Source organism: uncultured Stenotrophomonas sp. (genome assembly GCF_963519925.1).
Lineage (GTDB): Bacteria > Pseudomonadota > Gammaproteobacteria > Xanthomonadales > Xanthomonadaceae > Stenotrophomonas > Stenotrophomonas maltophilia_AE.
In genome coordinates, this window is sequence record NZ_CAUQPH010000011.1 from 1 (window position 1) to 55,949 (window position 55,949).

General features: G+C 67.0%; 51 protein-coding genes and 2 tRNA genes (1 of these 53 running past the window's edge). 22 read left to right on the top strand and 31 right to left on the bottom strand.

The window, feature by feature from the left end; genetic code table 11:
- From RWO33_RS03805 to uvrB, 3 genes are all read right to left on the bottom strand, one after another.
- A partial coding sequence (locus tag RWO33_RS03805; protein ID WP_314102303.1) for a ComEC/Rec2 family competence protein occupies window positions 1–569 on the bottom strand: 569 nt, incomplete at its 3' end.
- A gap of 172 nt (window positions 570–741) precedes the next feature.
- Window positions 742–816, bottom strand: a tRNA-Val gene (locus RWO33_RS03810).
- A gap of 107 nt (window positions 817–923) precedes the next feature.
- Window positions 924–2,948, bottom strand: a complete 2,025-nt coding sequence (gene uvrB / locus RWO33_RS03815; protein ID WP_314102305.1) for an excinuclease ABC subunit UvrB — start codon at window positions 2,946–2,948, stop codon at window positions 924–926.
- Window positions 2,949–3,096: 148 nt separating this feature from the next.
- On the opposite strand from uvrB, the gene RWO33_RS03820 reads away from it, so the two are divergent.
- Complete coding sequence (locus RWO33_RS03820) at window positions 3,097–3,636, top strand: GspH/FimT family protein (protein WP_314102307.1); 540 nt, start codon at window positions 3,097–3,099, stop codon at window positions 3,634–3,636.
- Between the two features lie 47 nt (window positions 3,637–3,683).
- On the opposite strand, the gene RWO33_RS03825 is transcribed toward RWO33_RS03820, so the two are convergent.
- The 11 genes from RWO33_RS03825 to grxD all read right to left on the bottom strand — a co-directional run bounded on the left by RWO33_RS03825 (window position 3,684) and on the right by grxD (window position 17,085).
- Window positions 3,684–3,760, bottom strand: a tRNA-Asn gene (locus RWO33_RS03825).
- 60 nt (window positions 3,761–3,820) lie between these two features.
- Window positions 3,821–4,249, bottom strand: a complete 429-nt coding sequence (locus RWO33_RS03830) for a type IV pilin protein (protein ID WP_314102309.1) — start codon at window positions 4,247–4,249, stop codon at window positions 3,821–3,823.
- Entirely contained in the window at window positions 4,249–7,995 is a 3,747-nt protein-coding gene (locus RWO33_RS03835; RefSeq protein ID WP_314102311.1) for a PilC/PilY family type IV pilus protein, read from the bottom strand. Before RWO33_RS03835 ends, RWO33_RS03830 begins: the two co-directional genes overlap by 1 nt.
- An 11-nt stretch (window positions 7,996–8,006) precedes the next feature.
- Window positions 8,007–8,513 (bottom strand): PilX N-terminal domain-containing pilus assembly protein, encoded by a 507-nt coding sequence (locus RWO33_RS03840; RefSeq protein WP_314102313.1) that lies wholly within the window; start codon window positions 8,511–8,513, stop codon window positions 8,007–8,009.
- Between the two features lie 13 nt (window positions 8,514–8,526).
- Window positions 8,527–9,693, bottom strand: coding sequence for a PilW family protein (locus RWO33_RS03845; RefSeq protein ID WP_314102315.1), 1,167 nt, complete (start codon window positions 9,691–9,693; stop codon window positions 8,527–8,529).
- Entirely contained in the window at window positions 9,690–10,166 is a 477-nt protein-coding gene (gene pilV, locus RWO33_RS03850) for a type IV pilus modification protein PilV (protein ID WP_314102381.1), read from the bottom strand. Before pilV ends, RWO33_RS03845 begins: the two co-directional genes overlap by 4 nt.
- Window positions 10,157–10,669, bottom strand: a complete 513-nt coding sequence (locus tag RWO33_RS03855; RefSeq protein ID WP_314102317.1) for a GspH/FimT family pseudopilin — start codon at window positions 10,667–10,669, stop codon at window positions 10,157–10,159. Before RWO33_RS03855 ends, pilV begins: the two co-directional genes overlap by 10 nt.
- Before the next feature lie 160 nt (window positions 10,670–10,829).
- Window positions 10,830–12,218: a nucleotide 5'-monophosphate nucleosidase PpnN gene (gene ppnN, locus RWO33_RS03860; protein ID WP_145478054.1), complete on the bottom strand. Its 1,389-nt coding sequence runs from the start codon at window positions 12,216–12,218 to the stop codon at window positions 10,830–10,832.
- A 268-nt stretch (window positions 12,219–12,486) separates the two neighbouring features.
- On the bottom strand, window positions 12,487–15,678 hold the full coding sequence (locus RWO33_RS03865; RefSeq protein WP_314102319.1) for a carboxypeptidase regulatory-like domain-containing protein: 3,192 nt from the start codon (window positions 15,676–15,678) through the stop codon (window positions 12,487–12,489).
- 346 nt (window positions 15,679–16,024) lie between these two features.
- Window positions 16,025–16,768, bottom strand: a complete 744-nt coding sequence (locus tag RWO33_RS03870; protein ID WP_314102321.1) for an SDR family NAD(P)-dependent oxidoreductase — start codon at window positions 16,766–16,768, stop codon at window positions 16,025–16,027.
- Window positions 16,765–17,085 (bottom strand): Grx4 family monothiol glutaredoxin, encoded by a 321-nt coding sequence (grxD, locus tag RWO33_RS03875; RefSeq protein ID WP_070206960.1) that lies wholly within the window; start codon window positions 17,083–17,085, stop codon window positions 16,765–16,767. Before grxD ends, RWO33_RS03870 begins: the two co-directional genes overlap by 4 nt.
- 92 nt (window positions 17,086–17,177) lie before the next feature.
- On the opposite strand from grxD, the gene RWO33_RS03880 reads away from it, so the two are divergent.
- Complete coding sequence (locus RWO33_RS03880) at window positions 17,178–17,756, top strand: Fe-Mn family superoxide dismutase (RefSeq protein ID WP_314102322.1); 579 nt, start codon at window positions 17,178–17,180, stop codon at window positions 17,754–17,756.
- Window positions 17,757–17,826: 70 nt separating this feature from the next.
- Here the strand turns inward: RWO33_RS03880 and RWO33_RS03885 are convergent, their stop codons facing one another.
- Together RWO33_RS03885 and purE are read right to left on the bottom strand one after the other, a co-directional pair.
- Window positions 17,827–18,978 carry a 5-(carboxyamino)imidazole ribonucleotide synthase gene (locus RWO33_RS03885; protein WP_314102323.1) on the bottom strand — a complete coding sequence of 384 codons (1,152 nt, stop codon included), beginning with the start codon at window positions 18,976–18,978 and terminating at the stop codon, window positions 17,827–17,829.
- Entirely contained in the window at window positions 18,975–19,478 is a 504-nt protein-coding gene (gene purE / locus RWO33_RS03890) for a 5-(carboxyamino)imidazole ribonucleotide mutase (protein ID WP_145478059.1), read from the bottom strand. Before purE ends, RWO33_RS03885 begins: the two co-directional genes overlap by 4 nt.
- A gap of 60 nt (window positions 19,479–19,538) precedes the next feature.
- Between purE and RWO33_RS03895 the strand changes: the two genes are divergently transcribed.
- The 4 genes from RWO33_RS03895 to RWO33_RS03910 all read left to right on the top strand — a co-directional run bounded on the left by RWO33_RS03895 (window position 19,539) and on the right by RWO33_RS03910 (window position 22,392).
- Window positions 19,539–19,808: a Trm112 family protein gene (locus tag RWO33_RS03895; RefSeq protein ID WP_314102326.1), complete on the top strand. Its 270-nt coding sequence runs from the start codon at window positions 19,539–19,541 to the stop codon at window positions 19,806–19,808.
- Entirely contained in the window at window positions 19,805–20,659 is an 855-nt protein-coding gene (nadC, locus tag RWO33_RS03900) for a carboxylating nicotinate-nucleotide diphosphorylase (RefSeq protein WP_145478061.1), read from the top strand. The genes RWO33_RS03895 and nadC overlap by 4 nt, the downstream gene beginning before the upstream one ends.
- Before the next feature lie 223 nt (window positions 20,660–20,882).
- Window positions 20,883–21,974: a DUF2272 domain-containing protein gene (locus RWO33_RS03905; RefSeq protein WP_314102329.1), complete on the top strand. Its 1,092-nt coding sequence runs from the start codon at window positions 20,883–20,885 to the stop codon at window positions 21,972–21,974.
- A 61-nt stretch (window positions 21,975–22,035) separates the two neighbouring features.
- Window positions 22,036–22,392: a DUF3301 domain-containing protein gene (locus RWO33_RS03910; protein ID WP_145478063.1), complete on the top strand. Its 357-nt coding sequence runs from the start codon at window positions 22,036–22,038 to the stop codon at window positions 22,390–22,392.
- 44 nt (window positions 22,393–22,436) lie between these two features.
- On the opposite strand, the gene RWO33_RS03915 is transcribed toward RWO33_RS03910, so the two are convergent.
- The 6 genes from RWO33_RS03915 to RWO33_RS03940 form a co-directional block, all read right to left on the bottom strand.
- Entirely contained in the window at window positions 22,437–22,877 is a 441-nt protein-coding gene (locus RWO33_RS03915) for a ClpXP protease specificity-enhancing factor (protein ID WP_145478064.1), read from the bottom strand.
- 125 nt (window positions 22,878–23,002) lie between these two features.
- Window positions 23,003–23,638 carry a glutathione S-transferase N-terminal domain-containing protein gene (locus tag RWO33_RS03920; protein WP_145478065.1) on the bottom strand — a complete coding sequence of 212 codons (636 nt, stop codon included), beginning with the start codon at window positions 23,636–23,638 and terminating at the stop codon, window positions 23,003–23,005.
- A 156-nt stretch (window positions 23,639–23,794) separates the two neighbouring features.
- Window positions 23,795–24,541 carry a cytochrome c1 gene (locus RWO33_RS03925; RefSeq protein WP_314102332.1) on the bottom strand — a complete coding sequence of 249 codons (747 nt, stop codon included), beginning with the start codon at window positions 24,539–24,541 and terminating at the stop codon, window positions 23,795–23,797.
- Window positions 24,534–25,793, bottom strand: a complete 1,260-nt coding sequence (locus tag RWO33_RS03930) for a cytochrome bc complex cytochrome b subunit (protein WP_314102333.1) — start codon at window positions 25,791–25,793, stop codon at window positions 24,534–24,536. The genes RWO33_RS03925 and RWO33_RS03930 overlap by 8 nt, the downstream gene beginning before the upstream one ends.
- 2 nt (window positions 25,794–25,795) lie before the next feature.
- Window positions 25,796–26,416, bottom strand: coding sequence for a ubiquinol-cytochrome c reductase iron-sulfur subunit (gene petA / locus RWO33_RS03935; RefSeq protein ID WP_145478068.1), 621 nt, complete (start codon window positions 26,414–26,416; stop codon window positions 25,796–25,798).
- Between the two features lie 253 nt (window positions 26,417–26,669).
- Window positions 26,670–27,617 carry a lytic transglycosylase domain-containing protein gene (locus tag RWO33_RS03940; RefSeq protein ID WP_314102337.1) on the bottom strand — a complete coding sequence of 316 codons (948 nt, stop codon included), beginning with the start codon at window positions 27,615–27,617 and terminating at the stop codon, window positions 26,670–26,672.
- A gap of 244 nt (window positions 27,618–27,861) precedes the next feature.
- On the opposite strand from RWO33_RS03940, the gene miaB reads away from it, so the two are divergent.
- From miaB to RWO33_RS03975, 7 genes are all read left to right on the top strand, one after another.
- Window positions 27,862–29,319, top strand: coding sequence for a tRNA (N6-isopentenyl adenosine(37)-C2)-methylthiotransferase MiaB (miaB, locus tag RWO33_RS03945; protein WP_314102339.1), 1,458 nt, complete (start codon window positions 27,862–27,864; stop codon window positions 29,317–29,319).
- A gap of 382 nt (window positions 29,320–29,701) precedes the next feature.
- On the top strand, window positions 29,702–30,682 hold the full coding sequence (locus tag RWO33_RS03950) for a PhoH family protein (protein ID WP_314102341.1): 981 nt from the start codon (window positions 29,702–29,704) through the stop codon (window positions 30,680–30,682).
- Window positions 30,683–30,775: 93 nt separating this feature from the next.
- Window positions 30,776–31,261: an rRNA maturation RNase YbeY gene (ybeY, locus tag RWO33_RS03955; RefSeq protein WP_145478072.1), complete on the top strand. Its 486-nt coding sequence runs from the start codon at window positions 30,776–30,778 to the stop codon at window positions 31,259–31,261.
- A gap of 29 nt (window positions 31,262–31,290) precedes the next feature.
- Window positions 31,291–31,923, top strand: a complete 633-nt coding sequence (locus RWO33_RS03960; protein ID WP_314102344.1) for a hypothetical protein — start codon at window positions 31,291–31,293, stop codon at window positions 31,921–31,923.
- A gap of 64 nt (window positions 31,924–31,987) precedes the next feature.
- On the top strand, window positions 31,988–32,869 hold the full coding sequence (locus tag RWO33_RS03965; protein ID WP_145478073.1) for a transporter associated domain-containing protein: 882 nt from the start codon (window positions 31,988–31,990) through the stop codon (window positions 32,867–32,869).
- Between the two features lie 8 nt (window positions 32,870–32,877).
- Window positions 32,878–34,128 (top strand): DUF4105 domain-containing protein, encoded by a 1,251-nt coding sequence (locus RWO33_RS03970; protein WP_314102346.1) that lies wholly within the window; start codon window positions 32,878–32,880, stop codon window positions 34,126–34,128.
- Between the two features lie 15 nt (window positions 34,129–34,143).
- Window positions 34,144–35,139: a magnesium and cobalt transport protein CorA gene (locus tag RWO33_RS03975; protein ID WP_145478075.1), complete on the top strand. Its 996-nt coding sequence runs from the start codon at window positions 34,144–34,146 to the stop codon at window positions 35,137–35,139.
- Between the two features lie 69 nt (window positions 35,140–35,208).
- Here RWO33_RS03975 and RWO33_RS03980 read toward each other — a convergent pair whose 3' ends face one another.
- The 6 genes from RWO33_RS03980 to RWO33_RS04005 form a co-directional block, all read right to left on the bottom strand.
- Window positions 35,209–36,573 carry an NAD-dependent succinate-semialdehyde dehydrogenase gene (locus RWO33_RS03980; RefSeq protein WP_314102349.1) on the bottom strand — a complete coding sequence of 455 codons (1,365 nt, stop codon included), beginning with the start codon at window positions 36,571–36,573 and terminating at the stop codon, window positions 35,209–35,211.
- A 151-nt stretch (window positions 36,574–36,724) separates the two neighbouring features.
- On the bottom strand, window positions 36,725–37,570 hold the full coding sequence (locus RWO33_RS03985) for an ABC transporter permease subunit (RefSeq protein WP_314102351.1): 846 nt from the start codon (window positions 37,568–37,570) through the stop codon (window positions 36,725–36,727).
- Complete coding sequence (locus RWO33_RS03990; RefSeq protein WP_314102353.1) at window positions 37,567–38,478, bottom strand: ABC transporter permease subunit; 912 nt, start codon at window positions 38,476–38,478, stop codon at window positions 37,567–37,569. The genes RWO33_RS03985 and RWO33_RS03990 overlap by 4 nt, the downstream gene beginning before the upstream one ends.
- The gene (gene potA / locus RWO33_RS03995) at window positions 38,475–39,608 is read right to left on the bottom strand and encodes a polyamine ABC transporter ATP-binding protein (protein WP_314102355.1); all 1,134 of its coding nucleotides are present in this window, start codon (window positions 39,606–39,608) and stop codon (window positions 38,475–38,477) included. Before potA ends, RWO33_RS03990 begins: the two co-directional genes overlap by 4 nt.
- A gap of 22 nt (window positions 39,609–39,630) precedes the next feature.
- Window positions 39,631–40,734 (bottom strand): polyamine ABC transporter substrate-binding protein, encoded by a 1,104-nt coding sequence (locus RWO33_RS04000; RefSeq protein ID WP_314102357.1) that lies wholly within the window; start codon window positions 40,732–40,734, stop codon window positions 39,631–39,633.
- A 134-nt stretch (window positions 40,735–40,868) separates the two neighbouring features.
- A complete protein-coding gene (locus RWO33_RS04005) occupies window positions 40,869–42,317 on the bottom strand; it encodes a glutamine synthetase family protein (RefSeq protein WP_314102359.1) in 1,449 nt (482 codons plus the stop codon).
- Window positions 42,318–42,412: 95 nt separating this feature from the next.
- On the opposite strand from RWO33_RS04005, the gene RWO33_RS04010 reads away from it, so the two are divergent.
- The 3 genes from RWO33_RS04010 (at window position 42,413) to RWO33_RS04020 (ending at window position 45,719) form a co-directional block, all read left to right on the top strand.
- On the top strand, window positions 42,413–43,714 hold the full coding sequence (locus tag RWO33_RS04010; RefSeq protein WP_314102361.1) for an FAD-binding oxidoreductase: 1,302 nt from the start codon (window positions 42,413–42,415) through the stop codon (window positions 43,712–43,714).
- A 133-nt stretch (window positions 43,715–43,847) separates the two neighbouring features.
- Complete coding sequence (locus tag RWO33_RS04015; protein ID WP_314102362.1) at window positions 43,848–45,188, top strand: diguanylate cyclase; 1,341 nt, start codon at window positions 43,848–43,850, stop codon at window positions 45,186–45,188.
- A 69-nt stretch (window positions 45,189–45,257) separates the two neighbouring features.
- On the top strand, window positions 45,258–45,719 hold the full coding sequence (locus tag RWO33_RS04020; RefSeq protein ID WP_145478084.1) for a bacteriohemerythrin: 462 nt from the start codon (window positions 45,258–45,260) through the stop codon (window positions 45,717–45,719).
- Here the strand turns inward: RWO33_RS04020 and RWO33_RS04025 are convergent.
- A complete protein-coding gene (locus RWO33_RS04025; protein ID WP_314102364.1) occupies window positions 45,700–46,995 on the bottom strand; it encodes an MFS transporter in 1,296 nt (431 codons plus the stop codon). The genes RWO33_RS04020 and RWO33_RS04025 overlap by 20 nt on opposite strands.
- 135 nt (window positions 46,996–47,130) lie before the next feature.
- On the opposite strand from RWO33_RS04025, the gene RWO33_RS04030 reads away from it, so the two are divergent.
- The 3 genes from RWO33_RS04030 to RWO33_RS04040 all read left to right on the top strand — a co-directional run bounded on the left by RWO33_RS04030 (window position 47,131) and on the right by RWO33_RS04040 (window position 50,038).
- Entirely contained in the window at window positions 47,131–48,009 is an 879-nt protein-coding gene (locus tag RWO33_RS04030) for a plasmid replication/partition related protein (RefSeq protein ID WP_314102366.1), read from the top strand.
- Window positions 48,010–48,191: 182 nt separating this feature from the next.
- Window positions 48,192–49,484 carry a DUF445 family protein gene (locus tag RWO33_RS04035; protein WP_314102368.1) on the top strand — a complete coding sequence of 431 codons (1,293 nt, stop codon included), beginning with the start codon at window positions 48,192–48,194 and terminating at the stop codon, window positions 49,482–49,484.
- A 155-nt stretch (window positions 49,485–49,639) separates the two neighbouring features.
- Window positions 49,640–50,038: a hypothetical protein gene (locus RWO33_RS04040; RefSeq protein WP_314102370.1), complete on the top strand. Its 399-nt coding sequence runs from the start codon at window positions 49,640–49,642 to the stop codon at window positions 50,036–50,038.
- A 7-nt stretch (window positions 50,039–50,045) separates the two neighbouring features.
- On the opposite strand, the gene RWO33_RS04045 is transcribed toward RWO33_RS04040, so the two are convergent.
- A complete protein-coding gene (locus RWO33_RS04045) occupies window positions 50,046–51,281 on the bottom strand; it encodes an aminotransferase class V-fold PLP-dependent enzyme (RefSeq protein ID WP_314102372.1) in 1,236 nt (411 codons plus the stop codon).
- Window positions 51,282–51,566: 285 nt separating this feature from the next.
- On the opposite strand from RWO33_RS04045, the gene RWO33_RS04050 reads away from it, so the two are divergent.
- The 3 genes from RWO33_RS04050 to RWO33_RS04060 are packed head-to-tail and all read left to right on the top strand — an operon-like array spanning window position 51,567 to window position 53,832.
- Window positions 51,567–51,875, top strand: a complete 309-nt coding sequence (locus RWO33_RS04050) for a DUF3649 domain-containing protein (RefSeq protein ID WP_314102384.1) — start codon at window positions 51,567–51,569, stop codon at window positions 51,873–51,875.
- Window positions 51,872–53,506, top strand: coding sequence for a PepSY-associated TM helix domain-containing protein (locus RWO33_RS04055; protein ID WP_314102374.1), 1,635 nt, complete (start codon window positions 51,872–51,874; stop codon window positions 53,504–53,506). The genes RWO33_RS04050 and RWO33_RS04055 overlap by 4 nt, the downstream gene beginning before the upstream one ends.
- The gene (locus tag RWO33_RS04060) at window positions 53,503–53,832 is read left to right on the top strand and encodes a DUF3325 domain-containing protein (RefSeq protein WP_145478091.1); all 330 of its coding nucleotides are present in this window, start codon (window positions 53,503–53,505) and stop codon (window positions 53,830–53,832) included. The genes RWO33_RS04055 and RWO33_RS04060 overlap by 4 nt, the downstream gene beginning before the upstream one ends.
- 75 nt (window positions 53,833–53,907) lie before the next feature.
- On the opposite strand, the gene rlmKL is transcribed toward RWO33_RS04060, so the two are convergent.
- Window positions 53,908–55,949 carry the 3' portion of a bifunctional 23S rRNA (guanine(2069)-N(7))-methyltransferase RlmK/23S rRNA (guanine(2445)-N(2))-methyltransferase RlmL gene (rlmKL, locus tag RWO33_RS04065; protein WP_145478092.1) on the bottom strand. Its footprint extends 103 nt past the window's final position, so 2,042 of the gene's 2,145 nt are visible here — the last part of the coding sequence; its start codon lies beyond the right edge, outside the window; the stop codon is at window positions 53,908–53,910.

Here is a 55,949-nt window from a genome sequence, read left to right on the forward strand (position 1 = left end):
CCCAGCGCCCTGGCCGGTGCGCGCACCTGCCCGGTACCCGCCAGCCGCTGCCACAGCGCATGCCGCTCCGCGTCGAAGCCGCCCGGGTTGCGCAGGCCACGCGGTGGTCGCAGCCGGGCCTGCAGTTGCCAGCGCGCCCCGGCCTGTACAGCATGCCGGGATGTGGGCGTGCGCACCGCGCTGCCGTCATGCCAGGAAAGCACCAGCTCGCGACCGCGCAGCCTGGCCGGCATGGCCGGGTCATCGTCCACCCGGAAGCGGAACCGGGTACTGCGCGGACCGTGCTGCGGCAGGTCCACCACCCTGCCCCGCAACATGTGCAGCGTCGCCGGCGCACCGGCAGGCAGCTGCACGTCGAGCGCGGCATGCGCCTGCACTGCGGCCCAGCCGAGGCCCACCAGCACCGCGCCACACCAGCGCCCCCGCGCCCAGCCACACCAGAGCGGCACGCCGAGCAGCAGCGCGCACCCGGCCAGCGCGGCTGGAAGCAGCCGCGGCGCGAACACCACCATGCAGATGCCGCCCAACAGCGCTGCCGCCGTGGCCTTGCCGAACAGGGGAAGTGTCATGCGCGCCGCTACGCCGGTAAAACAGCATGCTCGGTGGTGTGCCCCGCCGGGAACATCAGGCACCTGGCGTGCGTGCTGTGGGAATGCGCCGCGAACGCGACCGATGGAAAGCAAAAAAGCCGACCTGATGGCCGGCTTTCCTGTTGTGCCACTGCAGTCGCTGGGACTGGAGTGGTGGGCGGTACAGGGTTCGAACCTGTGACCCCTACCATGTCAAGGTAGTGCTCTACCGCTGAGCTAACCGCCCGTTTTTCACTGCTGCGCCGTTGCGTTTGCGTCGGTGCAGGCCGCGTATATTACGGACGTCCTGCGTGAAGAGCAACACTTTTGTGAAGGTATTTCGCAGCGTGCCGTTCAGCCGAGGCTGAGCTCCTTCAACTGGCGGATCTGGTCGCGCACACGCGCCGCATCCTCGAACGCCAGATCGCGTGCGTGCTGGTACATCTGCTGCTCCAGCGCCTGCAGCCGCTTGGCGATCTGCGCTGGTTCCAGGCTGCGGTAATCCACCGCCTCTTCGGCCACCTTGCCACCCCGGCCCTTGCCCTTGCCGCGTGCTTCCTTTTCCGCCGCTTCCGAACGCGCGCCTTCCAGCACGTCCACGATCGGGCGCAGTACCGACTTGGGCACGATGCCGTGCGTCTCGTTGTATTCCACCTGCTTGGCGCGACGCCGGTCGGTTTCCTCGATGGCCGCCTGCATCGAGCGGGTGATCTTGTCCGCGTACAGGATCGCCTTGCCGCGCAGGTTGCGTGCAGCGCGGCCGATGGTCTGGATCAGCGAGCCGGTGGAACGCAGGAAGCCTTCCTTGTCTGCATCGAGGATGGCCACTAGCGACACTTCCGGCATGTCCAGGCCTTCGCGCAGCAGGTTGATGCCGACCAGCACGTCGAACTTGCCCAGGCGCAGGTCGCGGATGATCTCCACGCGTTCGACGGTATCGATGTCCGAATGCAGGTAGCGCACGCGGATGCCGTGTTCGGTGAGGTATTCGGTGAGGTTCTCGGCCATGCGCTTGGTCAGCGTGGTGACCAGCACGCGGTCGCCCAGCTTGATGCGCTCGTTGACTTCGCTCATCAGGTCGTCGACCTGGGTGCCCACCGGGCGGATCTCCACCACCGGGTCGATCAGGCCGGTCGGGCGCACCACCAGCTCGGTGATCTCGTCGCCGGCCTCGCGCAGTTCATATGGCCCCGGCGTGGCCGAGACATAGATGCTGCGCGGGCAGCGCGCTTCCCACTCTTCGAACCGCAACGGGCGGTTGTCCAGTGCAGACGGCAGGCGGAACCCGAACTCGACCAGGGTTTCCTTGCGCGAGCGGTCGCCCTTGTACATCGCGCCGATCTGCGGAATGGTCACGTGCGACTCGTCGATCACCAGCAGCGCGTCCGGCGGCAGGTAGTCGAACAGGGTCGGCGGCGGCTCGCCGGCGGCCTTGCCGGTGAGATGGCGCGAATAGTTTTCGATGCCGTTGCAGAAGCCGACCTCGGCCATCATCTCCAGGTCGAACTGGGTGCGCTGGGCCAGGCGCTGCGCTTCCACCAGTTTGTTCTGCTCGTACAGCTGCTCCAGCCGCACCTTGAGTTCGGCCTTGATCGTGTCCACCGCCGACAGCACGCGTTCGCGGGTGGTGGCGTAATGGGTCTTGGGGTACACCGTATAGCGCTGCAGCCGGCGCAGGCTTTCGCCGGTGAGCGGGTCGAACATGCTGATCTGTTCCACTTCGCCATCGAACAGCTCGATGCGCACTGCTTCGCTGTCCGACTCGGCCGGGAAGATGTCGATCACCTCGCCGCGCACGCGGAAGGTGCCGCGGTGCAGCTCGTACTCGTTGCGGGTGTACTGCAGCTGGGTGAGGTGGTTGATCAGGTCGCGCTGGTCGATGCGCTCGCCGGTGGACAGGATCAGGCGCAGCGACAGGTAGTCCTCGGGCGCGCCCAGGCCGTAGATCGCCGACACCGTGGCCACCACGATCGCGTCGGGGCGCGACAGCAGGGTCTTGGTCGCCGCCAGCCGCATCTGCTCGATGTGCTCGTTGATCGAACTGTCCTTCTCGATGAAGGTGTCCGACGACGGCACGTAGGCTTCCGGCTGGTAGTAATCGTAGTAACTGACGAAGTACTCCACCGCGTTGTGCGGGAAGAACGCCTTGAATTCACCGTACAGCTGCGCGGCCAGGGTCTTGTTCGGCGCCATCACCAGGGTCGGCTTCTGCACCTGCTGGATTACGTTCGCGATCGTGTAGGTCTTGCCCGAGCCGGTGACGCCGAGCAGCGTCTGCTTGGCGATGCCGGCCTCGAAGTTGGCCGTCAGCTTCTCGATCGCCGCCGGCTGGTCGCCCGCCGGGAAGTACGGAGATACAAGTTCGAAGCGATCGCTCATGGTGCCGCCATAGACCGGGCCTTTCATTATACCGGGGGCTTGGGTGACGGCCGGCTGAGGGGCAGCCCCACACGCCAGGACGGTGATCGCCGATGGGCGTCGGCGGCGGCAGGGAACAGGGTAGACGCTCCCGCAACCGGAGCCCGCCATGCCGCCCCCGCGACGCCACTCACGCCGCCTGCGCGGCATGACCCTGCTGGAGCTGAGCGTGACCCTGGCCATCGCCGCCCTGCTCTGCCTGCTCGCCCTGCCCTCGTTCAGCGACGCGCTGGGCCGGTGGCGCGCCGACATGCTGCGCATGCAGCTGGTGTCGGTGGTGAACAGCGCGCGCAGCACCGCCATTACCCGCCATGCGCCGGTGGCGGTGTGCCCCAGCGACGACGGCACGCGCTGCGGCAGCGACTGGAGCCGCGGCTGGCTGATACTCCTCGACCCGGCCACGGGCGCGGACCTGGCCACGCCGGAACGCGTCCTGCAGTTCCGCGCAGGCTACGACGATCATGGCCTGCGCGCGACCAGCAGCCGGGCACGGCAACGCCTGCGCTTCCAGGGCGACGGGCGCAGCAGCGGCAGCCCGTTGACGGTGGACATCTGCGCGGGTGGACGGCTGCACGGCCAGGTGGTGGTGAACAACGTGGGGCGCACGCGCTCGACGCGGGTGCGCGTGCCCATCGACTGCCCGCGCTGAACCCTAAAACGACAAAAGCCGCGATTGCTCGCGGCTTCTGCTGGAACTGGCGCCCGAAGTTGGACTCGAACCAACGACCCCCTGATTAACAGTCAAGTGCTCTAACCGGCTGAGCTATTCGGGCGGGAGGCGCATTGTAAGGAGCGCACACCTGCCTTGCAAGCCCCGCGCCGGGGCAAACGCATCACCAGCACTCTGACAACGTGGCGCCAGCGGTCTTTACGTTGGCCTGGTTCACCGACAGGTCCTTGCACTTGTCCTGGGACTGCGCAGTACCGGCTGTGGCGGTCAGCGTGAACGTGCGCGCGGTAGTGGCCATGCTGAGGGTGTAGGCCGCCGTCCCCCCTTCGCGCGGCGACTGGATGGTGGTCGCCCCATTCGGGAACCGATATCCCACATAAGTGTTGTTGACCGTATGGAAGCGCTCTGCGGAAGCAGCGTATTCCACAAGGTCCGCCTTCGCCTGCGCACGGCGCGACTTGCGAACATGATCGGCGTAACTGGGGACCGCGATGGCAGCGAGGATGGCGATGACCGCCACCACGATCATCAGTTCGATCAGAGTGAAGCCGCGGGCACGGCTTCGTGAAACATTGGACAGGGCTGCTTTCATCACTTGATCTGCCTCCAGGACTGACGGCCACACGGGTACGGCAGGTACATCGGGGGTGCCCCGGCCACGCTGACCTGCATCATGCAGGCCGTGCCCGGGGGTGTCGGCGGCGGGTTGGTGCCCGACTTTTCCGGAGCCGCCAGGCGCGGCACCACCGCGGTGGTGACGTCGCGGACGGGTGCGTTCCCGCCCGTGCTGAGCGGCAGCGCGGCCGTACCCGCGGCCGGCGACGTGCCATCCGGCGTGCCCACCCGCACCTGCGATAGGCCGGCAGCACCGGTCGCCGCGTTCAGACCGAACAGCCAGTTCGAACCGTCGACGGTACAGCCACCACTCTGGCCGATCTTGGGCACGTAGGTGGGCATGAACACCACGCCCGCGCTCACCGCTGGACTGGCCACGAAACGCTCACCGGCTGGCAGGATCACGGTCCATCCCGCATTGTCGGCCGGTATGGCCCCCATGGTGATGGAGCGCGCGTCTGCGCCACCACTCACGGTGATAGGACGCAGGTTTGCCGAAGTGAGGGTGACCGTCGGCGCCTTGCCACTGGTGTCGTTGACGCCATACAGGCCCTGGATGCTGCGGTCGATGCCGTCCTCGACGTAGGAGAAGCTACCCGTGCCGAAGAACAGCATCACGCCGCCAGCGGCGCCCGACGTCGCGGTGATCCCGCCCATGATCGGCTGGCGATAGGTCAGCTTGTCGGTATCCACGCTGGTGTTGGTGGTGAACACCGGCACCTTGGGCGCGGTGGTGCTGCCCAGATCAAACTTCCAGATCGCCCCCTTCTGGTCCGCTGCGTAGACGGTGTCAGCCAACCCGTCTCGCCCGCTGTCTTTCAGGTCCGTACCCTTCCAGCGGTCGACAACGACGATGTTGGTCAACCCGTTGCGTCCCGCCGGCAGGTTGGTACCCGTCTCTTCCACCACATAGGTGGTGACCTTCGGCTTACGGCCAGCCACCATGTCGACCACGAAAAGTGCCGCCTTGCCGTTCTTGCTTTCCACACCGTTGCCGAAAATGGCCCGGAACCCCGTCCCGCTCGACGTCTTGACCGGCACGATCACCGGCTTGCCGAGAACGTGGCCGATGTTGTTACGGACCACCTCATCGAGCTGACCGTCGAAATCATTGATTTCCCAGAGCAGGCTGGAAGTGCCACCAAATTCCGTGGGATCGGTCACATCAAGCGCGAACACACTGCGGCCGCCAGCCCCGGAGGTGCCGACCAGCGCCGTCTTCCAGCCGGTGCCATCGTGGATGTCGCCCACCACGACGGGACCGTCCACGAAGTAGCGGTGCTGGAACGCTGTATTTTCCTGGGCCGTGGAATCGTAGGGAACCAGCAGGTTGCCCATGTGGCCGAGCGCCGTGGACGGCACATAGCCGAACACTTCCCTGCCACCGCTGGCATCCTGGGTGCCGTCAGCCCGCATGCCGCCATCGAAGGCATGCAGCATGCCGTCATTGGCGCCGGCATACACCATGTAGCGGCGGTCGTTTCGCTTGGCGGTCAGGTAATTGACGTAGGCGGAGCCGATGGTGGGCAGGTTGCGGTAGCCGTAATCGTCCGTGGGCGAACTCAACACCGGCGTGGAGTTGATGATGTCGCCGAGCACGGTCGTGCGGTCGCGCAGCTTGCCACGGTTGCGCACTTCGTTGGTGGTATCGCCAAGGAGATAATCCACCGCGGTCGCGTTGTTGTCCTCGGTCAACGTCTTGATGTTGCTGCATTGCAGCATGCCGGCGTACAGATTGGCCGGCTTGCTGCAGAGGTCGGCCAGGCTGACATTGGTGGAGTTGAACCGCTGCAGTGCACCGTCCCTCCACAACCATACCTTGCGCGCGCCCGATGCCGGCATCCGTTCCGATGCCTCCCAAGCCGCCTCGGACACGATGCCGCGCGTCGTCGGATCCACGCTCAATTTGAAGGCCGTCAGCTTGCTGTACCAGTCCGTACCATTGTTCGTCGCTTCGTAGAACGGCTCTACCGCCAGAGACCCCGTACCAACGCGTGCGCCAGTGAGCGAGCGGGTACCCGACGGCGTTGCGCCCTTGGAAACATTGCTGATGATGCGGCGCATGGCTGCGGTGATGTCCGACGCCCTGGTCGCATTCACCATTTCGCCATGCGTGTAAAGCACCGCCTCCCAGAGCTCATCTACTGCGCCCGGCGCGTTGTCGACCGTGCTGGTACCGAAGCGGGGCGGTGTATCGTAGGGATTGGGCGAAAGGATCCACGGCCTCGTCGCGTCCGGCAGATAGGTAACGCCGAACTGCTCACCCAGCGTACCCAAGGTGACGCCGTAGAAATTCATGTGCAGATTGGTCTTGCAATCGAGCTTGCCGTCCGGACACTCCTTCGGGATCGGAACGGAATTGGACTCCATGCTTGGAACCAGGGAGTTGTCGTAGTACTGGGCGATGCCGTCCTTCATCCGGATGGCGTTGCCGGTTTCATTGATGAAACCGTCGGTGAACAGCATGCCGGCGTTCTTCTGGCAGGACAGCAGCACGGGCGGATTCGGGTCACTCGCGCTCTTGACACGCTTGAACTGGCTGCCCAGGTAAGCCGCCGCCGACCGGTTGGGCGTGCTCGAACCGGCACGCATGTCCCTGGTGATATCGGCAATCAACGCGATCTTCTGCTCGGGAGTGCCGAGGTCGTACATGGTCGCGGTGCGGCGATTGTTGATGCGGAACCAGCCGACACGCAGGTTGGTGGGTTCATGCAGCGCATTGGTGGCCGCACCGATCAATGCCTCGCGGCGGGTACGGTAGAAGCTGAACCAGTTGGCGAAATTCCCCATCGCCAGGTTGTAGTTGGTTACGTCGTTGTTGAAATTCGCGAGCGTGATCTCGTACTTGTACAGCGTGCCAGGCCGGCCGCCGACCGGATTGGTCACTGCCACGGGCGTCGCGGTATAGCCATAACTGGCCGGCATCTGGGTCTCGAGATAGAACGTGGCCGGGTAATAGCCCACGTTGGTATCGCAGTCGGCCGTCACGGTGATCGCACGGGTGACGCGGACGAAATTCGCCGGCGTTGACTTGCCGTCGGCGTAAAGGTCCGATGTGTTGTCGTTGCCGCCCCCACACGTCTTGGGCCGGATCAGCGTATCAACCGGGATCACCATGTTGCGGGTGAACCGGAAACGCATGTTGTCTTCCGTACTCAGGTCCATGACCGTGAGGTTCTTGGTCAGGTTCACCTTGTTGTTGGCGCCGGGTGGACGCGGGTCCACCGGTGCGGCCAACGGATCGATGCTCATGTAACTGGGCTTGGCTTCATCGCCGGTCTTCCAGTCCGGATAGATTTCACGCGGATCGAAATACGCCGGGTTGACGTCCGGCGAGCGGGCGAAGCCGAACGCGTCCAGCGGGGGAATCGCCAGGTTCGAGTCGCCGCGACCATAGTTCGGCGTCACATAGTGGTAGTTCGTACCCGTGCCGTCGCTGTAGCCGTACGGCCTGGATCCATTGAAGAAGCCCACCGCATTGTTCGGCGTACGCACCCAGCGGAAAACACCATCGCGCGTGTTGTTCTGTACTTCCCAGAGCATCGAGCCCGAGTCATCCAGCGCCATCAGGAATGCCGGCGGGGCGGAGGCCTGGATGTTGAGGGGCTGCTGGGACAGGATGCCCTGCCCCTGTCGGGCCAACAGGCTGTACGTCAGCCAGCCGCCAGCGACGACGACGCCGATGGACGCTGCGGTGAACCACTTTTTCTTCTGCGAAGCCATGGCCCGCGCCCTCAAAGTTTGAATACGGTATCGATCACGACGGCCGATGACACGGCCGCGGGATCGTCGGTCGAAAAACCGGTGATCTGGTAGATCGGCGTCGTTTCGTCCAGTGCTTCGCCCATGTCCAACGCGGCCTCGCCGACGATGCACTTGTCGATCTGGCGTACGTTGACCCTGGAGGTCGAGCCGGCCGGCACCTCGCCCGCCCATTTGACAGGGTCGTAGCCGTCGTCGCAGATGCGATTGATGTCGCCTTCCGCAACCAGCGCGCCGTCGGCCGCAGCATTGCGGTTGGCGATGTTCTCCACCGAGCGCTCGGCATTGCGCACCACGCCTTCGCTGTTCTGGAAGGCGCGGTTCGCGGCACGGTAGTTGGACGCCATCTTTTCCTGCATGCCCGCCACCTGCATGCCGGCGATGCCGAGCAGGGCGAGCAGGATCAGCATGATCAGCGCGACATACAGTACTGCGCCACGTTGTCCGTACGGGCCCTTGGGGGTGCGCGGAGGTTTCACGGAGATTGCCATGTCAGTTCCCGAACAGTCTGTTGCGCAGGGCGACGGAGACTTCATAGGCCGAACGGTAACGTCCGTCGTTGTTTGCGGCGGGAGCGAATTCCACGCCCAGCACCGAGGGCCGGTTGACCGCGTCGATCGAGGACGAGCGGTCAGGGCTGACCGCCAGCAGGCCGACCTTGACCTGACCCACGCGCAGCCACTGGCCCGCGCCGGCCGCGTCCGTGGCGGTGGTCACGCCACTGGCCACGGCGGCCTGGGTCACACTGCCCACCGGCGGCGTGGCCAGCCCGATCACTGGCGTGGAGTCCAGACCGAACATCAGTTGCAGGTTTTCAATACCCTCGACCACCTCTTCATTGGTGGAGTACGCGCCGCTGGAATCGGCGCGTGCGCGGCGCAGGCCGTTCACGCCCGTGGTCGCATTGCGGCCGATGTAGTAGACCAGCGATTCCGCGCGATACAGCATGGTCTGCCCGGTCGGCTGGGTGGTGTAACGGGTCAGGTCGACACCAGTCGCCTTCACTTGGTTGCCCGACAGCGCGCCCGCGAATATGTCCGCATGACCGCAGTCGGCGATGCCGAACAGGGTGGGAGTACCCACGCCGTCCTTGGTCATGCGGGTGATGCGGTCGGCGTCGCCGGTGACGGTGGAGGCACCGCCGGCCAGCGAGATCTGGTTGACCGGCACTCCCTCTGCGCCCAGGAATCGCAGCACCAGCACGTCGCTGCCGCCCGCCGGTGCCGGGTTGAGTCCGCTGATGCTGGCCGGCAACCCGGACGGGGCGGTCCAGGCCGCCCCCAGGGTCAACACGCCACCGGGTGCGGTGTTCGGTGCCTCATAGCCCTGGATCGACACACGGAAATCCAGTGGCGATCCGCTGCCCACGCCGGCAACGAGATGATTGACCGGGTCGCCAAGGTTCTTGACCACGTGCGCCTGGTCGTTCACGCAGCCCATGTGCCCGGCCATGCGCAGATCACGCTCCAGGAACTCGGTTGCGAACCGCGCGTTTTCCTGCACGCGCGACGCACCCTCCGAGAGCCGTGAGGCGGTCTGAGAGGCGGCGAAGACCTGGATGACCCCCAGCATGATGATCATGCCGATCACCAGCGCGATCATCATTTCCACCAGCGACACGCCGGCCATCGCCCAAGGGCGGGGTGCGGAGCGGGTCATAGTTCGGTCGCCAGTTCAAAGGTGGTGGCTTGGTCGGGATTCTGCGGATCCCAACGCTGGTCGCCCCAGGTGATGGCGACCCTGGCGACGCCGCCAGCAACGGTCACCTGCGCACCGGCATCACTGCCGAGCGCCCGCACGACCTGGCACTGCCAGAGCGTGACCTTGTCCGGGAGCGCTATCGTACCGGCCCCAGGCGCGCAGACGTTCTGCACCGCCTTGCTACCCGGGGCGAAACTGGCCGTGGAGTACCAACTGGACTGGAAGCGATTGGAGCGCATCTGCTCGATCAGGTCGTAAGCCAGGTTGGTCGCCTGGGTCCGATGGTTGGCGCTCTGCACGAAACGTACGTTCATGGTCTGCATGAGAGCGAACCCCAACAGGCCGAAGCCGAGCACGAGTACGGCGATCAGCACCTCAAGCAGGCTGAAGCCCTGCTGCCGGCCGGGAGATTGGAAGGGTTTCACGAACAGGTCTCCTTGGTGCTGCGCAGCTGGCCGGACGCATTGACGATGAGGGTGCGCTGCTGCTGCGCACCGGCACTGCAGGTAGCCGCGCGGATGCGTAGCTGCTGGTCATCGCTGTGACGCCGACGGCCGCGGGCGTCGAAGGCGATTACGTCGGCGGGTCCGGTCACGGTCAGCGAGGTCTTGAAGTCGTTGAATCGCAGGATGGTGCCGTCGCTCGGCGACCCGTCGCCGTTCGGGTCGCTGAAGGCGGCGATGCCCTGGGCCCAGCTGCCGTCGCACGAGGTGCCCGTGCTGCTGCCACAGACCACGCCCCCCTGGCCACTACGGATGGCCTCGCTGCGGGCCAGGTTGACCATTCCGAGGACCGCGTTGTTCGCCGTGGCGACACGATTGTTGCGCAGCGTGGATTCGAAGCTGGGGAACGCGATCGCAGCCAGGATGGCGACGACAGCGATCGTGACCATCAGCTCGATCAGGGTGAAGCCCTTGGTGAAACGCATGTGCATGGAACGCTCCCCAGCGTGATGACAGGACAATGGACGCCCGGCCGCCTGGCGGCAAGCGACAGCAGGACGAACGGTCGTCCGAAGGCGACGGGCGTCAAACCGTTGACACCCCCGCGGTCAGCGGACCGGGCGGACTCCCCGTCCGCCCGGCCCGTTCAGGTCAGGCCAGCACCCGGTAGCAGGGCTGGTATTCGCCGGAGATCTTCATCCGGCGCTGCTCGACGAAGGCGCGCAGCAGCTCGTCCAGGGCCAGCATCATGTCGGCGTCGCCGTGGATCTCGAACGGACCGAACTGCTCGATGCGGCGCATGCCGTCTTCCTTCACGTTGCCGGCAACGATGCCCGAGAACGCACGGCGCAGGTCGGCGGCGAGCGCATGCGGCGGCCGGCCGTGGTGCAGGTCGAGCGCGGCCATGGCTTCATGGGTCGGCACGAACGGCTGCTGGTACTCCCACGGGATCTCGATCGACCAGTTGAAGAAGAACGAGTCCTTCTGCGCCAGGCGGTGCTCGCGCACGCGCTTGATGCCGGCCGACATCTGCCGGGCCACGGCCACCGGGTCGCCGATGATGATCTGGTAGCGCTCGGCGGCGGCATCGCCCAGGGTCAGGCGGATGAAGCGGTCGATCTGCTCGAAGTACGGCGCGGCCACGGTCGGACCGGTCAGGATCAGCGGGAACGGCAGGTCCTTGTTTTCCTCGCGCAGCAGGATGCCGAGCAGGTACAGGATTTCCTCGGCGGTGCCGACGCCGCCGGCGAACACGATGATGCCGTGGCCGATGCGCACGAACGCTTCGAGGCGCTTCTCGATGTCCGGCATGATCACCAGGTGGTTCACGATCGGGTTCGGCGACTCGGCGGCGATGATGCCCGGCTCGGTCAGGCCGATGTAGCGCGTGGTGTGCTTGCGCTGCTTGGCATGGGCGATGGTGGCGCCCTTCATCGGGCCCTTCATCGCGCCCGGGCCGCAGCCGGTGCAGATGTCCAGCCCGCGCAGGCCCAGCTCGTAGCCGACCTGCTTGGTGTACAGGTACTCATCGCGGCCGATCGAATGGCCGCCCCAGCACACCACCAGGTTCGGGTCGCCCGGGTTGAGGATGCGCGCGTTGCGCAGCAGCCCGAACACCGCGTTGGTAATGCCGTCGGAGGATTCCAGTTCGGCCGCGTAGGCCGGACCCATTTCGATGGCCATGTAGGCCAGGTCGCGGACCACGGCGAACAGCAGCTCGGCCACGCCGCGGATGATCTCGCCATCCACGAACGCCATCGCCGGTGCGTTGACCAGGTCGATGCGCACGCCGCGGTCCTGCTGGGCGACCTGGATGTCGAAATCCGGGTACAGGTCGCGCGCCGCACGCGGATCGTCGGAGGCACTGCCACTGGTCAGCACGGCCAGCGCGCACCGGCGCAGCAGTTCGTGCATGCCGCCGCCGGAGGCGTCGCGCAGGCGCGCCACTTCAGCGCGGGACAGCACATCCAGCCCACCGCGCGGGTAGATCCGCGCGTCCTGCACCGGCAGCGTGCGCGCCGGTTTTTCAGTAATCGTCATTTCCATTCTTTTCGCTTCCTCAAGGTTGCCGACTGTACCGCTGCCCCCTTTAAAAGCAAAACGGCCGGGAAACCCGACCGTTGGATGTAATTCGAGCCCGGCGGCGCCTGGGGGCTGCCGTAAGTGCGCGTTTTTCGCGCAACCGTAAGAGCATACGCTGATCCAATGATGCAGACAAGCGCCCTCGCCTGCCGCCGGCGTGCCGCACACAGCAGAACGGCCGGGTTTCCCCGGCCGTTCCTTGTTACCACTTCACTACGTCAGCTCATCAGAACTGGTAGCGGAAGCCCAGCTGCACCGACCACTGCGACACACCGACGTCGAAGCCGTCTGCGTCGTTGTTGGCCACTACCGGCTCATCCGCGCCGCGGAAGTTGTACACGTACTTGCCGTCCTTGATGCCCTGCAGGGTGGCCACACGCGCATCGGCGAAGAAGCCGTAGTCGTAGATGTTGCCCCAGTCCTTGTTGATCATGTTGCCGACGTTCTGGATATCCAGCCAGATCTCCGACTTGTGACCCTTCATGAAGCCCGGCAGTTCCTGGCTGATGCGCAGGTCGAAGGTGTTGATCCAGCCGGTACGGAACTGGTTGGCCGGGGCGTAGCTGCCCGCGTACTTGGCCAGCTGCGGGTTGTTGGCCAGCCACTCGTTGAACGAGGCTTCCATCGCCGCATCCGGGGTGAAGGTGCTGCCTACCAGGTTGCCGAACAGCACGTCGCCCGGGCCCGCCGGCACGTAGAACAGGTCGTTCGCGATGCGGTTGTCGCCGTTGGCGTCGTTGACGTAGACGTAGCTGTACGGACGGCCGCTGCGGCCTTCGTAGACCAGGCCGACGCGGGTTTCGTAGTCACCGAAGAACTTGTGCTTCCAGTTCAGCGCACCCGACAGGCGGTCGCGGATCTGGTAGCGCGAGGTGTTCTCGATCTCGTCATTGGCGTTGAAGGCGTACTGGTAACCCCAGCCCGAGCTGGCGGTGGAACTGGTCAGCGAGCCGACTTCGGTGGCATCGGTATAGGTGTAGCCGATGTTCCACGACCAGTCACTGGCGGCATCCCACGGCTTGGCCAGAGAGACCGTGAACTGCGAGGTGCGACCCTTGTCGGTGTTCGCGATCTCGTAGACAGAATCGTAGGCGCGGTTGCGACCGGCGCGGTTGTTCCCGGTAGTCCAGGCCGTACCGGTGCTGGCAGTGGAGTAGTACATGTCACGACCGTCCGGACCCTGGTACTGCACCGGACCCAGGTTCAGGTTCTTGTAGTACAGGGCATCCTTGACCTTGGTGACCAGCAGCTCGGCCGAGGCCACGATGCCGTACCACGGGGTCTCGTGATCGAAGGCCAGGTTGGCCTTGTACACCGACGGCATGTTGAAGTCGCTGCCGACGAAGTTGACGTTCTGCAGGTTCGAGCCCGGCGTGGTGGGAACCGGCTGGCCGTCCTTGCTCGGGTTGAACGGCAGCGCCGGGTTGTAGCCGCCGGTGTAGGCGTAGACCGAATTATTGAAGCCGGTCGCCGAGTAGCTGTTGCTCAGCCACACCTGCGGGGCATCACCCTGGAACAGGCCCACGCCGCCGCGCAGCTGGGTCTGGCGATCGGTGTCGAAGGTGTAGTTGAAGCCGACGCGCGGCTGGATCAGGAACGTGTTGCTCAGCACTTCGCTGTTGTCGAGGCCGAAGAACTGCGACGCTGCGGCGTTGTAAGCCGGGGCCGGACTGGTGTCGGCGCGGTCGGCACGCACGCCCATGGTCAGGGTCAGGTTGTTGTTGACGTACCAGGTGTCCTGCACGAACAGGGCCAGGTTGCTGAACTTGTAGTCCGCCGGAATCGAGCCCGGGGTGCGTTCCGGGTTGTAGTTGTAGGTGCTCCAGCGGCCGGCAGCGAAGTTGTCCAGGCCATAGAAGCCGTACGCGCCCCACGAGTTGGCGCCGAAGTAATTGTAGATGTCGTTGGTGTCGTAGGAGGCACCGAACTTGACGTCGTGGTCACCCAGGGTCCAGGTAGCGGCGGCGTAGTAGTTCCACGCCTTGGTCTCCAGGATGTTGTTCTGCGAGTTGACTTCGGTACCCAGGTACAGCGAGTCGCCGCCCGGCGCGGTCGGGGTGCCGCCGAAGTAGATGCGGATGCTCGGCGCGTCGGTCGGCACGTTGCGGATGGCCGAGTACTCGCGGTACGAGGCCTTCAGCTCGGTCGAGAAGTTCGGCGACCAGTCGCTGAACAGCTGGGCGACATAGCTTTCGTTGGTCTTGTCGTGCTGGTACCAGTACGAGCTCAGCGAGGCCGAGCTGGTGGTCATGCCGTTGATGCGCAGCTTGCTCTGGTCGATCTTGCTGTAACGGATGTTGGCACGGTGGTCGTCGCTGATGTTCCAGTCCAGCTTCAGCGCGTACTCTTCCATCTCGGTGTCGCCGTTGCTTTCCAGGCCACCGGCGGCGATGCCGTAGCTCTGCGCGATCTGCTGAGCACGGGTCACGTCGGCCAGGGTGATCTGCGCGTTGGCCTTGCCCAGCGCGGTGCCGCTCAGGTCGGCGCCCGGGGCGGCCTGCTTGAACTTTTCATAGTTGGCGAAGAAGAACAGCTTGTCCTTCAGGATCGGGCCGCCCACGGTCATGCCGTAGGTTTCTTCCTTGGTGAAACCCTTGAACGGCTGGCCTTCCGGGTTGTCGCCGAACCAGTCGCCGTCACGGTAGGTGCCGTAGACCGAGCCATGGAATTCGTTGGTACCGGACTTGGTCACCGCGTTGACGGTGGCACCGGCGGCGGCAGCGATGCTGACGTCGTAGTTGGACAGGTTGATGTCCAGCGCTTCGATGGCTTCCATCGCGACCGGCTGGCGACGGGTCGGCATGTTGTTGCCTTCCAGGCCGAAGGTGTCGCTGGCGGAGACGCCGTCGATGTTGATCGAGTTGAAGCGCGGGTTCTGGCCACCGGCCGAGATCGAGCCCGAGGCGCGGTCGATGAAGGTCACGCGCGGGTCAAGACGCATCAGGTCCTGGATGTTGCCGCCGATCGACGGGGCCGTCTCGATCTGCTGCTGGCTGATGTTGGTGCCCGAGCCCATCTTGGTCGAGCTGAACACTTCCGAGCCACCGGCCACGGCGACGACCTGGACAGCGTCCAGGTTGGTCGCGGCGACGTCGCCGGTCAGGGCGGCGTTGACGGTACCGGTCTGGTTCACGCCCAGGTACACGCCTTCTTCGGTCTTGGTGCCTTCACCGGACTTGGTGATGGTGATCGTGTACGGACCACCCACGCGCAGGCCGCGTGCGTTGTAACGACCCGCAGCATCGGTCATGGCGCGGCTGACGGTGCCCGACTCGGTGTGCGTGATGGTGACTTCGGCGCCAGCAACAGGCTGGCCAGTGGCAGACATGACCTGGCCGCCAACACCGGCAGAGGTGCTCTGGGCGAAGGCGGGGGCGGCAGCAAGTACTGCCATGAGGCCAAGGGTGAGCTTGGACATCCGGAGACAGCGTGGGTCGATCATTGGGAGTAGCCTCGATGCGAGTTGGCGATGGCGGAAAAAAAAACGCGCCCAAGCAGCCGTTCAGCGGCTGTATGGACTTTTATCTGGGTTCCCTTGCCGCAGGCTGGTTTCAGCCGCAACGGTTAACACTAGATTAACACAATAAGCCCGTTATATGACGATTTGGCGACAAAACACACGCCATCACAACGCGTTCGTGACGCCATCTTCACATCTGGCTGAATTGGGCCAACAGGCAGGGGTTTCACCGTTCAGGTGATCAACAAGGTCCATGGCGCCCGGATGGGACCGCAAAGAGTGCAGATCCACTATTGCCGCCGGGTTACGCCAGGTGCTGGACCTGGCCGCGGTGCGCGATCCCGGCCGCCGACAGCAGCTGGACGGCCGCCGCAGCGGCGAGCGTCGGCTCACGGGCACTGCCGTCCTCGTCCAGCGAAAACGCACGCGCCCGCAGCGCAGTGCGCATCGGGCCGGGCTGCAACCCGCTGACCCGCACCGGGCTGCGGGCCAGTTCGTCGTGCAGGGAGGCGATCAGCCCACGCAGGCCATGCTGGGCCGCCCCATAGCCGCCCCAGAAGGCCCGCCCTACCCGCTCGGGATCGTCCACGGTGAACACCAGTGCGGCATCCTCGCGCTGGCGCAGCAGCGGCAGGCAGGCCTGGGCCAGCCAGGCCGGCGCGGTCAGGTTGACATGCACGGCCCGGGCGAACGCGGCCGGGTCGGCATGTTCGAACGGGGTCAGGCCGGCAAAATCGGCCGCGCAGTACAGCACGCCGTCCAGCCGGCCGAGCTCGGACTGCAGCCGCTCGGCCAGGGTGGCGTAATCGTCCGGGGTAGCCCCTTCCAGGTCCAGCGGGTACAGCAGCGGCTCGGGACCTGCGGCCTCGACCGCGGCATACACGCGGTCGAGGCGGCGCGGTTTGCGCCCCAGCAGCACCACGGTGGCCCCTGCCTGGGCGCAGGCCACGGCAGCGGCGCTGCCGAAGCCGCCGCCGGCCCCGGCGATGAGAATGACGCGGTCGGCCAGCGACCCGGTCCCGACCCCGATGGACGGGACCGCGTTCATGGCTGCGAGGCCTCTTCGACGATGCGCTTGAGTTCGCCGGACTCGAACAGCTCCAGCACGATGTCGCAGCCGCCGATCAGCTCGCCGTTGATGAACAGCTGCGGGAAGGTGGGCAGGTTGGAGAAGCGCGGCAGGTTGGCGCGGATCTCCGGCTCTTCGAGCACGTTCACGGTGCGCAGCGCGACCGCGCCAGCGGCCATCAGTGCCTGCACGGCGCGGCTGGAAAAGCCGCACATGGGATACTGCGGGGTGCCCTTCATGAACAACACGAGGGGATAACGCTCCACTTCGGCCTGGATCTGCTGCATCACCGCCACCACACTCTCCCTGCGCAACGGGGCACCCCACCTCGGCGGTCGGATAGACTCCCTGTACGTTCATTGTAATCCTACTGGCCCCGCCGCGACCCATGCCCTTCGAACTGCCCCGCCTGCCCTACGACCGTACCGCCCTGCAGCCGCACCTGTCGGCCACCAGCCTGGACCTGCACCACGGCCACCACCGCGCCTGCATCGATACGGTGAACGCGCGCATCGAGGGCACCGAGCTGGCCGAGCTGGCGCTGGAGGAGGTCGTGCGCCACAGCCAGGGCAGCCTGTTCGACGCCGCCGCCCAGGCCTGGAACCTCGCGTTCTACCGGCAATGCCTGGGCCCGCGCGCGGGCGGCGATCCGCAGGGGCGGCTCGGCGAACGGGTCAGCCGCCATTTCGGCGATGCCAGGCGCCTGCGTGAAGAGTTCGACCGGGCCGCGCTGGGGCTGTTCGGCTCGGGCTGGGTCTGGCTGGTGCAGCACCCGTCCGGGGCGCTGGCGATCCAGGTCACGCGCAACGCCGGCACACCCCTGACCGGCGACAGCACGCCCCTGCTGGCCTGCGATGTGTGGGAGCACGCGTATTACACTGACTACCAGAACGACCGCGGGCGTTACCTCGAGGCGTTCTGGAAGCTGGTCAACTGGGACTTCGTCGCCAGCCAGCTGCGCGATTGAAGCGAGTAACGACCAACGGTCGTTACCTACCGGAATGTCGCAAGGTAGGTCACGACCGTTGGTCGTGACCTCAGGCGTCGCGAAGCGACGCTGCCGCGGGGGCGACCTGCGCAGCGCGATCCAGCTGCGCCCCCACTGCATCGAGCGCAGCGGCCAACGCAGCGGCATCGTCCTCGCGCAGGGTGGCGTGGCCTACCTTGCGACCCTCGCGCGATTCCTTGCCGTAGTCGTGCCAATGGCCGCCGGGCTGCGCCAGCACGGCCTCGGCATCGGGCATCTCGCCGATCCAGTTGAGCATGCAGGCATGCCCGAGCATGCGCGTATCGCCCAGCGGCAGGCCGAGCACCGCACGCAGGTGGTTTTCGAACTGCGAGGTTTCGCTGCCTTCGATGGTCCAATGCCCCGAGTTGTGCACACGCGGCGCCATTTCGTTGGCCAGCAGCTCGTCGCCGCGGCAGAACAGTTCCAGCGCGAACACGCCCACATAGTCCAGCCGCTCGGCCAGGGTCTGCGCGTAGCCGATGGCCGCCTCGTACTGCGCCGGCGCCAACCGGGCCGGCGCGACGCTGGCCGAGAGCACGCCATCGACGTGCCAGTTGCCGGTCACCGGCCAGGCGCGGAACTCACCGTCGATGCCGCGCACCGCGACCACGCTGACTTCGCGCTCGAACGCGACGAAGCCTTCCAGGATCAGGCCGGTGCGCTCGACCTGCGCGCCCAGCGCCGCCCAGGCTGCGTCGATGTCGGCGGCCGTGCGCAGGCGGAACTGGCCCTTGCCGTCGTAGCCGAAACGGCGGGTCTTGAGGATGCACGGCAGGCCGAACGCGTCCACCTGCGCGGCGAGCTCGTCGCGGCTGCGGATATCGGCGAACGGCGGCAGTGGAATGCCCAGCTCGCGGAACAGGGTCTTCTCGCTCAGGCGATCCTGGGCCACCGACAGCGCATCCGGGTTGGGATACACCGGGACCCGTTCGGCCAGGAAACGGGCACTACCCGCGGGCACGTTCTCGAAATCGAAGGTCACCACGTCGACCCGCTCGGCGAACGCAGCCAGCGCGGCCTCGTCCTCGAACGCGGCCACCTGCAGCGGCGCGAGCTGGCCCCCGCAGGCATCGGCGGCGGGGTCGAACACTTCAAAGCGCAGCCCCATCGGGGCGCCGGCCAGGACCATCATGCGGGCGAGCTGGCCACCGCCCAGGATGCCAACGGTCTGCACGGTCATTGGCGCGGATCGTCGTGGGCCATGACGTCTTCGGTCTGGCGGGCGCGGAAGGCGTCCAGCGCCTGGCCGATGACCGCCTGTTCCGGGGCCAGCATGGCGGCGGCGAACAGCGCGGCGTTGGACGCGCCGGCGTTGCCGATGGCGAACGTGGCGACCGGGATGCCGGCCGGCATCTGCACGATCGACAACAGCGAATCCATGCCGTTCAGGGCCTTGGACTGCACCGGAACGCCCAGCACCGGCACCGCGGTCTTGGCCGCGATCATGCCCGGCAGGTGCGCGGCGCCACCGGCGCCGGCGATGATCGCGCGCAGCCCGCGCGGACCGGCCTGCTCGGCGTAGGTAAACAGCACGTCCGGGGTCCGGTGTGCCGATACCACTTTCACTTCGTAGGGAACACCGAGCGCGTCGAGCTTCTGCGCCGCGTGCTGCATGGTTTCCCAGTCGGAGCGGGAACCCATGACGATGCCGACGAGCGGCGCGGATTGGTTGGGGGTCATTGGCCGTCACCTGCCTTAAAGACGTATTCTAGCCGTCTTCCACGCACTACGAAGAGCCCCATGGACCGCAAAGTCATCGACCGGCTGTGCTCGCCGCACACCCGCCAGCCCCTGTCCCTTCTCGACGCCAAGGGCCTGGACGCGCTCAACAAGGCCATCGCCGCCGGCAGCGTGACCAAGGTCGGCGGCAGCCCGCAGTCGCAGCCGCTGCGCGAGGCGCTGCTGACCCGTGACCGCAAGGAGGTGTTCCGCGTGGACGATGGCATTGCGGTGCTGCTGCCGGAAGAAGCCATCGACACCGCCCAGATCGCCGATTTCCCGGAAAAATGAGCCCGGCCCCGCTGACGCCCCCGGCCCCGGACCAGGTCCAGGCCGACGTGGCCCGCGCCCTGGCCGAGGATATCGGCAGCGGCGATGTCACCGCCGCCCTGCTCCCGGACCGTCCGGACCGCGCGTACCTGTTGTGCAAGCAGGATGCGGTGATCGCCGGCCGGCCCTGGTTCGACGCCACCCACCGCGCCTTGGATCCGCAGGTGCGGATCGAATGGCAGGTCGCCGAAGGCGATGCGGTGCGCGCCGGTACCGTGCTGGCCCTGCTGCACGGGCGCAACCGCAGCCTGGTCAGTGCTGAACGCACCTCGCTGAATTTCCTGCAGACACTGTCCGGCACCGCCACCACCACCGCCCGCTACGTGGCCGCCGTGGCGGGCACGGGCACGCGCATCCTGGACACCCGCAAGACCCTGCCCGGGCTGCGCGTGGCGCAGAAATACGCGGTGCGCTGCGGCGGCGGCGACAACCACCGCCTGGGTCTGTTCGATACGGTGATGCTGAAGGAAAACCACATCCGCGCCGCCGGTTCGCTGACCGCTGCGGTCAACGCCGCACGCGCGCAGTGGCCGCGGCTGCCGCTGGTGGTGGAAGTGGAGGACCTGGACCAGCTGCGCGAGGCGCTGGCGGTGGGCTGTGACCGCATCCTGATCGATGATTTCGATGCGGCCACGCGCCGCGAGGCGGTGCGCATCGCGGCCGGTCGCATTCCGCTGGAGGTATCCGGCAGCGTGGACCTGACCGGTCTTCGCGCGATTGCCGAAGACGGGGTGGACTGCATCTCGATCGGCGGCCTGACCAAGCATGTGCAGGCGATCGATCTTTCGCTGAAGCTGGGCGACCCGCCCTGATCGGGTAACGAACCACGGACGGTGCCTGCCCTTCGTACCGACCAACGGTCGGTGCCTGCCATTCGTACCGACCAACGGTCGGTACCTACCATCGTTCCGAACAACGGGGGGCGGCTGGCCCGGTAGCGCACGACCGTTGGTCGTGCGCCGGCGCACCGCTGCCTTCACAGGCTTCCCCTGCCGGCTCTGCGACGCTTCCCCTGCCCTCACCCGGAGTGCGTGGATGCGCCCCCTGCCCCTGCTTGCCTGTCTGTCGCCCCTCGCCCTGATGCTCCCGGGCGCCGCCGCCGCCGCCGAAGTCTGTGACATCCCGCCGCGTTACGGTCTGAGCCCGCTCGCCATGAGCATCGTGCGCACTGCGTGCAACGAGCATCGGCTGTGGTACCGCCCCTTCATCGACGGCGACGGCCGCGCCGCCAACCTGGGCGTGAGCGAGGCCGAGCGCGAGTACCTGTCCGACGATGGCATGCCCGCGTGGCAACGCGTGGTTGCGTACTGGCGCGACAGCGGCACCCTGGGGCCGATGGGCAGCCAGCCGGGCGCAACCAGCTGCATGGCGCCGTTCGGCACGCGTTACACGGACAGCGACTGCCGGGCCTTCCTGATCGACAACCCGTGGTCGGCCGCTTTCATCTCCTGGGTGATGAGCCGTGCCGGGGTACCCGGCTTCACCCGCTCGCCGCGCCACATCGACTACATCCGCGCCGCTTACCAGAACACCGGCCCCTACCGGATGACCGATCCCGCGCAGGAAAAGCCCGCGCCCGGCGACCTGCTGTGCTATCTCCGCGGGCGGAGCGAATCGCTGAGTTACGCGGGGCTGGTGCAACAGCTCAGCGGTGGCACGGTGGCGAACTGGAAGTCGCACTGCGAGGTGGTGATCGCGGCCAACATGGGCGGCGACCACACCCTGTACCTGATCGGCGGCAACGTCATGAACACGGTGGCGATGCGCAAGCTGTCGCTGGACCGCAGCGGCCGCATCCAGTTGCCGCCGGCCCCGTCCAACGACCCCTACGACATCGGCTGCACCCCCGGACGCGAAGACGAGTGCAACTTCAACCGGCAGGACTGGGCCGCGCTGCTGAAGCTGGTGGCGACCACGTCGGTCGGACCGATGTCCAGCTACACGCCCGCCCCTCCGCCCACGCCGGCCACCGGCCTGCCACCGGCACCGGCCCAGCCGGGTGTGCCGGCTGCCGCTCCGCAGCAGAAGCCCACGTTCCCGCGTGTCGTCCCGCCGCGACCCGTGCAGCCGCAGCCGACTCCCCCACAACAACCGCCGGCGCAGAAACAGGACGGGTCGCCGGCTTGATCCGGCGCCGGTTCGTCGCCATCTTGGTGGTTCCTGATTCCAATTCCGCACCGAGCCGCCGATGCCCAGTCTTATCCTGTTGATGATTGCCGGCGCGTTCGCCTACGCCTTCTGGAATTCGTCGCGCGCGGCGGCCGAGCGCGCCATCGAGCTGGGCCGCAATGCCTGCCGCGCCGCCGACGTGCAGTGGCTGGACCAGGCCGTGCACGCCAGCAGCCTGCGCGTGTGCCGCAAGGAGAATGGCTGGCTGGGCTGGGAGCGCACCTACCGCTTCGAGTATTCGCACGATGGCATCGACCGCCACACCGGGCGCATGGTGCTGCGGGGCGACCAGCTGGTGGCGTTCGTGGGACCGTCCGCGGCGCGGATCAGTGAAATCCGGCGTGGGGTGGATACGCGCGGGGCCGAGGATGTGTGACCGCACGTGCCGACCAACGGTCGGCACCTACCTGCTGATGTCTCTTATTTGACCACCCGCAGGTGCGGGCGTCCGCTGGGCTTGGGCGGGGTATCGTCCGGCGTCGGCGTGTCGTCCGGCGGCACGCCATCGTCCGCGCTCGGCTCGTGGCCGGGGATGTCATCGGGCAACGCCATGCCCTGCCCGGTCTCGCGGGCGTACACGGCCAGCACGGCCGAGATCGGCACCTGCACCGGGTAGCTGGTGCCGGAAAAACGGGCCGAGAAACTCACGGTGTCGTTGTCGATGTGCAGCCTCACCACCGCACGCTCGGCGATGTTGAGCACGACCCGGCCGTCCTTGATCGCGCTCGGCGGCACCTGCACGCCGGGCATGCCGGCATCCACCAGGATGTGCGGGGTCAGGTCGTTGTCGTTGATCCATTCCACCAATGCCCGCAGCAGGTACGGGCGGTGGCTGGTCATGCGGAAAGTGTCTTCAGTCATTATGGGGCGCCGCGGAAAGGTGACGGCTCTGGATTCTGGTTGCCTGCCGCCAGTGTACGCGCCCACCCGTGCAGCGGTCAGCATGCACGGTGCGTGCGTATGGCGTGGGTGCAGCGACGCCGTGCTCAGGCCGGCAGGTCGCGCAGCTTCTTTTCCTGGTCGGTCAGGCTGCGGATGAAGCCGGGGTGGCGGAAGATGCGGTTGCCGTAGTCCTCGATCGACTTGCCGTCCTTGGGCAGCGGCACGTCCAGCGACTGCAGGCGCCAGATGATCGGCGCCATGGCGCAATCGGCCAGGCTCATTTCCGGGTTGAGGAAGAACTTGCTGGCCTTGAACAGCGGTACGGCGCTGGTCAGCAGTTCCTTCAGGCGCTTGCGACCGGCTTCGGCCTGGGTCTTGTTGCCGAGCTGGATCGCCTGCACCTGCGGCACCCAGTCGTGCTCGATGCGCAGCATCGCCAGGCGGATGCGCGCGCGCGACAGCGGATCGACCGGCATCAGCGGCGGGTGCGGGTAACGCTCGTCGAGGTACTCGCTGACCACCGAGGCCGCATACAGCACCAGTTCGCGCTCGACCAGGGTCGGCACGGAGTGGTACGGATTGAGGTCGATCAGGTCCTCGGGCGGATTCTGCGGATCGACCGGGACGAAATCATAGGTAACGCCTTTGGCGGCAAGCACCAGGCGCACGCGATGGCACAGCACGTCGTCGTTCGAGGAAAACAGCGTCAGGGTATTCCGCATGCGTACGCTCGCCGCCATCAAAGGCTCTCCAGCAGTCGATATCCGTCGACTGCGTCGGCGCCGCCGGCCCATTGCCGACAGTCGTCACAGTACCCGAGTGTGCAACTGCCCATCACAAAAGCCAATAGGCCGATCGATGTAGGCACATCGATCGGCAATGCCAATCGCACGGACTCAGTGCACGTCCTTCCAGTACTCCTTTTTCAGCAGATACACCAGGAAGGTCAGCAGGGCCAGGAACAGCACCACCCACACGCCCAGCTGCTGCCGCTTCAACGCCGCCGGCTCGCCGGCGTATTCGAGGAAGTTGGTGATGTCGCGCACCGCCTGGTCGTACTGGCCCGGATCGAGGGTCCCGGGCTGGACCAGTTTCAGGCCGGTCACCGGTGCATCGGCACCCGGCGCTTCGGGCTTGCCCAGCACCGCGTGCTGCAGGCCCTGCATTTCCCATAGCGGGTTGGGCATGGACGCGTTCGGGAACAGCGCGTTGTTCCAGCCCAGCGGCCGGCTGGTGTCGAGGTAGAACGACTTCAGGTAGGTGTAGACCCAGTCGCTGCCCCGCACCCGCGAGATCAGGCTCAGGTCCGGCGGCATCTTGCCGAACCACTTCTCGGCCTGGTCGTGGGGCATCGTCACCGGGACCGGCTCGCCGATCGGCACGCCGGTGAAGTTGAGGTTGTTCATGACCTCTTCTTCGCTCAGCCCCAGGTCCTGCGCCATGCGCGAATAGCGCAGGTACTTCAGCGCATGGCAGCCGGAGCAGTAGTTCATGTAGAGCTGCGCACCGCGCTGCAGCGAGGCGCGGTCGCCCAGGTCGTTGCCGGCCTGCAGGGTCTTGCCGCCTTCGGCGGCACCGGCCACGGTGCTGGCCAGCAGCAGGGCGGCCGCGCAGGCCAGCCGGACAATCCAGTGGTCAGTCATGCGTGGTCACCCGGTCCGGTACCGGCTTGGTCCTGTCCAGCTTGGTCCATATCGGCATGGTGATGAAGAAGGCGAAGTAGAGGAAGGTCAGCACGCGCCCGACGTAGGTTTCATGCGCGTCGGTACCGGGGCCCGAACCAATCACCCCGAGCCAGATGAAGCACACCGCGAACATGCCCAGCAGACCCTTCGACAGCAGGCCGCGGTAGCGGTAGGACTTGACCCGTGCGCGGTCCAGCCAGGGCACCAGGAACAGGATCGCGATCGCCGAGAACATCACGATCACGCCGCCCAGTTTGTTGGGCACCACGCGCAACATCGCGTAGTAAGGCGTGTAGTACCACACCGGCTTGATGTGCTCGGGCGTGACCAGGCGGTTGGCCTCGGTGAAGTTGTCGTGCTCCAGGAACAGCCCGCCGAAGCCCGGCGCGAAGAAGATGATGAACGCGGCCAGGACCAGCAGGAAGCCGGCACCCACGCCGTCCTTGAGCGTGTAGTACGGATGGAACGGAATGCCATCGGTCGGCGCGGTGGCCGACCAGCGGTTGCCCTTCGGACCCTTCTTGATCTCGACACCGTCCGGGTTGTTGGAGCCCACTTCATGCAGCGCCCCCAGGTGCAGCACCACCAGCAGCAGCAGCACCAGCGGCAGCGCGATCACGTGCAGGGCGAAGAAGCGGTTGAGGGTGGCATCGCTGGGCAGGTAGTCGCCCATGATCCATTCGGTGAGCCCGTTGCCGATCACCGGAATGGCGCCGAACAGCGAGATGATCACCTTCGCGCCCCAGAACGACATCTGCCCCCACGGCAGCACGTAGCCCATGAACGCTTCGGCCATCAGCACCAGGTAGATCAGCATGCCCAGGATCCAGACCAGTTCGCGCGGCTTCTGGTAGCTGCCGTACATCAGGCCGCGGAACATGTGCAGGTAGACCACGATGAAGAACAGCGAGGCCCCGGTGGAGTGCATGTAGCGGATCAGCCAGCCCCACTCGACGTCGCGCATGATGTACTCGACCGAGGCGAACGCTTCGGCGGCGCTGGTCTTGTAATGCATGGTGAGGAAGATGCCGGTCACGATCTGGTTGACCAAGATCAGCAGGGCCAGCGAGCCGAAGTAGTACCAGAGGTTGAAGTTCTTCGGCGCGTAGTACTCGCTCACGTGCTTGCGGTACACCGGCATCAGCCCGGGCGCGCGGGCGTTGACCCATTCGGCGACGCCGGTGGCGGTACGGGAAAGGATGTTGGCCATGATCAGGCTGCCCCCTGCGGATCGACGCCGATGATGATGGTGCTGTCATCCTGGTAATGGTGCGGCGGCACCAGCAGGTTGATCGGCGCCGGAACGCCATCGAAGACGCGCCCGGACATGTCGAACCGGGACTTGTGGCAGGGGCAGAAGTAACCGCCCTTCCATTCCGGGTCGTAAGGCTCGGGGCGGATCTCGGCCACCATCTCGGGCGAGCAGCCCAGGTGCGTGCACAGCCCGACAAGGACCGAGACCTCGGCCTTGATCGAACGGAATTCGGGGTTCTGCTTGAGGACGTAGGCCGGCTGCTGGTCGGCGACCTTGGACTCGGGATCCCTCAGGCGCCCATCCAGACTGGGCAGCGCCTCGAGGATGGCCTTGGAGCGCCTGACGATCCAGATCGGCTGGCCACGCCACTCCATGACCAGTCGCTGGCCTTCCTGCAACGCGCTGATGTCGGCGGTCACGGGCGCACCGGCCAGCTTGGCGCGGGCACTGGGATTCCAGGACTTGATGAACGGAACTGCTGCGAAACCGACGCCGACCGCTCCCACCACTGCAGTGGTTGCTGAAAGAAATCGTCGACGTCCAGTGTTGACTGGATCGTTTACCCCATCGTTGGCCATCCGGCACTCCGATATTGATTTAGGTAGCTTGAGGCTGCCAGCAGACCGGTGGGGGCCAGTCCACAATGAATCCTGATCGACTATAGCGGAACCTGACTCGGCGACACAATGGTGGTGAGAGCACGAGGGCCGGCCAACGGCCGGCGCTACCAAGGCATCGCCGACATTGATCGAACCGGCCCACGGCCAGCGTCGACGTCGGTAGCGCCGGCCGTTGGCCGGCCTTCGCAATGCGGCCGAACGCGTGTGGGTACTACTGCGTGGACGCGGTGGCGCCGCGATAGCGGTCGGCCAACAGGGCGACGCGCTTCACGTAGTACTGCGTTTCGCTGTAGGGCGGCACGCCCCCGTGGCGATCGACCGCGCCCTCGCCGGCGTTGTACCCGGCCGCAGCCAGGGTCAGATTGCCATTGAAGCGTTTGAGCAGCCACGACAGGTACTGCACGCCGCCGCGGATGTTCTGCGCGGCGTCGTAGGAGTCGGTGACACCGAAGCGGCGCGCGGTCGGCGGCATCAGCTGCATCAGGCCCTGCGCGCCGGCGCGGCTGAGCGCGGTCGGGTTGTAGGCCGATTCGGCATGGATGATCGCGCGTACGATCGCCTCTTCAACCCCGAACTCGCGCGCGGCGGCGGAGATTTCGGACTGGAACGCGGTGGTGTTGAGCCGCACCGCGCCGAAGTTGACGCCCGGATTGGCGCCGCACGCGTAGCAGCGCTCGATGAAGCTGTAGTGGATGGTGCGGACCTGGCCCAGGCTGGCCACCTGCGCCGGGCGCCGGCTGGTGTAGTGGCGCACGCCATCCTGCATATAGGAGTAGACCTGCCCCGAGACGACACGCCCGGCCTTGGCGCCGCGCGGCGCGGGCGCAGGCGCTGCGGTCAGCACGGTGGCGGGCTGGACCGGTGCCGGGGTCGGAGCCAGTGCCGTGGCCGAACCGGCACCGTCGGCGACGGGCGCTGCAGGAGCCGCTGCGGTCGCGGCCGGCATGGGGGCGGGCGTCGGCGGTGGGACGTAGCGGCGCGGGGTGCTGCGGTCGGGGCGGTAGTTGCTGACCACGCTGCAGCTCGCGCCGGAAACACGCTTGCTGACATAGCTGGGAATGCCGTCGGCGCCGACGCACTTGTACAGCGTGCCCGCACTGGCCGGCGTAGCGGTCAGCGCAGCCAAGGCCAGCGCAGCGATCCCCAAGATCCCCTTCATGGGCGCGAGTGTCTCCGTTTCGCGCGCCGTTGCCAAGTCTTTGACGGCGTCTTTACGTTGGACCCTGCGCGGGGTCACAGATCGCAGCAACGCAGGGCGTGGCTCTACCCACCCCGACCTGCCTCCCGACACCCCCGCCCCGTAGCGCCACGACCTACGTGGCCACCGCCCCCGGGGTACAATCGGCGGCTACCCGGCAGCCCCCGCTGGCTGCCTGCCCGCCCACCCGACTGGAATAAGCGCCATGACCGGGACGCCAGCTTCGACCCTGCCGACCTCGGCCGGCACCCCCGTGCCTGCCCCCCGTGACACCCCGTCGCCCCGCCCCGACCTGCTGCCCCTGCCCGGCGAGCGCCCGCAGGTGACCGGCCCGGTGCGCGGCAAGCTCTACATCAAGACCCACGGTTGCCAGATGAACGAGTATGACTCGGGCAAGATGGCCGACGTGCTCGCCGCCGAAGAGGGGCTGGAGCTGACCGACGACCCGGCCGAGGCCGACGTCCTGCTGATGAACACCTGCTCGATCCGCGAGAAAGCGCAGGAGAAGGTGTTCAGCCAGCTCGGGTACTGGAAGGCGCTGAAGAACAACGGCCGGGGCGTGATCATCGGCGTGGGCGGCTGCGTGGCCTCGCAGGAAGGCGAGGCGATCATCAAGCGCGCCCCGCACGTGGACCTGGTGTTCGGCCCGCAGACCCTGCACCGCCTGCCCGAACTGATCCGCCAGCGCCGCGAATCCGGGAAATCACAGGTCGACATCAGCTTCCCGGAGATCGAGAAGTTCGACCGCCTGCCCGAGCCCCGCGCCGAAGGCGGTTCGGCGTTCGTGTCGATCATGGAAGGCTGTTCCAAGTACTGCTCGTTCTGCGTGGTGCCCTACACCCGCGGCACCGAAGTCAGCCGCCCGTTCGAGGACGTGGTGGTGGAGGTGGCGCAGCTGGCCGCACAGGGCGTGCGCGAGATCAACCTGCTCGGCCAGAACGTGAATGCCTATCGCGGCCCGTATGGAGAGGGCGAGGTGGCCGACCTCGGCCTGCTGATCCGCACCATCGCCGAGATCGACGGGGTCGACCGGATCCGCTTCACCACCTCGCACCCGCTTGAATTCAGCGACTCGCTGGTGGATGCGTACCGCGACGTGCCGCAGCTGGCCAACTTCCTGCACCTGCCGGTACAGGCCGGCAGCGACCGCGTGCTGTCGGCGATGAAGCGCGGCTACACCGCGCTGGAGTTCAAGGCCAAGATCCGCAAGCTGCGCGCGGTGCGCCCGGACATCTCGATCAGCTCGGACTTCATCGTCGGCTTCCCCGGCGAAACCGAAGCGGACTTCGAGAAGACCATGAAGCTGATCGAAGACGTAGGCTTCGACCACAGCTTCTCCTTCATCTATTCGCGCCGTCCCGGCACTCCGGCGGCTGATCTGGAAGACACCATTTCCGACGCGGAAAAGCATGCACGCCTGTCGCGCCTGCAGGCGCGCATCAATGAACAGGCCGCTGCCATTTCGCAGGCGATGATCGGCACCGTGCAGACCGTGCTGGTGGAGGGCCCGTCGCGGCGCGACCCCAACGAGCTGACCGGCAAGACCGAGAACATGCGCTCGGTGAATTTTCCGGGGCAGGCGCGCCTGGTCGGGCAGCTGGTGGATGTGGAGATCACCGAGGCGTACAGCAACTCATTGCGTGGGCGGCTGGTGGTTGCCTGATCGGGTACCGTGCAGCCACGCAGGGCGTGGCTCTACGGGATCGCCGCCACCAACGTAGAGCCACGCCCTGCGTGGCTGCATGGCTGCGTGGCTGCGCGGCTGGTCAGCAAATGATCACCCCTGGCGGGTCCTTGCCCTCATTGGCGTGGCGACGGTTATCCACACGTTTCTCCCGCAGCCGCCCACAGCCGGTGTGGAAAACCCCGCCGCACCTGTCCATTTTTTGACCACGACTGTGGCAGCGTTGCCGCAGTAGGGCTGCCGTCGGCTATCCACAGGTTGCTGCACCGCTGCTGCACAGCCGCTGTGGAGAACCCGGGCCCTGTGGCGGGGCCTCCGGGCGCGCGCTACCCTGTCTTTCCACCCGCCGCCGCCGCACGCAATGACCGCACTGTCACATCGCGACTTCACCCTGGCCCCCGAAGACACCGAACGCCTGGCCAACCTGGCCGGCCCCTTCGACGAACACCTGCGCCAGATCGAACTCAAGCTCGGCGTGGAGATCGCCAACCGTGGGCACGTGTTCCGGGTGACCGGACCGAAGGCGGTGACCGAGGAAGCGCAGGCGCTGATCGAAGCGCTGTACCAGGAAGCGGCCGAGACCCGCTTCGACAGCCACGCCATCCACCTGCGACTGAACCAGGCCAACGTGGAGCACGTGGTCGAGCGCAGCTACGAAGCGCAGGAAGTCGCAATCAAGGTCAAGCGCGGCACGGTGCGCGGGCGTGGCGCCAACCAGGCCCGCTACCTGCACCAGATCGCCACCCATGACATCAACTTCGGGATCGGCCCGGCCGGCACCGGCAAGACCTTCCTGGCGGTGGCCAGCGCGGTGGATGCGCTGAACGAATCGCGCGTGCAGCGCCTGATCCTGGTGCGTCCGGCAGTGGAGGCCGGCGAGAAGCTGGGCTTCCTGCCCGGCGACCTGAGCCAGAAGGTCGACCCGTACCTGCGCCCGCTGTATGACGCCCTGTATGAAATGCTCGGCGTGGAAAAGGTGATCAAGCTGCTGGAGAAGAATGTCATCGAGATCGCGCCGCTGGCCTACATGCGCGGGCGCACCCTCAACGATGCCTATGTGATCCTGGACGAAGCGCAGAACACCACGGTGGAACAGATGAAGATGTTCCTGACCCGGCTGGGCTTCGGCTCCACCGCCGTGGTGACCGGCGACCTGACCCAGACCGACCTGCCCAAGCACGTCAAGTCGGGCCTGCGCGATGCCGTCGAGGTGCTGCGCGACGTGGACGGGGTGAGCTTCACGTTCTTCGAAGCGCGCGACGTGGTGCGCCACCCGCTGGTGGCGCGGATCGTCGGCGCGTACGACCGGCGCGACCTGCAGCAGGTGAAGCCGGATGCGTGACGGGGCCATCCGGGCGGCACCGGGACACGCGTGGCGTGTCGCGGCGGGGCGCGCGATAATGCGGCCCTCCTGCAGCGAAACACCGGAATTGCCATGACCAAGGGCCCCGTCCGCCTCGATGTTGCCGTCAGCTATGCCCTGCCCCGGGCCGGGTTGCCGTCGGCAGTGAGTTTCCGCAAGTGGGTGGCGGCCGCCTTGAAGGGCCGCATCCGCGAGGCCGACCTGGCGATCCGCCTGGTCGACGCGAAGGAAGGCCAGTCGCTGAACCGCCATTACCGGGGCAAGGACTACGCCACCAACGTGCTGAGCTTCCCGGCCGAGCTGCCGGAAGGCCTGCCCAAGGGGGTGAAATTCCCGCTCCTGGGTGACCTGGTGATCTGCGCGCCGGTGGTGGCCAGCGAGGCGGAGGAACAGGGCAAGGCGCTCAATGCGCACTATGCGCACCTGACCGTGCACGGCGCGCTGCACCTGCTGGGCTGGGACCATGAGGACGACAAGGAAGCCGAAGCGATGGAACAGCTGGAGCGCGAGATCCTGGCCGACCTGGGCATCGCCGACCCGTATGCCGGCGAGCGCTGAGCCGCCCTTTTCCTGACGGACTCCTTCGCATGAACCTCCTGCGCACTGCCTGCCTGGGCCTGCTGGCCCTGGCGTCCGCCCCGGTCCACGCCGCCCCGGCCGCGCCGCCCATTGCGGGCGACACCGCCCCACGGCTGGACCTGGCGGCCCTGATCGAATGCCGCCAGCGCGTGGCCGACCATGACGCGGTGGCGCCGGTGGTGGCCGACCCGCTCAAGGCCGTGGCCAGCGGCATGCAGCCACTGCCGCCGACCAACCCGTTCATGAGCGAGTTCCGCCTGGCTGCGCCGTTGACCGTGTTCGGCCAATCCACCGAGTACGTGGCGGTATCCGGGGCCAGCATCATGGCGATCCTGGACGTGGCCGACCCGCGGCCGATGGCCAAGGCGCTGGCACTGGAGGACGGGGTCGACACCCCGGAGAAGTTCATGGCCGGCCGTGAAGTGGTCAGCCGCGACGTGACCGACCCGCGCACCGGCGAACCGATGATCGAATCGATCATCCTGAGCCTGTCCACGGTCAAGACCCATCCCGGCAAGACCCTGGCCGGCTGCACCTACAGCCTGGACCTGCCCGCCGAGGACGAGCAGGCGCCGCCGCCCGGCGACGCCCCGGCCGGCACCCTGCCCCCGTCCGTGAACACCCCGCCGGACCACCGCTGACAGCGGCCCGCATCCTGATAGACTGGATCCAACGCCCGGCTCGCCGGGTGCCTTTTTTGCAGAGATGTCTGAAGACGACAGTAGTGGCTCCGTTGCGGAGCAAAATGAAAAGAAGCGCAGCTGGCTCGAACGCCTGACCTCCGCCTTCTCCGGCGAACCCCACACCCGCGACGAGCTGGTGGCGGTCCTGCACACCGCGCATGACGACGGCCTGATCGCCGCGGACACGCTGCGGATGATGGAAGGTGCGATTTCGGTCGCCGAGCTGACCGTTGGCGACGTGATGATTTCGCGTTCGCAGATGGTGTCGCTGCCGGTGGAGGCGCCGTTCCTGGAGCTGATGAAGCAGGTGGTCGAATCCGGCCATTCGCGCTTCCCGGTGCACGGCGACAACAAGGACGACATCCTCGGCGTGCTGCTGGCCAAGGACCTGCTGCGCGGCGTGGTCGCCGACAACGGTCCGGCCAACGTGCGTGAGCTGCTGCGCCCGGCGGTGCTGATTCCCGAGGCCAAGAAGCTCAACGTGCTGCTCAAGGAATTCCGCCTGTCGCGCAACCACATGGCGATCGTGGTCGACGAGTACGGCGGTGTCGCCGGGCTGGTCACCATCGAGGACGTGCTGGAACAGATCGTCGGCGAGATCGACGACGAGCATGACGAGGCCGAAGACCACACCGCGCAGATCGCGATCCAGGCCGACGGCCAGTACGTGGTCGATGCGTTGACGCCGATCGGGGATTTCAACGAGCGTTTCGGCGCCGCGTTCCCCGACGACGACTACGACACCATCGGTGGGCTGGTCACCGAGGCAATCGGCCACCTGCCCGAAACCGGCGACGAACTGACCCTGGACCGCTTCGTGTTCCGGGTCGCCCGTGCCGACGCGCGGCGCGTGCAGGCGTTCCACGTCACCGTGCTGCCGCCCGACACCTCCATCGAGGATTGACCCACGCCATGCGGCCCCTGCTAATGCGGTGGCCGTTGTGCCGCCTGTTGTTCCTGCTGGTCCTGGCCAGCCTGCCGGCGGCCGCCCTGGCCGCCCCCGAGCCCGCGCCCGCGCCGGTTGCGGCGCCGGCGGCGGAAACGCCGCCGCCGCGCATCGGCATCGTCACCATGCAACCCGGCGAAATCTTCTTCGAGCGCTTCGGGCATGACGCCATCGTGGTGGTCGATCCGGAAACCGGTGCGGCCACCTCGTACAACTTCGGCTACTTCGACCCGAGCGAACCCGACTTCATCAGCCGCTTCATCCGCGGCGACATGATGTACTACCTGGTCGCCCTGCCGCTGGAACAGGACCTGTCCTACTACCGCGACAGCGGCCGTGGCGCGCACCTGCAGTGGCTGGACCTCACGCCCGAGCAGGCCCGCACGCTGGCCGCTTCGCTGGCCGACCGCGCCCGCCCGGAAAACGCGCGCTACCGCTACGATTACTACACCGCCAACTGCGCCACGATGGTGCGCGACGCGATCGATGGTGCGTTGGGCGGCGGGCTGCATTCGCAGCTGTCCGGGCGCTCGCGCGGCAACACCTACCGCAGTGAATCGGTGCGCCTGGCCTCGCCTGCGCCCTGGATGTGGCTGGGCTTCGACATCGGCCTGGGCCCGTTCGCCGACCAGCCGCTGTCGCGCTGGCAGGAAGCCTTCGTGCCGATGCGCCTGGCCGCGGCACTGCGCGAGGTGCGCAACAGCGAGGGCCGACCGCTGGTGCAGGCCGAGCAGGAACTGCTTCCGCACCGGATCGCGCCGGAGCCGGCCGAGTCCGCGCGGCAGTGGTGGCCCTGGCTGCTGTGCGGGCTGTTGATGGCCGCCGGCGTATTCGCGCTGCGCCGCCGGCGTCGCCTGCTGGGCGGACTGGCGCTGCCGGTGTGGCTGTTCTGCGGGATCGCCGGCGCGCTGCTGACCTTCCTGTGGGGCTTCAGTGCGCACCACGCGGCCTGGGCCAACCGCAACCTGCTGCAGCTGTCGCCGTTGTGCCTGCTGTTGCTGCCGGGCGCGATCACCCTGCTGCGCGGGCGCACCCCGCGCACCTGGTTCCGGGTCCTGGCGTGGTCGGTGGCGGCGTTGTCCGGGCTGGGCCTGGTGCTGCACTGGCTGACCCTGCAGCCGCAGATCAACCTGCAGTGGATCGTGCTGATGCTGCCGTTGCACGTAGCGCTGGCCTGGGTACTGGGCCGTCGTGACCCGGCTGTCACGGGCCACTGACGCAGGATATCGCCCATGGAAAGCACGAGCACCGACAATCCCGCCTGCGTCATCAACTGCGTGCACTACGACGACCAGGGCAAGCGCCACGACATCGCGCTGGATGCGATCAGCGATGTGATCGCCAGCAACAATGGCTTCGTCTGGGTGGGCCTGTACGATCCCGCCGATGCGGTGCTGCTGAAGCTGCAGGAAGAGTTCAACCTGCACGACCTGGCGATCGACGATGCGCGCAACGCGCACCAGCGGCCCAAGGTCGAGGCCTACGGCAATACCCTGTTCGTGGTGGTGACCACCGCGCAGCGGGTGCAGGACCGCATCGAGTACGGCGAGACCCATGCCTTCCTCGGCCCACGCTTCCTGGTCACGGTGCGACACGGCGCATCGCTCTCCTACGCGCCGGTACGCGCGCGGGTCGAGCGCGAGCCGCAGCTGCTGACCATGGGCGCGTCGTATTGCCTGTATGGCGTGCTGGACTTCGTGGTCGACAACTACCTGCCGATCACCACCGATTTCCGCGACACCCTGGATTCGCTGGAAAAGGACATCTTCGCCGACAGCTACCAGCGCAGCACGGTGGTGCGGCTGTATGAGCTCAAGCGCGAACTGAACAAGATGCGCATGGCGGTAGCGCCGCTGCAGGACGTGCTGGCGCAGCTGCGCCGCTACCCCGGCGAGCTGATTCCCGACGAAGTGAAGCTGTATATCCGCGACGTGCATGACCATGCGGTGCGGATCAGCGATGTGATCGACACCCTGCGTGAAATGCTGGGGACGGCGCTGAACGTGAACCTGTCGCTGGTGACCCTGGCGCAGGGCGAAACCGTGAAGCGGCTCGGCGCCTGGGCGGCGCTGCTGGCCGCCCCTACCCTGATCACCAGCTGGTACGGCATGAACTTCGCGCACATGCCCGAGCTGGACAAACCGTGGGCCTACCCGGCGATGATCGTCGGGGTAGGCGCGATCTGCGTCGGGCTGTACGGGTTGTTCAAGCGCGCGCGTTGGTTGTAGCGCGTATCGACCAACGGTCGATACCTACCGCGAGACCCGGTAGGTGACGACCGTTGGTCGTCACCCGCATCACGCCACGTAAACCGTCTTGATGTTCATGAACTCATGGATCCCGTGGTCAGCCAGCTCACGGCCGAATCCCGAACGCTTGCTGCCGCCGAATGGCAGCCGTACGTCGCTCTTGACGATGGCGTTGACGAAGGCGGCACCGCATTCCAGGCGCTTGGCGATGCCTTCGCCGCGCACCGCATCGGCGCTCCACACGCTGCCACCCAGGCCGAAGGTGGTGTCGTTGGCAACGCGCAGCGCGTCCTCGTCGTCGCGCACGCGCAGGATGGCAGCCACCGGCCCGAACAGCTCTTCCTCGTACGCGGGCATGCCCGGCACCACGTTGTCCAGGATCGTCGCCGGATAGCCGGCATGGGTGCCAGCTACCGGCTCGCCTCCCAGCAGCACCGTCGCACCCTTGGCCACGCTGGCCTGTACCTGCTTGTGCAGCTCGTCGCGCAGATCCGCCCGCGCCATCGGCGCCAGCGTGGTCTTCTCGTCCTGCGGGTCGCCATACACGCGGTCAGCGGCGGCGGCCACGAACTTCTCCACGAACGCATCGGCGATCGCATCGACCACGATGAAGCGCTTGGCCGCAATGCAGGTCTGCCCGCTGTTGTCGAAGCGCGACTTCACCGCAGCGGCCACGGTCTTGTCCAGGTCGGCATCGTCCAGCACCACGAACGCATCGCTGCCGCCCAGCTCCATGACGCATTTCTTCAGCTGGTCGCCGGCATTGGCCGCGATCGAACGCCCTGCCCGCTCGCTGCCGGTCAGGGTCACGGCCTTGACCCGCCTGTCGCGCAGCACCTCGGCGGCCTGGTCGTTGTCGATGTGCAGCACGTCGAACACGCCTTCGGGCAGGCCACCGTCGCGGCACGCGGCCAGGATCAGGTCGGCGCACTGCGGCACGTTGCTGGCGTGCTTGAGCAGCGCCACGTTGCCGGCCATGAAGGCCGGGGCGAGGAAGCGGAACACCTGCCAGATCGGGAAGTTCCACGGCATCACCGCGAACACGCAGCCGATCGGCTCGTAGCGCACATAGCTGCGCTGGGCTTCGGTGTCGATCAACTGCGGCTTGAGGTAGTCGGCAGCGTGGTCGGCGTAGTACTCGCACGCCAGCGCGCACTTCTCCACCTCGGCCAGCGCCTCGCCCTTGAGCTTGCCCATCTCGCTGGTCATCGCGCGCTGGATCTCGTCCCTGCGCGCGCGCAGCTGGGCCGCGATGCCACGCAGGACCACGCCGCGAGCCTGCAGCGACTGCCCCGCCCATTTCGGGAACGCCCCGGCGGCCGCGGCAAGGCGCTGCTCGATGGCCTCGCTCGTGAGCAGTTCGTGACGGTAAGTGACCACGCCCGTGGCGGGGTTGACGATCTCGACGGTCATCGCGCATCTCCAGAAGACAGGCGACCATTCTGCGCCTGCCTTCGTGAGCCGGATGTTGCCGGGTCTGGCCGACAGGGCAACACGCGTGCGACATTGCGTTTCGGCAGCGACCCGCCCCGGCGCCGTAGCGCCGGGCACTGCGCGGCAGCCGTCAGCCCTTGTCCTGCAACGCCATCTGCATGTCACGCTGGCGCCGCTTCTCGCTTCGCGCAGTGATGAACCAACCAATCACCGCCGCGATCGATACCGCCAGCACCATCAACGTGGCCAGCGCATTGATCTCCGGCTTGATGCCCATGCGTACCGACGCGAACACCTTCATCGGCAGGGTGGTCGAGTTCGGTCCGGCGACGAAGCTGGCGATCACCACATCGTCCAGCGACAGGGTGAAGGCCAGCAGCCAGCCTGCCACGAGTGCGGGGGCGATGATCGGCAGGGTGATCTGGAAGAACACCTTCAGCCGGCTCGCGCCCAGGTCCATCGCGGCTTCCTCCAGCGAACGGTCCAGCTCCTGCAGGCGCGAGGACACGATCACGGTCACGAAGGACAGGGTGAAGGTCACGTGCGCGATCCAGATGCTGCCCACGCCGCGGCTGGGGAAACCGGGAATGCCGCCCATCGCCACCAGCAGGGTCATCAGCGAGAAGCCCAGGATCACTTCCGGCATCACCAGCGGTGCGGTGATCAGTGCACCGAACACGGTCTTGCCGGGGAAGCGCTTGAAACGGGTCATCACCATGGCTGCCATGGTGCCCAGCACCGTGGCCGCGCTGGCGGTCCAGAACGCCACTTTTAGGCTGACCCACAGCGCGTCGAGGATCTGCCGGTTGTTGAACAGCTCGCCGTACCAGCGCGTGGAGAAACCCGACCACACCGTGGCCAGTTTGGATGCGTTGAACGAGTAGATCATCAACAGCAGGATCGGCAGGTACAGGAAAGCGAAGCCCAGCCCCAGCACCGACCAGCCCAGCCACCGGTTGCGGCGGACCATGCTCATGCCAGCTTCCCTTCCAGCGCACGCTGCTGCACCCGGTTGAACAGCAGGATCGGTACCAGCAGCAGGGCCAGCATCACGATCGCCACGGCCGAGGCGGTGGGCCAGTCGCGGTTGTTGAAGAACTCGCCCCACAGCACCCGACCGATCATCAGCGTGTCCGGTCCGCCCAGCATTTCCGGGATCACGAACTCGCCAACGGCCGGAATCATCACCAGCATGCAGCCGGCAATGATGCCGGTGCGAGACAGCGGCAGGGTGATCTTCAGGAACGCCTGCCAGGGTTTGGCACCGAGGTCGTAGGCGGCTTCCAGCACGCGGTGGTCCAGTTTCACCAGGTTGGCGTACAGCGGCAGCACCATGAACGGCAGGTAGCAGTAGACGATGCCGATGTACGCGGCGGTCGGCGTGTACAGGATCTGCAGCGGCGCATCGATCAACCCGATCTTGAGCAGGACCTGGTTGAGCAGGCCGTTGCGGTCGAGGATGCCGATCCAGGCATACACGCGGATCAGGAACGAGGTCCAGGACGGCAGCACCACCAGCATCATCGCCACGTTGCGCGCCGCCGGCGACATCCGCGAGATCACGTACGCCATCGGATAGCCGATCAACAGGGTGAACAGCGTGGCGATCACCGCGATCTTGATCGAACTCAGGTAGGCCAGCACATACTGGCTGTCCCTGACCAACGCCGCGTAGTTGCCCAGGCTCAGCTTGAGCGAAAACGCACCGTCCACGTATTCCAGCAGCCAGGTGTACGGCGGCGAGCCGACCTGGGTGCGCGCGAACGAGATCATCAGGATGATCACGAACGGCACCGCGAAGAACAGCAGCAGCCACAGGTACGGCGCGGCGATCACGCCGCTGCGCGTCCCGGGAAGCCAGCGCTTCCAGCCGGTGGCGCTCATGAGGTGAGCACCACGCCGTCGTTGTCGCGCCAGTGCACCCACACGCTGTCGCCCCAGGTCAGGCCGTCGCTGGCCCAGCGCTGCGAGTTGGCGAAGTTGCTGAGCACCTTGGCCCCGCCGGGCAGCCGTACGTGGTAGACCGAATGGCTGCCGAAATAGGCGATCTCCTCGATCACCCCCTGCGCCTTGTTGGTGTCGCCGGCCGGTTCTTCCTTGCCGATCATCACCTTCTCCGGGCGCAGCGCGAACGCCACTTCCTGTCCTTCGTAGCCGGTGATGCCGTGGGCGACGTAGATCGGCGCCGGGAACAGCGGCGTGCGCACGGTGACGTACTCGGGCAGGTCTTCGTCGATCACGCCCTCGAACAGGTTGACCGAACCGATGAACCCGGCCACGAACCGGTTGGCCGGCTGCTCGTAGATCTCGTCGGGCTTGCCGACCTGCTGGATCCAGCCCGCATCCATCACCGCGATGCGGGTGGCCATGGTCATGGCCTCTTCCTGGTCGTGGGTGACCATCACGCAGGTCACGCCGGACGTTTCGATGATGTTGACCAGCTCGATCTGCATCTGCGAGCGCAGTTTCTTGTCCAGCGCGCCCATCGGCTCGTCCAGCAACAGCAGCTTGGGCCCCTTGGCCAGCGACCGCGCCAGCGCCACGCGCTGCTGCTGGCCGCCGGACAGCTGGTGCGGCCTGCGCTTGGCCAGCGCCTGCAACTGCACCAGTTCCAGCATCTCCCCCACCCGCCGACGGATGGCATCGCGGGCCAGCCCGTCCTGCTTCAGGCCGAAGGCGATGTTCTGCTCCACGCTCATGTGCGGGAACAGCGCATAGGACTGGAACATCATGTTGATCGGCCGCTGGTACGGCGGCAGCGCGTTGATGCGCTGGCCGTCCAGGTCGATGCTGCCGGCGGTGGGCGTCTCGAAACCACCCAGGCAGCGCAGCAGGGTCGACTTGCCGCTGCCCGACCCACCCAGCAGGGCGAAGATCTCGCCTTTGCGCACGTCCAGGCTGACGTCATCCAGGGCGACGAAGCCGTCGAATTCCTTGCGCAGCGCGCGCACGGACAGATAGCCCGGCTCCAGGGCCGGGACGACCTCGCCTTCCGGCTTGGCTTCAAATGGCATGGGCAACGGCTCCGGGAGGGGCTCAACGCCCGGTCTTGATCTCGGTCCACAGGCGGGTGTACAGCTTGTCCACCTCCGGCGGGTTGATCGAGTAGGTGAACATCTTCGCGGCCACCTCGGCCGGCGGGTAGATGGTCGGGTCGTTGCGGATCGCTTCGTCCACCAGCGGCGTGGCCGCGCTCACCGGGTTGGCGTAGTGGATGAAGTTGGTGTTGGCCGCCGCCACCTTCGGCTCGAGCAGGTAGTTGATGAAGGCATAGGCCGCTTCCGGGTGCTTGGCATCCTTGGGGATGGCCAGCATGTCGAACCACTGCGGCGCGCCTTCCTTCGGGATCGAATAGGCCACGGTCACGCCGTTGGCCGCCTCGGCGGCGCGGTCGCGGGCCTGGATGATGTCGCCCGACCAGCCCACCACCAGGCAGGTGCCGCCGTTGGCCAGCGAGCCGACATACTGCGAGGAGTGGAAGTTCTGCACATACGGGCGGATGCCCTTGAGCAGGTCGGCGGCCTTCTGGATCACCGCCGGATCATGGCTGTGCGGGTCTTCGCCCAGGTAGTGCAGCGCGATCGGGATCATGTCGGCCGGGGTATCCAGGATCGTGATCCCGCAATCCTTCATCTTCGCGATGTTTTCCGGCTTGAACACCAGGTCCCAGCTGTTGGCGATCTCGGTGCTGCCGCCGAAACGCTCCTTGAGCATCTCCACGTTGTAGCCGATGCCGGTAGTGCCGATCATGTACGGCACGCCGTACTTGTTGTCCGGATCCTGCTGCGCGATGCGCTTCATCATCTCCGGATCGAGGTTGGCCAGGTTCGGGATCCTGCTCTTGTCCAGCGGCAGGAACACGCCCGCCTGGATCTGGCGGCCGAAGAAGTTCAGCGTCGGCACCACCACGTCATAACCACTGCCACCGGCCAGCAGCTTGGTTTCCACCATCTCGTCGCTGTCGAACACGTCGTAGGTCACCTTGGTGCCGGTGGCCTTCTCGAAATTCGGAATGGTGTCTTCGGCGATGTAATCGCTGTAGTTGTAGACGTTCAGCACCTTGCTGTCGTCCTGTTTTCCACCGCCGCAGGCGCTGAGCAGGGAGACGGCAACGCCGAGGGTGAGGATTCGCAGCTTCATTGGACGCTCCACGGGTCAGTGCGGGGTGGGGGAACCGGGCAGACCGGCCTGACGGGTGCCAGCCTACCGGGCAGCTGGCCATTTTCCCAGCACACCGCCCTCACGGCCATGCCTGATCGGGCGGCTGGCCGGGGTCAGACGTTCAGCAGCAGGAATTCCCGTTCCCAGGAGCTGATGACCCGGAAGAAGGTCTCGTATTCCTTGCGCTTGACCGACACATAGGCCCGGCAGAAACGCTCGCCGAGCATCTCGCGCAGCGCCGGGCACCCCTCCAGCCCGTCCAGCGCCTCGCCCAGCGAGCGTGGCAGGTCGTAACCGAGCTCCTTGGCGCTGCCGCTGACCGGCGCGGTCGGCGAGCCCTGCTCGCGGATGCCCAGCAGGCCGGCGGCCAGGGTGGCGGCAATGGCCAGGTACGGGTTGGCGTCGGAGCCGGCGAAGCGGCTTTCCACCCGCATGTTCTCCGGGGTGTCCATCGGTACGCGCAGGCCACAGGTGCGGTTGTCGAATCCCCAGTGGACGTTGCTCGGCGAGACCTCACCGAAGACCAGCCGACGGTAGGAATTCACGTTCGGCGCGAAGAACGCCATCGCCGCCGGCACGTACTTCTGCAGGCCCGCCAGGTAATGGCCGAACAGCGGACTGAACTCCTCGCCGCCACTGTCGCCACTGAACACGTTGTGGCCGTCGCTGATCCGCACCAGGCTCTGGTGAATATGCATGGCACTGCCCGGCTCGGTTTCCATCGGCTTGGCCAGGAAGGTGGCGTATACCCCGTGGCGCATGGCCGATTCGCGCATGGTGCGCTTGAACAGGAATACCTGGTCGGCCAGGTCCATCGCATTGGCGTGGGTGAAGTTGACTTCCAGCTGGGCCGCGCCGGATTCGTGGATCAGGGTGTCCACGTCCAGCTTCATGGCGTCGCAGTAGTCGTACATCAGGTCGAGGATCGGATCGAACTCGTTGACCGCGTCAATCGAGTACGACTGCCGCGCCGTTTCCGGGCGACCGGAGCGACCGGCCGGCGGCAGCAGCGGGAAATCCGGGTCGGTGTTCTTCTGCACCAGGAAGAACTCCAGCTCCGGTGCCACCACCGGGCGCAGGCCCAGTTCGGCGTACGCATCCAGTACCCGGCGCAGCACGTTGCGCGGGGCCAGCTCGTGCGGTTCGCCGTGCTTGGTGTAGCAGTCGTGGATGACCTGCGCGGTGGGGTCGGTCGCCCACGGCACCATGCGCACGGTATCCGGGTCCGGGCGCAGGATCATGTCCGAATCCGACGGCGAGGTCAGCTCGTAGTAGTCGTCGGGGAACTCGCCGGTAACGGTGGTGGCGAAGATGCCTTCCGGCAGGCGGGTGCCATAGTCGTGCGAGAACTTGTCGGCGGGGATGATCTTGCCGCGCGCATTGCCGGTGATGTCCGGGACCAGGCATTCCACCTCGGTGATGCGGCGCTCCTTGAGCCAGCGCAGCAGCGCGCTTTCCTCCGCGACCGGCGCGGCCGCCTTGCGTGACGGCGCCTTGCGCGACGGGGCGGCCGCCTTGCGCGACGGAGAAGCAGCTTTGCGCGGACGCGATCGGGTGGCCATGCGGGCACGTTACCCCTGCGCGCCGCACGGGCGCAACCGCGGTCCTCACCGCCCGGCCACCTGCCGTCCACGCCGGTTGCTGGCATGCTGTGCGCATGAGCGAGTCCGCGACGAGCACGGCCGGCCAGCCGCACGCACCCAGCTGGTATGCCGACAGCGTGCCGGCCCAGCCGTTGCGCCCTCCCCTGCGCGGCGAGCAGGCCACCGACGTGTGCGTGCTGGGGGCCGGTTACACCGGCCTGTCCACCGCGCTGTCGCTGGCCGAACGCGGTTACCGGGTCACGGTACTGGAGGCCCAGCGGGTCGGCTGGGGCGCGTCGGGCCGCAACGGTGGCCAGGCCATCGTCGGCTACGGCTGCGAGGTGGATACCCTGGAGCGGCTGGTGGGCAACGCCGACGCCCGCCTGCTGTTCGACTACTCGCGCGAAGGCATGGCGCTGCTGCGGCAGCGCCTGCAGCGGTACGCGATCGCCTGCGACTGGCGCGAGGGCCACGCCAGCGTGCCGATCAGCGCACGCCAGGAGCGTGGGCTGCGGCGCGGCCTGCTGACGCTGGCCGAGCGTTATGACTATCCCCTGCGGTGGTGGGACCGCAGCACCCTGCGCCAGCAGCTGGACAGCCCGCGCTACCGAGGTGCGATGTTCGACGCCGCCAGCGGCCACCTGCACCCCTTGGCCTACGCACAGGGGCTGGCGCGCGCCGCGGAAAGCCTGGGCGTGGTGATCCACGAAGCCAGTCCGGTACTGGCGCTTACGCGCGGCCCACGCCCGCAGCTGCGCACCGGCAACGGCGCGGTCAGCGCCAACCAGGTGGTGATCGCCGGCAATGCCTGGCTGCAGGGCATCGCGCCGGAACTGGAACGCCGGATCATGCCGGTGGGCACCTATATCGGCGCCAGCGCGCCACTCGGCGCAGCGCGCGCCCGCGACCTGATCCGCAACGACATGGCGGTGGCCGATGTCAGCTGGGCGCTGGACTACTTCAAGCTCAGCGCCGACCACCGGCTGCTGTTCGGCGGCCGCGCCAGCTATTCGGCGCTGCCGCCGCCGAACCTGCGCGGGGTGATGACCCGACGCATGCACCAGGTGTTCCCGCAGCTGGCCGACGTGGGCATGGAACAGGTCTGGGGCGGCTACGTGGACATCACCCGCAACCGGGCCCCGCATTGGGGCCGGCTGACGCCCACGGTGTATTTCGCCCAGGGTTTCTCCGGCCACGGCGTGGCAGCGACCGGCCTGGCAGGGGCGGTGATCGCCGAGGCCATTGCCGGGCAGAACGAACGCCTGGATGTGTTCGAGCGCATTCCGCACCGGCCCTTCCCCGGCGGACGCCTGCTGCGCACGCCGCTGCTGGTGGCGGCGATGTCCTGGTACAAGCTGCGCGATGTGCTGGGATGAATGGAAGTTGCCACGCAGGGCGTGGCACTACGGTTTCTTGACAGCGCCTCACAGATCCGAAGATTGACCCTAAAGTCGCGCGTGAAGACGCCGATATGGTTTCCGACCCTCTCGGATATCGAGCGTACGCACCATGCCGGTACTGTTTCAGGGCGCTTTCGACAGCGACCCCGGTGATGACCTCCCCCAGCGGATCCTGCTGGTGGAGAACTCGCGCACGTTCACCACGATGCTCAAGGAGGCCATCGAGCAGCGGCTAGAGTTGCCGGTGTCGGTGGCGACCTCGCTGGCCGAGGCCGGGCGGCTGCTGGATGAGGAACAGGGCTGGTTCCTGGTGCTGACCGGGCTGGTGCTGGCCGATGGCGACCGCGACAACGTGGTGGAGTACTTCCTGTCGCGCGGACTGCGCACGGTCGTGGTCAGCGGCGTGTACGACGAGGACCTGCGCAAGCGGGTGCTGCAGCAACAGATCATCGATTACGTGCTGAAGAACACCCCGGGCAGCATCGACTACCTGGTATGGCTGGTGCAGCGCCTGGAGCGAAACCGGCGTATCGCCGCGCTGGTGGTGGACGATTCGATGTCCGCACGCCTGTATGCCGCCTCGCTGCTGCGCATGTACGGCCATGAGGTGTACGAGGCCGCCGACGGCGCCGAAGGCCTGAAGGCGATCGAGGCGCATCCGGCGATCCGGCTGGCCGTGGTCGACCAGGAAATGCCGGGCATGGAAGGGGTGGAATTCACCCGCCGGCTGCGCACCCTGCGTTCGCGCGACAAAGTGGCGGTGATCGGCATCTCCGGCAACACCGACCCGTCGCTGATCCCGCGCTTCCTCAAGAACGGTGCCAACGACTTCCTGCGCAAGCCGTTTTCGCGCGAGGAGTTCTTCTGCCGGGTGTCGCAGAACGTCGACCAGCTCGAGCTGATCGGCACCCTGCAGGACCTGGCCACCCGCGATTTCCTGACCGGCCTGCCGAACCGCCGCTGCTTCCTTGAACAGAGCCAGCGCCAGCTGCCGCAGCTGCAGCTGAACGGCGAACAGGTCGCCGTGGCGATGATCGACATCGACCACTTCAAGCACATCAACGACACCCACGGCCATGAAGCCGGCGATGACGCCCTGCGCGCGGTAGCCGCCGCCGTGGCCGACCACGCGCGCGAACAGGACCTGATCGCCCGCTTCGGTGGCGAGGAGTTCTGCCTGCTGGTACCGGGGCTGGAAGAGGACGAGGCGGTTGGCTACTTCGAGATCCTGCGCCAGCGAGTGGCCGCGCTGCAGGTCGAACTGGGCCACACCACCCTGCGCATGACGGTCAGCATCGGCCTGTGCTGCCTGCGCGCGCAGGGCGATTCCCTGCACGGGCTGATCTCCGAGGCCGACCGCCAGCTGTACCTGGCCAAGGCTGCCGGGCGCAACCGGGTATGCAGCACGGGCGTGGCCACTGCCGCGCGCGAACCCGCGCTGGTGCCTTGATCGAGATCAACGCAGGGTCGCCCCGTCCTGCCTAGAGTCGTTCCCAGCGAACAGCACAGGGAACGCAGCATGGCACTTCTGCTCTGGCAGGACGACCTGAACATCGGCATCGAGGTGATCGACCACCAGCACATGCGGATCGTGGAGATGCTCAACCACCTGCACGTGGCGCAGACCAGCCTGCACAAGGTGGCCGTGGCCGAGGTGATCGACGAGCTGGTGGACTACACCATGTCGCACTTCGCCTTCGAGGAAGAACTGATGGAGGAAGCCGGCTATCCGTTCTGCGCCGCGCACAAACGCGTGCACGAGATTTTCGGCAAGCGCGTGGCCGAGTACCGGCTGCGCTTCCAGGCCGGCGAGGACGTCACCGACGAGCTGCGCACCATGCTCTCGCGCTGGCTGTTCAACCACATCCGCGGCGACGACAAGGCCTATGCCGGGTCGGTCAAGCAGCACCTGAACCAGTTCGCCCGCGACCACCAGCAGGGCAGCTGGCTGGGGCGCACGCTCAAGCGGATCTTCCGCTGACCCGCTGCGGGCGGCCCATGGCCAGCAGCGCCAGGATGGTCACTACCGCGGTCAGGCACAGGTAGTAGCCGACCGCGACCAGACCGAAGCGCCCGGCCAGCCACGTCGCCACATAGGGTGCCGGCGCGGCGCCGAGGATGCCGGCCAGGTTGAACGACAGCGAGGCGCCGGTGTAGCGCACCTGCACCGGGTAGATCTCGGCCAGGAAGGTGCCGCAGGGACCATAGGTCAGCCCCATCAGGAACAGCCCCAACGCCAGGAACCCGACCACCAGCCACGGGTGGCCGGCCTGGAACAACGGTGCGAACAGCACGCCGAAGCCGAGGATCAGGCCGCTGGCCACGATCATCGTGCGCCGGGTGCCCCAGCGGTCGCCGTAGCGGGCCGATAGCGGGATGCCGGCGGCGAAGAACAGGATGCCGACCATCTGCAGCAGCAGGAACTGTTCGCGGCTGTAGCCCAGCACGGTGGTGCCATGGCCCAGGGTGAACACCGTCATCAGGTAGAACAGCACGAAGGTGGCGAACGCGCCCAGCGTACCCAGCAGCAGCGTGCGCGGATGATGCCGCAGCACCGTCCACATCGGCAGGCGCACGCGCTCGTTGCGCTCCAGCGCGGCCTTGAACTGCGGGGTCTCATGGATGTTCAGGCGCACCCACAGGCCCACCGCCACCAGCAGCGAACTGGCCAGGAACGGCACGCGCCAGCCCCACTGCAGGAAGTCCGCATCGCTCATGGCGCGGCCGAGCAGCAGGAAGATACCGGCCGACAGCAGGAAGCCCAGCGGCGCGCCGAGCTGCGGGAACATGCCGTACCACGCGCGCTTGCCCGGCGGTGCGTTCTCGGTGGCCAGCAGCACCGCCCCACCCCATTCGCCGCCCAGCCCCAGGCCCTGGCCGAACCTGCACAACGCCAGCAGCGCCGGGGCCAGCAGGCCGATGCTGGCATGCGTGGGCAGCAGCCCGATCGCCACGGTGGAGATGCCCATGGTCAGCAGTGCCGCGACCAGGGTGGCCTTGCGCCCGATCCGGTCGCCATAGTGGCCGAACACCGCCGAGCCCACCGGCCGCGCGATGAAGGCCACGGCGAAGGTCGCCAGCGACTGCAGCAGCGCGGCGCCCTCGCTGCTGTCGGGAAAGAACAGGTGCGGAAACACCAGCACCGCCGCCGTGGCGTAGATGTAGAAGTCGAAGAACTCGATGGTGGTCCCGATCAGGCTGGCCAGCAGCACACGGCGGGGCGAATTGACGGCAGGGACAGCGGCGGGAGTCGACATCGTTCACGTGCGGGAAGAACAGCTGACCGATTCTGCCATGGGCGCAGCGCCGGCCGGCGGTATGGTTGCAGCAGCAACGGATGCGCGACCGGCGGGTACAATGGTCGGTCACGTCCCGCCTGCGTACCCGATTGCATGGAAATCGTCGTCAAAGAAGAACTCAAGGCCTACATCGACCCGCTGACCGCCGACGAGCACGAGGCGCTGGAGCGCAGCATCCTGGCCGAGGGTTGCCGCGATGCGTTGGTGTTGTGGAACGACGTGCTGGTGGACGGCCACAACCGCTACGGCATCTGCCAGAAACACGGCCTGCCGTTCCAGACCGTACAGAACACCCGCTTCCAGTCGATGGACGACGTGCATCTGTGGATGATCGAACAGCACCTGGGCCGGCGCAGCGTGTCCGACTTCCAGCGCGGCGTGCTGGCGCTGCGCAAGCGCGACATCCTGGCCGAGCGCCACCGCATCGAGCAGGCCCAGCTGCAGCGCGAAAGCGACGGCGAGATCGCCGACGCCACGCCCGAGGGCGATGAGGACAGCCCGCCGTGGGCGCCGGCACCGAAGGTCAGCCGTGCCGAGATGGCGCGTGAAGCGCGGCTCAGCAGCAACCAGGTGACGATGATCGAACGCATCCACAAGCAGGCGGCGCCGGAACTGGTGGAGGCGGTAAGGAGCGGGGTGATCTCGATCAGTGCGGCGGCGGCGGTGGCCGACCTGCCGGAAGAGGAACAGCGCGCGGCGGCGGTGGCGGGCAAGGATGAGCTGAAGCAGGCCGCCAAGCGTGTGCGCGATGCCCGGCGCAAGCCGCGCAAACCGGTGCAGGAGGTGCTGCACGACGCCGATACCGGGCTGGAGGTCGACCCCAGCCGCGAAGCGGAAATCGCCGAGGCGCTCGACGCCCTGGGCGAAGGCCCGGCCGAACTGCGCCAGCGGGTGGTGGCGCTGACACTGGAAAACGACGCACTTCGGGCCCAGTTGGCGGCACTTCGCCGGCAGGTCAGCGAATCGCCCTGATCCGCGTAGCCGGCCAACGGCCGGGGTGCGCGTCATCGCCTGCGCGCTGCCGCCCCACGATTTGCTTCGCAAACCGCGGGCCCCGCAATTTTGCACCCAAACCCCCGCCGCTTCGCGGCTGCCCCCTGACTCAGGGGGCCTCAAGCACCCAGTGTTCGCATCCAGACGGATAGACTGCCGGGATGAACAGCACGCCATCGGTTGACCCCCGCCGCGCCCAGCTGCGCCGCCTCAAAGCCATTGCCCTGGCGATGTTGCTGGCCATGCTGGTCGGCTTCGTGGTCAGCCACCTCAACGGCGAACGCGGTATCTGGGCCTGGGTGTCCGCGTTCTGCGAAGCCGCGGCGGTGGGTGCACTGGCTGACTGGTTCGCGGTGGTCGCGCTGTTCCGACGCCCGTTGGGGCTGCCGATTCCGCATACCGCGATCATCCCGCACAGCAAGGAACGCATCGCCGACAGCCTGGCCGTGTTCGTGCGCGACCAGTTCCTCGAACCGCAGGCGCTGCTTGCGCGGTTGCAGGTCTTCGATCCGGCCAGCCGGCTCGGCAGCTGGCTGGCCGACCCGGAACGCTCGAAGATGCTCGCCGACATGGCCCGCGGCTGGGCCCTGCAGGCGCTGGATTTCCTCGACGAAGCCGCCGTCCGGCGCAGCATCCAGGGCTTCGTGGTCGAACAGCTGCGGCAGTGGAATGCCGCCGCTACCGCCGGTGAACTGCTGGGCCTGCTCACCGCCGACAACCGCCACCAGCGGGTGCTCGACGAAGGCCTGACCCGGATCAGCCAGTGGATGGACAACGAGGCCGTGCGACAGCGCGCGTCCGAGCTGATCGTGCGCTACATCCAGCGCGAATGGCCGAAGCTGGCCAGCACGGTGAACTGGGTCAAGCCGATCGACGAGATCGGCGACAGCCTGGCCGAACGCATGGCGCATGCGGTGCTGGCCGAACTGCAACAGATCCTGGCCGAACCGGAGCACCCACTGCGCAGGGATTACGAGGTATGGCTGGGCGACTACATCCAGCGCCTGCGCCATGATCCGGCGCTGGCCGAAAAGGTCGAGCAGCTCAAGCAGCAGGTGATCGACCACCCGGCCGTGCAGGAGTATGTGCAGGGGCTGTGGGCGCGCATCCATGCCAGCCTGCGCGCCGACCTGTCCAGCGCCGACTCGGCACTGGGCGGGCACCTGCAGCGCAGCCTGGGCAAGATCGGCCGCGCGCTGCAGGACGACCCCTCGTTGCGCGAGGCCTTGAACCAGCACCTGATGGACGGCGCCGAGCGCCTGACCAGCCGCCTGCGCGAGGGCGTGACCACCCACATCGCGCAGACCGTGAAGGGCTGGGACGAACGGCACCTGGTGGAGCAGTTGGAGCTGAGCGTCGGCCGCGACCTGCAGTTCATTCGTTTCAACGGGACCCTGGTCGGCGGTCTGATCGGGTTGCTGCTGCACGCGCTGACGGTGTGGATGCAGTGGTAGTTCGTCACGACCAACGGTCGTGACCTACCGGTATCGGCATCCCATCCGCCCGGTCACGACCGGGCGGATGGTTGACAGTTTGCCCGGGTGAAACTGCGATGTGGTTCGCGTATTCTGCCGCGCATTCAGGGCTGGAGTGGCCCGCGGGGGGAACCATGCGAAGGACGATCGTGACGTTGGCGCTGTGCGCGCTGGCCTGCAATGCCCATGCCGGGCGCGTGTACAAGTGCGCGGTGGGCGGCCAGACCGCCTACCAGACCGTGCCCTGCGCGCCCGAACACGACACCGGCGTGACCCGGCCGATCACCCGGGACCCGAACCTGAGCTGGGAAGAGCGCACCCGCGCCCAGCGCGAGCTTTACGATGCCCGCCGCCGCATGCAGGCCGACGCCGGCCGTGGCCAGCCGCCGGTGCGCGGCACGGTGATCGACGGCGCCGCCGATCCGGAACAGTGCCAGGAACTGCGCTCACGACGGGACTTCAGCGAGGCGTTCGGCCGCGCGCCCCCCAAGCACATCAACGACCAGATCGCCAAGGCCTGTTCTTCGCGCTGAACTCCATCTACCCCGCCACCGCCCGCACCGCTTCCACCAGCGCCTGCATCTGCGCCGGGGTGCTGAAGATGCCCGGGGTGGCGCGGATGCAGGCGCCGGAGGCAAGGCCGCCGCGGGCCAGCACGAACACGCCCGACTGCTGCAGCATTCGCTCGGCGGTGGCGGTGTTGGCCGCCATGCCATGCTGGCCGCGCAGGCGGAATGCGGCGATGGCGCTGGACAGGCGCGGGTCGGATGAGGCCAGCAGTTGCACGCGTGGGTCGTCGCGCAGCGCATCCAGCCACTGGTTGCGCAGGCGCAGCAGGCGCGCACGCTTGTTGGCCACGCCGATCCGCTCGTGCAATTCCAGCGCGAGCGGCAACGCCAGGAACGTCGCAAAATTGACCGTGCCGGTATGCACGCGCGAATCGATGACGTCGGTGTCGGCCTCGCCCATGTAGGGATCGATGTCGTGCAGCCGACCTTGGCGGATGTAGACCGCCCCGGCCCCCACCGGCGCGCCGATCCATTTGTGCAGGTTGATGCCGATGAAGTCCACGTCCAGTTCGCGCAACGGGGTATCGATCTGGCCGATGCCATGCGCGGCATCCAGCACCACGTCCGCGCCGGCGGCACGAGCCAGCGCGCTGATCTCGGCCACCGGTAACAGCAGGCCGTGACGATGGCTGACCTGGGTGAGCAGCAGCACGCGCGTGCGCGGGTAACGCGCCAGCGCCTGCCGGTACGCGTCGACGATGGCGTCGTGGTCGAAGGGCTCGGGCAGTGCGATGCTCCGGGCCTGCACCCCCCGCCGTTCCTGCAGCCAGTGCATCGCCGCGATGACGCTGTCATGGTCGGTGTCCGCATACAGCACCGTGTCGCCCGGCGACAGGCCGCGGTAGCCCCCGATCAGTATCTGCATCGCCTCGGTCGCGCCCCGCGTCAACGCGATCTCGTTGCTGTCCACGCCGAGCGCCTCGGCCAGTCGTGCCCGCGCCTGTTCCAACAGCGGAGGGAACGCGCGCCGGCCGAACCACGCATTGTCGCGGTTCGCCAGCGCGGCGGCCTGCTGGAAGGCCTGCAACACCGGACGTGCCATCGAGCCCCAGTAGCCATTGTCGAGCATGACCACCTCGTCGGTGAGGTGGTACTGCGCGGCGACCTGCGCCCACCAGTGCTCGTCGGCTGCCAGTTCGGCCGGGCTGCGCCCACCGGGATCGGGAAGCCTCACGTTGGCGAGGCCGGATGCATCGTGGTTGTCCATGCGCGGAGTATTGCAGCCACCGTGGCAAGATCCGGTAACGCTGCGCCTTCTGATCTTGCCGCAGCCAATGATAATGACTATCATTCCCGCATTGAATGTCCTCCTGGTGCGTTCGGAGCGCCTGATGGCTGCGCCGATGCGTGCGCCGGTTGGCCATGATCTCCAGGGATACCCCGCCCCGTGCGGCGGCTTGGCCAAGGATGGCCACCCTCTCCTGTCACCGGCTGCGGCCGGTGATGTCCGTTGTTCGATCCGACATTGCAGGTTTTCGTGGACAGCACGCCAATTGGCAGCGGCTCCGCCCGCTTCGGTGGATTCCTCTCCCGCCCCTGGCTGGGCGTCCTGTCGCGCTCGCTGGCCGCCATCGTCGGTGGCTACGCACTGGCCGCGACCTGCGCGATGTTCTTCGCCGTGGCGCTGCCGATCGCACGCGCGCAGGCCGTGTTGACCGGCATGCTGGTGGCGATCGTGCTGTGCGCGTGCGCCGCCCTGTGGGCGTTCGCCACCCGCACTGCGCTGCGTGCATGGATCGGCATCGGCGTGCCCACCGCGCTGTTCTGGCTGGGCACGCTGGCCATGGGAGCACGCGCATGAAGAACGGATTCCGCCAGTCCATGGCCTGGTTGCATACCTGGACCGGACTGCTGGTTGGCTGGCTGCTGCTGCTGATCTTCATGGCCGGTACCGCCAGCTATTACCGCGAGGAAATCAGCCGCTGGATGCGCCCGGAGCTGCCGCGCAGCAGCGTCGACAACGAGGTCGCCGCCGCGCGCGCCATCGCGTTCCTGCAGCACAAGGCGCCGCAGGCCGAAAGCTGGAACGTGACCCTGCCCGATCCGCGCAACCCGGACATGCGCATGTTCTGGCGCAATCCCGAGTCGATGGTGAAGCCGCCTGTGGAGGGCGAAAAGCGCCGGCGCGGCGGCGGCCGCTTCGGCGACGCCACGGTGGACCCCGCCAGCGGCGAGGAAGTGGCGGCGCGCGAAACCCGCGGCGGCGATTTCTTCTACCGCCTGCATTTCGACCTGCACTACATCCCGGTGCTGTGGGCGCGCTACCTGGTGGGGTTCTGCGCGATGTTCATGCTGGTGGCGATCATCACCGGGGTGATCACCCACAAGAAGATTTTCAAGGACTTCTTCACGTTCCGGCCCGAAAAGGGGCTGCGGTCGTGGCTGGATTTCCACAACGTCAGCGCGGTGATGGCCCTGCCCTACCACGCCATGATCACCTACACCGGCATTGTCACGCTGATGTTCATGTACCTGCCGCAAGGGGTGAGCGTGGCCTATCCCAAGGACGAGGACGCGTTCTTCAGCGAGGCCTTCGCGCGCCTGGCCGATCCCGCCGACCCCGCCGAAGGGCGCGCTGCGGCGCTGCCGATCCAGCAGTTGCTGGACAGCGCGCGGGCTGAATGGAAGGGTGCAGAGGTCAGCGGCTTCACCGTGTTCCATCCCGGCGCGGGCAACGCCGTGATCGACATCTACCAGCGCGACGGCAATCGGTTGTCGATCGACACGCCGTCGCTGCGCTACAGCGCGGTGACCGGTGCGCTGGCGGACACCAGCCCCGTGCCGGGCGGCGCCACCCATACCCGAGGGGTGATGTATGGCCTGCACCTGGCGCGATTCGCCGACTGGGGCCTGCGCGCGCTGTTCTTCCTGTCCGGGCTGGTCGGCTGCCTGATGGTGGCCAGCGGCGTGGTGCTGTGGGCGGTCAAGGAGCGCCCCAAGCACGCCAAGGCCGGCAGGATCGGCTTCGGCCTGCGGCTGGTGGATGCCCTCAACATCGGCGCCGTGGCCGGCCTGCCGATCGCATTTGCCGCGTACTTCTGGGGTAACCGGTTGCTGCCGCTGGAAATGGCGGAACGCGCCGACGCAGAAGCCAGCGTGTTCTTCTATGCCTGGGGTGCCGCCCTGCTGGCGGCCTTCCTCTGGCCCAAGCGGTTGATGTGGGCCTGGCAGCTGTACCTGGGTGCGGCCTTGTTCGCTCTGATCCCCGTGATCAATGTGCTCACCACCGATGCACATCTGGGCGTAACCCTGCGCACCGGCGACTGGGCGCTGGCCGGGTTCGACCTGGTGATGCTCGCCTTCGGCGCGATGCTGGCGTACTGCGGCCTGCGCATGCAGCGTTGGCAGCCTGCGCTGAGCGCGGCCGAGAAGAAGCGGCGCCAAGCCGCTGCCCTTGCCGCCACCGCGAATACCGCCGAGGCCAGCGCATGATGCTGCTGGCGCTCACATTGAACTTTTCTGCGTTCACCGCACTGTCGCTGGCGATGGAAAAGCACCAGCTCGACCTGCACGGCAAGGCGCATGCCGGCCCCGCGCGCATGCGGCTGTGGCGTTGGCTGGGTTGGACATTGCTGGCGACCGCGTTCGGCATCTGCGTGGCCGACCACGGCTGGGCCGCCGGCCCGGTGCTGTGGCTGGGCGCGATGACAATCAGCGGCCTGCTGATCGCCTTCGGACTGTACCCGTGGCGGCCGCGCTGGATCGCGCCGCTGGCGTGGGCGCTGCCGGTACTGGGGCTGGCCGCCGCCGCGCTGTAGAGCCGACTGTCAGTCGGCTGCTCTTCCGGTGGCAACGGGAACTCAAGTGCAAACCGACTAACAGTCGGCTCTACATCACGCCCCGTAACGCCTCAACTCCCAGGCGCGGTGGATGCGCGGGTTGCGTTCGAAATCCTCGCCGATGGTGTCGGCGGAAATCTCACGGCACTCGGCAAATTCCTTGATCGCTTCTTCGTCCAGCTTGAAGCGGCGGAAGTTGTTGGAGAAATACAGCACCCCTTCCGGGCTCAACCGCGCCACGGCGGCCCGCAGCAGCCGCACGTGCTCGCGCTGCACGTCGAAATCCTCGGCGCGGGCGGAGTTGGAGAAGGTCGGCGGATCGCAGAAGATCACGTCGAAACGGTGCCGCTCGGCTTCCAGCCAGGCCAGCGCATCGGCCTGGATCAGCTGGTGCTGGCTGCCGCCCTTGCCGTTCAGTGCCAGGTTGTCGGCACACCACTGCAGGTAGGTGCCGGACAGGTCCACGCTGGTCGTGGACGCCGCACCCGCCACCGCCGCCTGCACGCTGGCCACGCCGGTGTAGCAGAACAGGTTGAGGAAGCGCTTGCCCTGCGCTTCCCTGGCCATGTGCCAGCGCAGCGGGCGGTGGTCCAGGAACAGGCCGGTGTCGAGGTAGTCGAACAGGTTCACCCGCAGCAGCGCGTCGTTCTCGCGCACCAGCACGAACTCGCCACGCTGCTCGAAGCGGCCGTACTTGCTGCCGCCCTTGCCGCGCTCGCGCGACTTCAGCGCCACCTGCTCGGCCGGCACCTGGAACACCTCGCGCGCAGCCGACAGCAGCTCATTGCGGCGACGGCGTACGTCGACGTCGGGGATGGTGGCCGGCGCGGCGTATTCCTGCACGTGCAGGAAGGTGCGGCCGGCGCCGCCATCTTCCTGGTAGACGTCGATGGCCGCGGCGTACTCGGGCAGGTCCGCGTCATACACGCGGTAGCAGGTGACCTGCTCGCGCGCCTTCCAGGTCTTGAACTTGCGGATGTTCTTGCGCAGCCGGTTGGCTACCATCTGCGCGCCCTCGCTGAGTTCGCGCGGCTGGCCTGCGTTCTCACGCTGCGGCACGGCAATGGGGTCGCACACGATCAATGCGCACTCGATGGCGCCGTTGAACAGCTGGTACTTCTTGTTCGCGCGCAGGCCGGTGGCGAAGGCCAGTTCGGCGCTGCCGCACAGCAGGCTGGCGCGCCACTGCGGCACCGCGCGCTTGAGCGCATCGCCGAGGCGGCGGTACAGCACCGCGTCGGCGGCCAGGCGTTCGTCATAGGGCGGGTTGCACACCACGCAGCCGGTTTCCTGCGGCGGCACCTGCACGTCGGCCACGTCGCGCACGCCGAACCAGATCGCCTCGGCCACACCGGCGGTTTCGGCGTTCTCCTTCGCCGCGCGGATCGCATGCGGGTCGATGTCGCTGCCGTGGATGACCTGCTTGAGCGCGGCGCGCCCGGCCTGCTCGCGGGTGCGCGCGTCGGCCATCAGGGCGTTCCAGGCATCACGATCAAAGCCCAGCCAGCGGCTCGGCGGAATGCTGCCATGGCGCTGCAGGCCCGGGGCCACATCGGCCGCCATCAACGCGCCCTCGATCAGCAGCGTGCCGCTGCCGCACATGGGGTCGAGCAGGCCACCGCCTTCGGCGTGGATCTTGGGCCAGTTGGCCCTCATCAGCACCGCCGCAGCCAGGTTCTCCTTCAGCGGGGCTTCGTTCTGCGCCATGCGCCACCCGCGCCGGTGCATCGGACCGCCGCCGAGGTCGATCGAGATCGAGGCACGACCCTTGCGCAGCGACAGGTTGATGCGCACGTCCGGGAACTCGGTATTCACCGACGGCCGCTCCAGGCCCTGCGCGCGCAGGCTGTCGACCACGCCGTCCTTGACCCGCTGCGCGGCGAAGCGCGCGTGGGTGATCTCGGTACCGGACACATGCGCGTCCACCGACAGGGTCAACTCCGGGCTGATGTGCTGGTGCCACGGCATCGACGAAACGCCCTGGTACAGCGATCCCTCGTCGGGGCAGTCGAATTCGGCCAGGGGCCACAGCACCCGGCTGGCCAGGCGCGACCACAGCACCACCTTCAGCGCCTGCGGCAGCTCGCCCTCGGCAT

What these genes read in the sequence shown, in the direction of transcription:
- uvrB (WP_314102305.1), bottom strand. Translation starts at nt 2,948, where the DNA reads ATGAGCGATCGCTTCGAACTTGTATCTCCGTACTTCCCGGCGGGCGAC.
- RWO33_RS03820 (WP_314102307.1), top strand. Translation starts at nt 3,097, where the DNA reads ATGCCGCCCCCGCGACGCCACTCACGCCGCCTGCGCGGCATGACCCTG.
- RWO33_RS03830 (WP_314102309.1), bottom strand. Translation starts at nt 4,249, where the DNA reads ATGAAAGCAGCCCTGTCCAATGTTTCACGAAGCCGTGCCCGCGGCTTC.
- RWO33_RS03835 (WP_314102311.1), bottom strand. Translation starts at nt 7,995, where the DNA reads ATGGCTTCGCAGAAGAAAAAGTGGTTCACCGCAGCGTCCATCGGCGTC.
- RWO33_RS03845 (WP_314102315.1), bottom strand. Translation starts at nt 9,693, where the DNA reads ATGACCCGCTCCGCACCCCGCCCTTGGGCGATGGCCGGCGTGTCGCTG.
- RWO33_RS03855 (WP_314102317.1), bottom strand. Translation starts at nt 10,669, where the DNA reads ATGCACATGCGTTTCACCAAGGGCTTCACCCTGATCGAGCTGATGGTC.
- ppnN (WP_145478054.1), bottom strand. Translation starts at nt 12,218, where the DNA reads ATGACGATTACTGAAAAACCGGCGCGCACGCTGCCGGTGCAGGACGCG.
- RWO33_RS03865 (WP_314102319.1), bottom strand. Translation starts at nt 15,678, where the DNA reads ATGTCCAAGCTCACCCTTGGCCTCATGGCAGTACTTGCTGCCGCCCCC.
- RWO33_RS03870 (WP_314102321.1), bottom strand. Translation starts at nt 16,768, where the DNA reads ATGAACGCGGTCCCGTCCATCGGGGTCGGGACCGGGTCGCTGGCCGAC.
- RWO33_RS03880 (WP_314102322.1), top strand. Translation starts at nt 17,178, where the DNA reads ATGCCCTTCGAACTGCCCCGCCTGCCCTACGACCGTACCGCCCTGCAG.
- RWO33_RS03885 (WP_314102323.1), bottom strand. Translation starts at nt 18,978, where the DNA reads ATGACCGTGCAGACCGTTGGCATCCTGGGCGGTGGCCAGCTCGCCCGC.
- purE (WP_145478059.1), bottom strand. Translation starts at nt 19,478, where the DNA reads ATGACCCCCAACCAATCCGCGCCGCTCGTCGGCATCGTCATGGGTTCC.
- RWO33_RS03895 (WP_314102326.1), top strand. Translation starts at nt 19,539, where the DNA reads ATGGACCGCAAAGTCATCGACCGGCTGTGCTCGCCGCACACCCGCCAG.
- nadC (WP_145478061.1), top strand. Translation starts at nt 19,805, where the DNA reads ATGAGCCCGGCCCCGCTGACGCCCCCGGCCCCGGACCAGGTCCAGGCC.
- RWO33_RS03905 (WP_314102329.1), top strand. Translation starts at nt 20,883, where the DNA reads ATGCGCCCCCTGCCCCTGCTTGCCTGTCTGTCGCCCCTCGCCCTGATG.
- RWO33_RS03910 (WP_145478063.1), top strand. Translation starts at nt 22,036, where the DNA reads ATGCCCAGTCTTATCCTGTTGATGATTGCCGGCGCGTTCGCCTACGCC.
- RWO33_RS03915 (WP_145478064.1), bottom strand. Translation starts at nt 22,877, where the DNA reads ATGACTGAAGACACTTTCCGCATGACCAGCCACCGCCCGTACCTGCTG.
- RWO33_RS03920 (WP_145478065.1), bottom strand. Translation starts at nt 23,638, where the DNA reads ATGGCGGCGAGCGTACGCATGCGGAATACCCTGACGCTGTTTTCCTCG.
- RWO33_RS03925 (WP_314102332.1), bottom strand. Translation starts at nt 24,541, where the DNA reads ATGACTGACCACTGGATTGTCCGGCTGGCCTGCGCGGCCGCCCTGCTG.
- RWO33_RS03930 (WP_314102333.1), bottom strand. Translation starts at nt 25,793, where the DNA reads ATGGCCAACATCCTTTCCCGTACCGCCACCGGCGTCGCCGAATGGGTC.
- petA (WP_145478068.1), bottom strand. Translation starts at nt 26,416, where the DNA reads ATGGCCAACGATGGGGTAAACGATCCAGTCAACACTGGACGTCGACGA.
- RWO33_RS03940 (WP_314102337.1), bottom strand. Translation starts at nt 27,617, where the DNA reads ATGAAGGGGATCTTGGGGATCGCTGCGCTGGCCTTGGCTGCGCTGACC.
- miaB (WP_314102339.1), top strand. Translation starts at nt 27,862, where the DNA reads ATGACCGGGACGCCAGCTTCGACCCTGCCGACCTCGGCCGGCACCCCC.
- RWO33_RS03950 (WP_314102341.1), top strand. Translation starts at nt 29,702, where the DNA reads ATGACCGCACTGTCACATCGCGACTTCACCCTGGCCCCCGAAGACACC.
- ybeY (WP_145478072.1), top strand. Translation starts at nt 30,776, where the DNA reads ATGACCAAGGGCCCCGTCCGCCTCGATGTTGCCGTCAGCTATGCCCTG.
- RWO33_RS03960 (WP_314102344.1), top strand. Translation starts at nt 31,291, where the DNA reads ATGAACCTCCTGCGCACTGCCTGCCTGGGCCTGCTGGCCCTGGCGTCC.
- RWO33_RS03965 (WP_145478073.1), top strand. Translation starts at nt 31,988, where the DNA reads ATGTCTGAAGACGACAGTAGTGGCTCCGTTGCGGAGCAAAATGAAAAG.
- RWO33_RS03970 (WP_314102346.1), top strand. Translation starts at nt 32,878, where the DNA reads ATGCGGCCCCTGCTAATGCGGTGGCCGTTGTGCCGCCTGTTGTTCCTG.
- RWO33_RS03975 (WP_145478075.1), top strand. Translation starts at nt 34,144, where the DNA reads ATGGAAAGCACGAGCACCGACAATCCCGCCTGCGTCATCAACTGCGTG.
- RWO33_RS03980 (WP_314102349.1), bottom strand. Translation starts at nt 36,573, where the DNA reads ATGACCGTCGAGATCGTCAACCCCGCCACGGGCGTGGTCACTTACCGT.
- RWO33_RS03985 (WP_314102351.1), bottom strand. Translation starts at nt 37,570, where the DNA reads ATGAGCATGGTCCGCCGCAACCGGTGGCTGGGCTGGTCGGTGCTGGGG.
- RWO33_RS03990 (WP_314102353.1), bottom strand. Translation starts at nt 38,478, where the DNA reads ATGAGCGCCACCGGCTGGAAGCGCTGGCTTCCCGGGACGCGCAGCGGC.
- potA (WP_314102355.1), bottom strand. Translation starts at nt 39,608, where the DNA reads ATGCCATTTGAAGCCAAGCCGGAAGGCGAGGTCGTCCCGGCCCTGGAG.
- RWO33_RS04000 (WP_314102357.1), bottom strand. Translation starts at nt 40,734, where the DNA reads ATGAAGCTGCGAATCCTCACCCTCGGCGTTGCCGTCTCCCTGCTCAGC.
- RWO33_RS04005 (WP_314102359.1), bottom strand. Translation starts at nt 42,317, where the DNA reads ATGGCCACCCGATCGCGTCCGCGCAAAGCTGCTTCTCCGTCGCGCAAG.
- RWO33_RS04010 (WP_314102361.1), top strand. Translation starts at nt 42,413, where the DNA reads ATGAGCGAGTCCGCGACGAGCACGGCCGGCCAGCCGCACGCACCCAGC.
- RWO33_RS04015 (WP_314102362.1), top strand. Translation starts at nt 43,848, where the DNA reads ATGCCGGTACTGTTTCAGGGCGCTTTCGACAGCGACCCCGGTGATGAC.
- RWO33_RS04020 (WP_145478084.1), top strand. Translation starts at nt 45,258, where the DNA reads ATGGCACTTCTGCTCTGGCAGGACGACCTGAACATCGGCATCGAGGTG.
- RWO33_RS04025 (WP_314102364.1), bottom strand. Translation starts at nt 46,995, where the DNA reads ATGTCGACTCCCGCCGCTGTCCCTGCCGTCAATTCGCCCCGCCGTGTG.
- RWO33_RS04030 (WP_314102366.1), top strand. Translation starts at nt 47,131, where the DNA reads ATGGAAATCGTCGTCAAAGAAGAACTCAAGGCCTACATCGACCCGCTG.
- RWO33_RS04035 (WP_314102368.1), top strand. Translation starts at nt 48,192, where the DNA reads ATGAACAGCACGCCATCGGTTGACCCCCGCCGCGCCCAGCTGCGCCGC.
- RWO33_RS04040 (WP_314102370.1), top strand. Translation starts at nt 49,640, where the DNA reads ATGCGAAGGACGATCGTGACGTTGGCGCTGTGCGCGCTGGCCTGCAAT.
- RWO33_RS04045 (WP_314102372.1), bottom strand. Translation starts at nt 51,281, where the DNA reads ATGGACAACCACGATGCATCCGGCCTCGCCAACGTGAGGCTTCCCGAT.
- RWO33_RS04055 (WP_314102374.1), top strand. Translation starts at nt 51,872, where the DNA reads ATGAAGAACGGATTCCGCCAGTCCATGGCCTGGTTGCATACCTGGACC.
- RWO33_RS04060 (WP_145478091.1), top strand. Translation starts at nt 53,503, where the DNA reads ATGATGCTGCTGGCGCTCACATTGAACTTTTCTGCGTTCACCGCACTG.